Origin of the sequence: Enterovibrio makurazakiensis, assembly GCF_050336585.1 — a bacterium.
Classification (GTDB): domain Bacteria; phylum Pseudomonadota; class Gammaproteobacteria; order Enterobacterales; family Vibrionaceae; genus Enterovibrio; species Enterovibrio gelatinilyticus.
The window spans coordinates 1-57,671 of sequence record NZ_JAKJSE010000010.1; the positions used below are offsets into that span (position 1 = coordinate 1).

Sequence of the window (57,671 nt, forward strand, 5' to 3'; positions counted from 1 at the left end):
GAAATTAGGCGGTTGTGATATGAGAGCTGTTTAGGGGGGGGGAGAGGGTGCAGGTGCTTTTCAAAAAGCGTGAGAAGCGATGACTCTCAGTTAATCTGAAGAGAGTAGAGCGAATAAAGTGTCGGCTGCGCGACACTTTATTCTAGTGGTCAAAGCTTCCGACTACATATCTCTCAATGCAGTAATTAGTTTGGTAAAAGTAAATGAGGCGCTAGGGGGCTCTGAAAGCGTCAAAGCTTGGCTTGCACTTACCTCATTTTCATCTTTAATCTTTCTGTCTAAAGCCAAAAGTTGCTCAATTACTTGCTGCGCTACCAGTGGCGAATCCTCTGTTGATAATAGATTGATTGTCTCGGTAGTAAGTTTGAACGAACTTTCACTGCCAACCCATGAGATTCCGGCTGTTCCGTTTAAAGCAACTCCTGTTTTCCAAGTGACATTTTCAGGGTTCTTTTCGGATGCCATGCTTTCCTTAATTTTGTCGGCTACGTAACTCAAAGTACCTGACCAAAGGATTTTGTCATTAAGTATAACTTCGGCTTCAGAAAAGGTTCGTTGCTCACTAATTACACCAATTTTCTTGTAACCACCATCAAAGTTAACAGTTGCGTAATCTTGTTTTGGCTGCTCAAAAGAGCCCATCGCAAACAATGCAGTAACACAAATTGTTATGGTGATGATGATTGATGCGATTGGAGCAGTAATTAATTGCTTGGGACTTTCAGTACTCATATGACTTCTTTCCTGTATTAAAATGTGAATGAGATCTACTGCGCAAAGGAATCCAGACACTTTCGGCATTCGATATGTCATTACTGTCTAAGTTTGACGGCGAGAATTTATCATGAAGTGCATAAGGGTAGGCATGATTTAGATCGTGTTTACGGTGCGGGTGGGGAGGTTTTATTCAAGAAAATTAGATGGTTGCACGGTGAGAGGGTTTGATTGGTATTGGTATTAACAATTAAAACTTCGCTCAATTCTTTGAACGACCAATTCCCTCACTTTGGCTGAAAGAAAGTGTGAGGGGATGTATCTAAGGCAATAAGAGCGACGCGTTGGCCGAGACGTTTGCTTGATGTAATTCAGAATCGCCTCTGCGTGCTCTTTGTCCCATGCCCACAGCAATTTACCTCGGATTTCCCATTGCCAATATGCATCAATTGGCCAGTTCAATTTATGCTTTCTATTTGAGTGGCAATGAGAACATAGAACTAAACCATTCGTAAGCAGTGGGTAACCGGCATAACCTGAGTCACCGCCACTTCTTAGAAACTGGCTGGAGCCTGATGGAGGCTTCCAGCTTATTTTAGAAGGAAACCTTTCGAGAACTCTCCAGCTGCCCCATCTATGAACCGGTCTTGTCTCATCAGGGTGAATCTTCCGGCTCGATAAGAACTTAAACGGTTCTTCGAATTTAGATAGCTCACCACAATCAGGGCACTTTATGTCTATTGGCTTGTCATTCATTCGGTGCTCAAGTTTGTATTGTTGTTCATGGAGGACAGCTTACGCGAGTAAAGGATGCACAGCAAAAGAGGCAATCTAAGGCCGTGACTAGGATTAAACTCTTACTCAAATGTCCCTCTGTCAAAAACCTAGATCTTGCACATGAGACGAAAAACGCAGGATGAATACTGCATATGTAAACAGTATTAAATATGAATGTTATTCCTATATCTGCCAGTGCTGGTATCACTGGTTTTGAGTCGCCAGCCAGTGATTATCTCCAACTTCCTTTAAGTCTAGATGAATTGCTTGTAGAGCATCCAAGCGCAACATTCATTGGTTAAGCCTCGGGTGAGTCTATGCAGGGTGTGGGGATTTTCGACGGCGATATTTTGGTTGTTGGTCGTCATATTACCGCCAGAGACGGTGATGTGATTGTGGTGAACTTAAACGGGGAGTTTATCTGTAAGCTGCTCGATGTTCCGTGTCGTCTTATGCTGTCGGCGAATGAAAAAGTATTCATCAGTGTCTATCACCAAACATGGCACCTTTACGATAGAGGGGGTAGTTATCCGTTCAATCCGTTGTCACCGTCAGAGTCCGCTTCTGTGTTCGCGTTAGTTGATGTGGGTTTAGCTATGATCGTAACCAATCGGAGAGTTTGATTGCTTTGGGCTTAGTGTTGTTCTCATTTGATTCGTCAGCTTGCTTGACAAAGCGTACTTCAGACCAAGACTCCCACCACTCTTTAGATTTATGCGGTGAAGTCTGGTCATGTAGTCTTGCTTTAACCGTTCGACCTGTTATTTGAGTGTAACATTCATATGTTACCCAATAATATCAAGACGGTGAGAGAGCTGACTTGGCTGAGCCTACCTTGCAAGTCGCTATCATGATTTTATAGTTGTTCTTCCAATCACCTTCAACGTCTAAGTCGTTAAAAGACATTTTCTTATTGAAAACTAGATCAGCTAAATAATTTTCCGGTAATTGTTCCGGCCAAGATCTGAAAGCAGCTTCCTTTTGATTATTTTCAGTCCACACATCGCAAAGTACAATTGCATACCTAGTTCGATCACCTTTCTGGAGTCTCAACTTCTTTTCTACTAGCTCAATGGTTTTTGGTGAGCACATTCTTTCTATATCTTTTTCTATGCTTACTAACTGCGAGTTGACGGATGTGAGCCTTTTAGCTTCGATCAAGATTGTTGTTGATTCAAAAAATAAGACAGCATCTAGATGTTTGCCATCATTTAAACAGATAGGCGCTTCAAACCATGAAATACAAGATTCGCCTAAGATTTTTTCAAATGCTGATACAAAGTTGTTTGTAAGATTTCGTTCTGTAAATCCCGTACTACCATGCGCAGGGTAGTAAAGAGATAAAATTTTCATATATCGGGCTTTGAGTTCGACACAAACCGATTCAAACTTGTCAATCATGATATTTCCCAAGGCTATGATATTAATGAATATGTGAGTGATATTTTTGATGAATATCTTTGACTCAAACTACCATAATGAATGAACGAGTGACTGCACAGATTGGTTGCTTTGCGAGTGGGGGGGGCTTTTCCTGGGAGATTGAGGTGTTATTAAGATGGAAGAGTAAGAGAGCAATGGCTGCGCGGCTATTATTAGAATATGCTATTGATTTCATTATTATGCAAGACTTATCTTGTACTCGAGTGGGATGTCACAGGTCCTTTCTAAATATTTGACTCCGGCCAAAATTGGTTTGTACTTAAGTCGCATCGTTCTATCAAGTGTTTTGGCTGTACCGTTAATAACTAAATTTTGTGGGCAGTTAGGATCATAGTATTTGTTGATACGTGAGGAGATTGTAGGGTCGATGATATAGTCCTTACCAATGTTTACCCATACGTGGATAGCAAACGCATTCTCAGTGTATCCATGTTTATATTCTGCTAACAAGCCCTCAAGGGTCGTGCCATATTCATCAGTTCCATTGATGTTTACTTCGCCAAATACTAGCTCACATGGTATCTCCCAGTGCTGGAATATAGCGAAAGTCTGTGCTGCTATATTTAAACACTGTTGTCCCCAATCGCCAGGTTGATACCTATGAAGAAGCGTTTGAATGAGGTGGTTGCAGCATACCTGTTGGAGCAAGGTGATTTTTTCATCATCAATAGGAATTTTCAGGCCAAGTTGTGGATCTAGGCCCAGTTCTAGCGAACGTTTTTCAACCAGTTTGATTGCGTCTCTATATGTCACGACAGTCCTCGGAATTTTTGTATGTCTTTGGTATTTATTACAAGATATGTTGCGGTTCGTTTGTTACGACTTGCAGTTGAAATTGACGAGTAGAGCTAAATGTGATCGGGGGGAATAGATTGCAATAAGCTCGAAGGGTATCAGTTGCTGCAATCTACCAGTTCGTTTTTTAGTACCACCACCATGTTTTAATGATGCGAGATCCCTTTATATACAGCACTTGTGAGGCTACAAAACTCGCCAGGAACAACCAACCTGAGATAGTTTGTAAAACGTATTTGATTTCAAAAACACCCAAAAAAGACGACTGCCACGAACCTGAACCGATCCCATAGCCCAAGAAGCACATTGAAATTGCGATGGCTGTATACATCATATATTTGATGTTGTGAAAATCCTTACGCTCACGATTGCAGGTAGGACAAATCACCGCCTCAGTGCTCATTGGGCTTTTACACCAATTACATTCCATGTCACATCCTATAACCTAACGTCGTTGTGAAGACTGTTCGTAAAGGAAAGCCAACCTCTCTTCGCGTTAATTGGAAGGAGAAAGGATTATTCACTGTTCTCATCATTCAAAATTCTATGCGTCACTACCAGTTGAGCGTTGCGCATTACGAGATGGGCGGGAAATGCAGGCAACTGAGTTGTTGCTCAGTGGGCAATACTTGGGCAAGTATCAAAACGCAAATTTGCGTTTTGACGAATGGTGAAAGAGAAAATGTTCATTCAGCACTGACAATACGCTGATTTATAAAATCAATACTGATTTTGGTGAAAGGGTAGGCCTTTCAGAATGTAGAGGTCAGTATAGAGTGCGAAATTTGTAGAGCTCAGACCTTCACGATGCTGTTGTTGTCCAAGACTATGTAATAACAACCGATTCGATACACACTCAGAAGCTTGCTTCCTATCGCAATATCCTGCCAGGGACCTGATTCTCCCTCACTGGGGAAAACCCAATAATGTTTGCCATCTTGACGAATTGTGCGTTCGACAGCGACTTCCGCTCAACAAAGCCGCCAAAAGGAAAATAGACCAGGCTACCGTCTTTGAGGAGCGCAGGAAGATTCTCGCAACGGGACACTTGATTTATGCGGTAAGGCAACGGAATATTCCGGCCATCAAGCTGCTTTTAGATAATGGTGCAAAGTCACTTATTAATCATCAAAGTGTACGTGGAACATCAGCGCTCAGTATGGTGTTTGACAGTAAGCCGTATTCCACGGAAATTGTTGCAACGTTACTCGAAGCTGGCGCTGATCCCGATATTAACCCCGAAGGTGGCAACTCTTATAGGAATTCAGTTTCGATATTGGCTTATATGCCACCGGAGATACCAGAGTTGTTGGTGAATCGTGAGTAAAAGAATGACTTTATCTGACGTTATTAAAAATATTGCCAGTATAGATGCAGATATGACTATCTACGCCAAGACGCCCTGGCTAGAGGATTCTCCTGCATTTGTCGATTACGAACCAGATGACGGGAGCGTTCCTGATGGAGCGGAAAATATGGAATACTTCTTGGAAGTATTTATCGTCAATCAATTGCTTGAAGACATTGGAAATATAGACTGCCAGCGGATTATTGATTACGCCATTAATGATGCTTAAGTTCAGAATTCGCCGAAGCAAAAAAACACATAAATATACACAAAGACAACGGATTGTATTGATGAGTACGGAATATGGAAAGATGATAGGTCAAACGTACAACCAACTCATGAAGCAGGCTCACTTTACCTCTTTAAGTGGTGGAAACGTGCCACGTGATGTTGATCCTGCTTTCGATACGTTTTTCGTGACGTCTAAATCCAACAATGTTTCGTTTGTCTTCGATCGACCAACAAACACGCTCATTGGTATTGAAGTTAAACCAAATCAGGTTGGCGCATTACCGCTGGGAATAACGGTAAACATGAAATCGAATGAAGTGACGGATTTACTGGGTCAACCAACAGCAGCTATGCCAGCAAAAAAGGTACCAGTACTAGGGTTGGTTGGTGCTTGGGAAAGATTCAACGTCAGTGGCGACACTGTCCTAGTGGTGTATGACCCAGAATCAGAGAACGTTAGTCAGCTCCGTTATGAGCAACCTTCTTGCGGCTAGTGTTCTGTTTAAAAGCATAAGCTGATGCAGTGTTGAGAGTCGCACCGCGTTGTTTTCTCCTAATAATGCATAACTTCGACCATTAAACGGGCTGAGGTTTTGTATTGCCCAATCTAACCCGCCACTGCGCGGTTTTTTTGTACTTGAATTTTGAGCAGTGAGAGCCATGGCTTATCGACTGGGCAAGCGTTCACCCAAAACCGATTCAGTCCGCCGGACGTGTATAAGGCATGACGTCCATTAAAACGATACCCAATGGCGACACATAAATCACGGTGCAGGTCGGAACATACAACGATCAATATCCGATTGTGTGTGATGACTCGCTTGATGCATATTTCGTGGGTACGTTATGCCCGTGTGTATGACAGTGAGGGAACCGAAGTAGCACGACTCACCAAGTCAGATTAGTTGCGTTATTCTGCCACACGGTTACAATTCCACTCCGGTTTTAGCGCGTCCATTTTGATTTGTACCAAAAAGACGCGTTCACTAAGCCGCCCTATAATCTCCTTGTTTTTAACGTATTGTTATTAATAAGAAATAAATTCAACAAGTGTTACTGCGTGTGTAACACCACTGTAAATAGGACAATAAAATGCCTGTAATTACTCTTCCTGATGGTAGCCAGCGTTCATTCGACAACCCTGTGTCGACGTACGATGTTGCTTTTGACATCGGCCCTGGTCTCGCCAAAGCCTGTATTGCTGGTCGTGTTGATGGTCAACGTGTTGATGCATGTGACCTTATTGAAAACGACGCAAAACTTGAAATCATCACTGCAAAAGACGCTGACGGTCTAGAAATCATCCGTCACTCTTGTGCGCACTTGCTAGGTCATGCGATCAAGCAACTGTTCCCTGATGCTAAAATGGCGATCGGCCCTACCATCGACAGTGGATTCTATTACGACATCGACTTGGATCGTTCATTGACCCAAGAAGACCTTGATGCGATTGAAAAACGTATGAAGGATTTGGCGAAAACCAAATATGGCGTAGTTAAGAAGAATGTTAGCTGGCAAGAAGCACGTGATACGTTTGAATCACGTGGCGAGTCTTACAAAATTGAAATCTTGGACGAAAACGTTTCTCGTGACGATCGCCCAGGTCTTTACCACCATGAAGAATACATCGACATGTGCCGCGGTCCGCACGTGCCGAACATGAGCTTCTGCCAAAACTTCAAGATTCTGAATGTTGCTGGTGCCTACTGGCGCGGTAACAGTGACAATAAAATGCTGCAACGTATCTACGGCACAGCGTTTTACGATAAGAAAGAACTAAAAGCGCACCTTGTTCGTCTTGAAGAAGCAGCGAAGCGTGACCACCGTAAACTGGGTAAGCAACTTGATCTGTACCACATGCAGCAAGAAGCGCCGGGTATGGTGTTCTGGCACCACAATGGTTGGACTGTTTTCCGCGAACTGGAAGTATTCATCCGTGAAAAACTGACTGAATACGATTACCAAGAAGTGAAAGGCCCACTGATCATGGATCGCGTTCTTTGGGAACGTTCAGGTCACTGGGAAAAATATGCTGATTACATGTTCACAACTCAGTCTGAGAGCCGTGAATATGCACTGAAGCCAATGAACTGTCCTGGTCACGTTCAGATTTTCAACCAAGGTTTGAAATCTTACCGTGATCTGCCATTGCGTATGGCAGAGTTTGGTAGTTGTCACCGTAACGAGCCATCAGGCGCACTGCACGGTCTGATGCGCGTTCGTGGTTTCACTCAAGATGATGCACACATCTTCTGTACGCCTGAACAGGTTCAGAAAGAAGTGACTTCGTGCATTGAGATGGTATACGACACTTACAAAACCTTTGGTTTTGATGAAATCGTCGTTAAACTATCAACGCGTCCTGAACAGCGTGTTGGTTCTGATGAAATGTGGGACCGTGCTGAAACCGCGTTGGCTGAAGCGCTTGACGCTATGGGCATCAAATTTGAGATTCTGGACGGGGAAGGTGCTTTCTACGGTCCGAAGATTGAATTTACCTTGCATGATTGTTTGGATCGCGCATGGCAGTGTGGTACTGTGCAACTCGATTTCGCTCTGCCTGAGCGTTTGGGCGCAACGTACGTTGGCGAAGACAACGAACGTCACACCCCAGTGATGATCCACCGCGCGATTCTTGGTTCACTAGAACGTTTCATCGGTATTTTGATCGAAGAATACGCAGGGCATTTCCCGACTTGGTTGGCTCCTCAGCAAGCTGTTGTGATGAATATCACCGACAATCAGGCCGAATATGTTCAGGAAGTAGCGAAAAAACTGCAAAAAGCAGGATTTAGAGCATCAGCGGACTTGAGAAACGAGAAGATTGGCTTTAAAATCCGCGAACATACTTTGAAGCGCGTACCTTACATGCTTGTTTGTGGCGACCAGGAAATGGAAGCTGGCGAAATTGCAGTACGTACTCGCAAAGGTAAAGATTTGGGTAAATTCAAGATTGAAGATTTTGTTTCTCTGCTCGAGAACGAAGTTCGTACCCGAACGCTCAATATTTTGGAGGAATAAGGTATTAAAGGCGCAAGAAAAGCCCCGGTTAAACAAAATGCTCATCGCTTGAATGATGAAATTCGTGGTATTGACGAAGTTCGTTTGACAGGTCTTGATGGTGAAGCGATTGGAGTTGTTACTCTCCAGGAAGCGATTAAGGTCGCTGAAGAGGCGGGAGTAGATCTGGTTGAAATCAGCCCTAATGCCGAGCCGCCTGTCTGTCGTGTGATGGACTACGGTAAGTTCATATTCGAAAAGAGCAAGGCTGCGAAAGAGCAGAAGAAAAAGCAAAAGGTTATTCAGGTTAAGGAAATCAAATTCCGACCTGGTACCGACATTGGCGACTATCAGGTAAAACTACGCAACCTGGTTCGCTTTATTGAAGAGGGTAACAAGGTCAAGGTTACAATCCGATTCCGTGGTCGCGAAATGGCGCACCAAGAAATCGGTGTTGACGTTTTGAATCGTTTGAAGGAAGACACTGCCGAAATTTGTTTGGTAGAAAGCTTCCCGACTCGAATCGAAGGTCGTCAAATGATCATGGTTCTTGCCCCTAAAAAGAAGTAATTTCGGCATACAAGTAACATAAGAGGCTATGCCTTCTGGCATAGCCTCTTTGTTCGCCGGATTACATTGTTATTAACATGCATACAATGCGGAGTTATTCATCATGCCTAAGATGAAATCAAACAAAGGTGCAGCTAAGCGTTTCAAGAAAACTGCTGGCGGCTTCAAGTTCAAGCACGCAACTAAACGTCACATCCTGACTAAGCGTACTACTAAGAACAAACGTCAACTGCGTCCAAACGCGATTTTGCCTAAGTGCGAAGTAGCAGCAGTTGTTCGTATGCTTCCATACGCATAATTTTTCTTAGTTTATTAACGATTTAGTTTAGGAGAGAGTCCATGGCTCGCGTAAAACGTGGTGTACAAGCTCGTGCACGTCACAAGAAAGTTCTAAAACAAGCTAAAGGTTACTACGGTGCACGTTCACGTGTTTACCGCGTAGCTTTCCAAGCAGTTACCAAAGCTGGTCAATACGCTTACCGTGACCGTCGTCAGAAGAAACGTCAATTCCGTCAACTATGGATTGCACGTATCAATGCTGCGGCTCGTCAGAATGGTATGTCTTACAGCCGTTTCATCAACGGTCTGAAGAAAGCGTCTATCGAAATCGATCGTAAGATCCTTGCTGATATCGCTGTATTCGACAAAGCTACTTTCTCTGTACTTGTTGAGAAAGCGAAAGCTGCTCTGTAATTTTACAGAATAGATTTTGCAAGAAAGGGGAGCCTCGGCTCCCCTTTTTTATTGTCTAATTTTCACCAACTGTTTGATTATTGTTCTGGCGTGCAAGCATCGAGTGATTTCCATGGGGAGTTTTCGTATAACCCAGGGATCTGCTGCATTGTCCACCAAGCTGCTTGATATTGCTCACCCATGTATGTGACGCCGTCACCTTTTTTGTAGGCTTTATGGGCATCCCACTCTGACGAAGAGCATAGAGTGAGGGGTTCAGGTTCCTCCATCCAATCGACTAGCTGCTTGTGGCTAACAAATCTTACATCAGGCTTGGATAAAGCATATTCGGTGAATTTTTCTAGCACACGGCGTCTTGATTCGACCGTCGACTCAGGCATGCCAAAGTGTTCTTGTCCGTTTTGGTATCCGTAAAATCCTGAATGCAAACCGAGTACAAGAGGGGATTTGTTTCCACTTAACCTCAGGTCGAGATTATATTTGTATATCGCAAGCACATCATTTTCATTCAAGCCGGCGGCGCCCCATGCGGGTTCAAAATACAAATTCCAATCGAAGTTATCTCCTTTTCCTGATATCGCATCAAACCAAGGAACGCGAGAAGCGATTTTGTCGCGCAATGAATAGGCTAATCCGTAGCGATCCATTTCATTGTCAGGTGGCACAATTAAGGTATGTAGCGGGATTTCCCAAAGGTTAGGGTAGTTTGAGAGAGGGGGTTTCCAGCCATTGTTCACGCCAATATCGTGCTCTGGGCTTCCGTTATGCAGTGTATATGGCCAATAATTGTTAGTCCCGTCGTGCTCAGGTGTGTTTCCTGCAGGTAGGCTCACATCATATTGGATATGATTGTCGGAAAGCGCTCTAAACGTATTGTCGTTATAGGTTAGGAAGGGGGCTCGATAGCCACTGACGCTTGCCAGGCCAACACCGCCTTGCGCTTCTGATGCCATCAACAGTTCGTTACACTGTGTTATTTCCTGCTGCCACTGCTCTATAGTCATCCAACTTTCTAGTGGGTTCCAGTTCACCTTGTCATCAGGGTGAGTCTCGGTGTGGTTGCCTATGTCATGGCCTTCTGAGTGCGCTTGTCGCCATTTGGTTAGTACATCATCATTCCCACGTGCAGGCCCACAATGCATAAAGAAACTTGCTTTTAGCGATGAATTGGCGAAAGCATCAGCACCATCGGGGTTTTTGTTACTGCCGAGTAATCGAAGGACCCATGACATACCATCCACATCGAGATTGTCATCAAAGCCGAGGCTGACAAACATAGGTGTTACTTGGGCTGGGATGGGGGAGTGTTGCATGGGATCCACGCTTATATCTCCAGAATAGGATGGTAGAGAGAGGAACAGTATAGAGGGTGTAATAATGGCTTTCATCCAAAACAACTGCGTCAAGTTATGTCCTTTCCGCCGAATTAATGTATTCATTTTTATAACCTTATTAGTATTGCAGCGATTACGTGCTAGAACGGCGCACATTTACAACCTAGATGTTTTGGATAGAAATAAGAGGGTTATGAGCAAGTTGATAGGATTTTTTGGACGCTAAATTGAAAACCGAATGTTTGTTACATTTTTCGAATGAAATGGATTTGGTATAGGTCTCGTTAATGACTTGATCATGGTTGGCAATCGGATCAGTCGCGATGGATTTACAAGCACCTAACCGATTGCACCAGGATTCTTACTTCGTGAAAGCGGTAAATTGATGACGAATTGTCCATGACTCCTACTTTAACGCAGTTTCAGTTTGGCTTTGTCACGCGGTTTATTTACTATGTAGCGTTACGTCTATACCAATTCTCAGAGCGAAATCTAGGCGGTTGCTGTAAAAGCAACAAATCCAAATTTTGTTACGAGAATTGGTATTTTACTCACCGTAGGACACTGCCCGATTGGGTAGATGAGGAAACGATGCAACAACTAGAAGACATTCTGTCCAACGCAACAGTAGCCATTGAAGCGGCTGACTCTGTTGTGGCTCTGGATGAGGTACGTGTAAAGTACCTGGGTAAGAAGGGCGACCTGACTTTGCAACTTCAGGCTCTAGGTAAATTACCTCCTGAAGAGCGCCGTGAAGCTGGCGCGAGCATCAACAAAGCGAAGCAAGCTGTACAAGCGGCTATTTCTGAGCGCAAAAATGCGCTAGAAAGCGCAGAGCTTGAAGCGAAGCTTGCTGCGGAATCTATTGATGTGACCCTACCTGGTCGTCGCATTGAGAACGGCGGTATTCACCCAGTGACGCGCACCATCGAACGCATTGAAAGCTTCTTTGGTGATCTCGGCTTTGACGTGAAAACGGGCCCAGAAATCGAAGATGCATTCCATAACTTCGACGCGCTGAACATTGCAGAAGATCACCCTGCACGTACTGACCATGACACTTTCTTCTTTAACCCAGATTTGATGCTTCGTACGCACACTTCAGGTGTTCAGATCCGTACCATGGAAGAAAACCAGCCCCCATTGCGTTTCATCGCGCCTGGCCGCGTTTACCGTAATGATTACGACCAAACGCACACGCCAATGTTCCACCAAGTTGAAGGTATGCTGGTTGACGAAAATGTTAACTTTGCGCAGCTTAAAGGCATCCTTCATGACTTCCTATGTAACTTCTTTGAAGAAGATCTTGAAGTGCGTTTCCGTCCTTCTTACTTCCCATTCACTGAGCCTTCAGCGGAAGTGGATGTTCGTCGTAAAGACGGAAAATGGTTGGAAATCCTGGGTTGCGGTATGGTTCACCCGAACGTGCTTCGCGCAGTGAACATTGACCCAGAGAAATACTCAGGTTTTGCCTTCGGTATGGGTGTAGAGCGTCTAACCATGTTGCGTTATGGCGTGAATGACCTGCGTGCGTTCTTCGAGAACGATTTGCGTTTCCTGAAACAATTCAAGTAAGCATTGGGGTAATTGAGAAATGAAATTCAGTGAATCCTGGCTTCGCGAGTGGGTGAGTCCTGCTGTAAATAGCGAAGAACTGGCACACCAAATCACGATGGCTGGTCTAGAAGTAGACGATGTTGAGGCTGTCGCTGGCGAGTTTACTGGCGTTGTTGTTGGTGAAGTTGTTGAGTGTGGTCAACACCCTGATGCAGACAAATTGCGTGTAACTAAAGTGAATGTTGGTGGCGAAGAGCTACTAGACATCGTTTGTGGTGCATCAAACTGTCGCCTTGGTATCAAAGTTGCCGTTGCGACTGTTGGTGCGGTTCTGCCTGGTGATTTTAAAATCAAAAAGGCGAAACTACGTGGTCAACCATCTCACGGCATGCTGTGTTCATTTACCGAGCTAGGCATTAACGTAGAATCAGACGGCATCATGGAACTACCTGCAGACGCAGTTCTGGGTACGGATTTCCGTGAGTTCTTGTCACTAAACGATGTGACTATTGACGTTGATCTGACTGCAAACCGCGCTGACTGTTTGAGCCTAAAAGGCATGGCACGTGAAGTGGGTGTATTGAACCGCGCTGAAGTGACTGAGCCTGCATTTGAAAACGTGGCTCCTTCAATTGACGACAAAATTTCGGTTGCTATTGAAGCGCCTACTGCATGTCCACGTTACTTAGGTCGTGTTGTTCGCAACGTGAATGTGAAAGCAACGTCTCCGCTTTGGATGCAAGAAAAACTGCGCCGCAGTGGTATTCGCTCTATTGATCCAATCGTAGATATCACTAACTACGTAATGCTTGAGCAAGGCCAACCAATGCATGCATTCGACCTATCAAAGGTTGAAGGTGGCATCGTTGCGCGTATGGCGAAGCAGGGCGAGAAACTGGTTCTTCTTGACGGTAATGAAGCAGAGCTGAATGACAACACGCTTGTTATTGCAGATCACAACAAAGCACTGGCTATCGCGGGTATCTTTGGTGGTGAGTTCTCTGGTGTGACTGGCGAAACCACTGACGTATTGCTTGAAGCTGCATTCTTTGCCCCTGATGCAATCCGTGGTCGTGCACGTAGCTATGGTTTGCACACTGACTCTTCACACCGTTTTGAACGTGGTGTTGATTCAAACCTTCAGTACCACGCTATGGAACGTGCAACCCAACTACTGATTGAAATCTGTGGTGGTGAAGCGGGTGAAATCGTTGGTCAAGAGTCTGAAGAGAATCTGCCAAAAGCGAAAACCATTGCACTACGACGCACTAAGCTGGACCGTCTTCTAGGTCACGCTATCTCTTGTGATGATGTGGTTGAAATTCTGACGCGTCTTGGTTGTGAAGTCGAAACTACAGAAGCGGGCTGGACAGCGAAAGCACCTTCGTGGCGTTTTGACATGGCTATCGAAGAAGATTTGGTAGAAGAAGTCGGTCGTATTTTCGGTTACGACAACATTCCGAACCAAGCGCCTCAAGCTCACCTGACCATGAATGAGTATAAAGAAGCTAACCAGCCTCTGAAACGCGTTCGTGATCTGTTGGTTGACCGTGGTTATCACGAAGCCATCACGTACAGCTTTGTTGAGCCAGCTCAGCAAGCGCTGATCGTGCCAGACGTTGAGCCATTGATTCTGCCACACCCAATCTCTGCTGATATGTCAGCAATGCGTTTGAGCCTGTGGACCGGTCTACTTAACACGGTTGTTTACAATCAGAAACGTCAGCAACCTCGTGTTCGCTTGTTTGAAGCGGGTCTGCGTTTTATTCCTGAAGCATCTGCTGAAAATGGCATGCGTCAGGAAATGATGTTGGCTGGTCTGATTGCCGGTGCGCGTTCTGAAGAGCACTGGGACATCGCAACTAACACGGTTGACTTCTTTGACTTAAAAGGCGATTTAGAAGCGGTTCTTGAACTGACGGCTAATGAGCTAGCGTATAGCTTCAAAGCGTCTAAGCACCCAGCACTGCACCCAGGTCAAAGCGCTGCTATTGAAGTAGACGGTAAAATCATTGGTCACATTGGTACAGTCCACCCAGAACTAGAGCGCAAGTTTGGCCTGAACGGCCGTACGATTGTGTTTGAAATCGAATGGGCTGCAATCAACCAACGTGTGATCCCTGAAGCCGTGGCTATTTCTAAATTCCCAGCAAACCGTCGTGATATCGCGGTGATCGTTGCTGAGGAAGTAGAGTCAGAAGCTGTTGTTCGTGCATGTTTGAAAACAGACAACACGCTAATCACGGCTTCTAAATTGTTCGACCTTTACAAAGGCAAGGGTGTTGAAGAAGGTAAGAAGAGCCTAGCGATTGCTCTCACCCTTCAGTCGACAGAGCGCACCTTAGAAGAAAGTGATATTTCTGAGGCAGTTGCAGCAGTTGTTGCAACACTCGGCGAGCATTTTGGCGCACATCTACGCGATTAATGCCAAAATCATCAATAAAAAGCAGCCCTCGGGCTGCTTTTTTTTATGTCCAAAAGTTCTAACACCTATCGTTTTGATAAACCTATGTTTTATCGAACCATTGATAAATGATGGTTTGCAATGGATTAAAAAATGAATAAAAACATCATCTAAACGAATAATTGTGAAGTCTGTGTCTCATTTTTTATGCATGACTCAAGAATGAAATCCTCATAAACAGAGCACTGTTCTAAATAATGATATGGAAAAAAGTTGGCGCAAATCAGCCAGTTGGCTTACACTATTCGTAAGTTACTGATGCGGAATATGCTGCCCGACAGAGGAGCAAGTGAATATTTCCAATGCAGTGCAATTGGTAGTGTAGATACAGAGTATCTCATTTATGTTTAACATTTCTTGAGGGAATGACCTATGGCGCTCACTAAGGCCGATTTGGCTGAGAACCTGTTTGAAAATGTCGGGATGAGCAAGCGGGACGCCAAGGACACCGTTGAAGCCTTTTTCGAAGAAGTTCGAAAAGCTCTCGAAGGTGGCGAGCAAGTCAAGCTGTCTGGTTTTGGTAACTTCGATCTTCGCGAAAAGAACGAACGACCAGGCCGTAACCCAAAAACGGGTGAAGATATTCCAATCACTGCTCGTAGAGTCGTGACATTTAGACCAGGACAGAAACTGAAAGCACGCGTAGAAAACGCTAAAATCGACAAGTAATTGTCGACGAGGACTTCTTGAGTTGCCGTCTGTTTCTTAGACTTATCCTCGTTGAATTCTCACTTACAGTGACAAACCTGATATGAAACCGTGGCTTTTAGCTGCGGTTTTTTATTGCTTGAAAATCGTACGTATGCCTTTCAATCTCTCAAATCTGGCGTCATTCCATGCCGTAAACATGAATCCTGTGATCGTTTGGGTATAGTAAGTGCTGAGATACGAAAAATAATATAGTTAGGGACGTATGAAAATGGACACTTACCTCTCTGAGGGCTTTCTCGAGCAAACCTTATTTCCGCCTGAACAATTCAATCCAAAAACCTTCCAACTTTTCAATGGTACTGATGTTATTCATCATGATATTGGCGTTTTAGAGTTCGTACCGCCAAGTGCAGATCACGCTATTGTGCTCTCCTCTGGTATACACGGAGACGAAACAGCGCCGATTGAGCTGGTGAATCAATTGGTGAACGAAATACTTAACGAAGAGTGGGTGCCGAAGGCACGCACGCTATTTATCATTGCGCACCCAGATGCCATACATGCACATACCCGCTTTATTGAAGAAAACCTCAATCGGCTATTCGCGGGTGTGAACCCGGAAAGAAACAAAGAGTGTCGGTTGGCGAATCGTCTACAGCATCATGTTGGTCAATTCTTTACATCTTGCGAAGCATACATTGGCAAATGGCATTTTGATCTTCACAGCGCGATCCGTGAATCCAAACACTATATGTTTGCTGTTGTACCCGCTTCGAGTCATGCCACCGATGTTCGCCCTTTGATTCACTTTCTAAGCGGCGCAGACATGGATGCCATGCTGCTCAGTCGTTCACCGTCTTCGACGTTTAGTTGGTGGAGTGCAGAGCACTTTGGGGCGCTAGCTGCAACGTTTGAAATGGGACGAGTCGCACCGCTGTATCAAAACAATATGGAAGAGTTTGCTGCACTTAAAGAAGCGCTAGTGGCGAGCTTAACGAAGAGTGAGTTGCCAGCGAGTCAGAATAAGCCAGCACTTGAGATTTACAAAGTCACTCGCACTATCACCAAAACGGACGAAGCTTTCTCTCTGGCTTTTAGCAACGACGCTGCTAATTTTACTTTTTTTGAAGAGGGGGAGTGTCTTGCCGAAGAAAACGGAACAGAATATAAAGCGATTAAAGGAGGGGAAGCCGCGGTATTTCCTAATGCAAACGTCGCGATTGGTCAGCGAGCATGTTTGCTAGTTCAACCTTTCACTCCGGATGAATCTCAGCCACTTTTCGTGAATGTGAATAATGAGCCGGGGCCTTATGCAATCAGTTAAGGCTTTTCATTTTTCAAGGTTCTCTGTATGGTTGGCGGCTATTGATGTTTAAGCCTTAAAACCATGCATTTACTTGAACTTGTTGAGCGACATACTCGTCGTTGGCATATCGCGCTTGTCACTGCTTTTGTGCTTCTTATCGCCTGCGCGCTTCTCTCATTGTCGGCGGGTGAAATCTGGATTTTCCCATTTCATGCTGAATCTGCTTTAGCGCAGCAATTATTGATAGAACTCCGTGTTCCTAGGGTTATTGCCGCTATTTTGATTGGCGCTTCATTGGCTGTTTCTGGCGCAGTACTGCAGGTGTTACTCGGTAACCCACTTGCCGAACCGGGAGTTCTGGGAATTTCCGGTGGAGCAAGCCTTGCGCTTGTACTCGTGATGTTTTTCTTTCCAGCTATGGCTAGCCAATATGGCTTGATGTCAGCGGCTATGCTAGGGGCGCTGTCTTTCACTGGCATATTGGTTTGGCTAGCCAGAAAACGCACCATGTCGACAGCTCGTTTGCTATTGATAGGTGTAGCGTTAGGGATCTTGTCAGGCGCTATTGTGACGTGGGCTTTTTACTTCAGCTCAGATCTTAACCTTCGTCAGCTTTTATATTGGCTAATGGGCAGCTTGTCTGGTGTGCATTGGGCGCAACTCACCCTTGCTGTTGTTGTTATTCCTGCTGTGCTTTGGCTTTGTACACAAGGGCACAACTTGGATTTGATGATGCTGGGTGAAACCCCAGCGAAACAACTAGGCTTGAATACTCAAACTTTGCGCTGGCAACTTATTTTGATGGTGAGCATTCTAGTCGGTGCATCAGTTGCCATGGCTGGCGTGATAGGTTTTGTCGGGCTTGTGGTTCCACATTTCCTCAGGTTATGGCTAGGAACCGAAAACAAATTTCTATTACCTCTTTCAGCGCTTGCGGGGGCTTCATTGCTTTTGGTCGCTGACACCATAGGGCGTATGGCGATTTCTGAAGCTGAACTGCCTGTTGGCGCAGTGACAACGTCACTTGGTGCGCCGTTGTTTATCTGGATGTTATTGAGGCGCGTATGATTGACGTTAAAGATATCGCCTTAGGCACTCGTTTGTTGCCATTAAGTTTTTCAGTTAAACAAGGTGAAATCGTCCATTTGTTGGGTGCCAATGGCAGTGGGAAAAGTACGTTGCTGGAGTTGTTGTCTGGATTAACGGAAGGGCAAGGTGATGTCTTTTTGAATGATATCTCATTAGACAACATAGACAGTAAAACGCTGGCTAGACAACGTGCCTACTTGAGCCAGCAACAGAAACCAGCTTTTGCCATTGGTGTTTACCAATACCTTAGCTTGAGTCTTTCTGCCTTGGCGGTAACCAGTATTGAAACGCGAGATAAAGCGGTTAAAGACATATGCTCAACCTTGGGGATTGAAGACAAGCTCAATCGAAATACAGAGCAACTTTCTGGTGGAGAGTGGCAGCGAGTGAGGTTGGCGGGCGTGTGTTTACAGATTTGGCCGGACATTAATCCTGATGGGAAACTCCTCATTCTTGATGAGCCAGCAAGTGCTCTGGATATTGCTCAGCAGAGTGTGATGTACAAGATGGTCAGGCGGATCGCAGACCGAGGTATCGCTGTTGTGATGTCTAATCACGACATCAATCGTACATTGAGTGATGCGGATAGGGTGATGCTGTTGAAAAATGGGCATCTAGTTGCCCAAGGTGAACCCAAAGACGTAATGCATGTTGATACACTGGAGTCCGTCTTTGGTACTCGATTACGCCGAGTGGAAGTGGATGGGCAATTACTGTTACTTAATACTTAGTTGGCGCACGTCTTACTATCGCACATGGCGATAGTAAGAAGGCTCGACCTCGGTGTTATCGAGATAACAATGAAATCAAAAATTGCTGTCTGCTTGCGCTTCGAGCTTCGCTTTGATGAACATTGCGTGATCCAGATAAAGTAATTCGGCAGTTTTGCGGATCACTGAATCTTCCAATGGATCCAGCTTTCCATCTGCGTACGCGACTCCCCACATTGCTTTTATCAAGTCAAATCGTTGTGGCTGTTCCAGCTGTCGCAACTTATCGGTGTAGTCGTAGAGCGAAACTGAATTAGAGCTATCGACTTTTGCGTCGTTAACTAATGCAGACGCGGCGGTTTCATCTATGTTCAGCAGGGCAGCTAAGAGGCGTGTTTTCGCCGCTTCTTCACGAGGGTCAAGCTCGTTGTCTGCGTCAGCCACCTCACACAGTAAGCCCGCCATCGCTCGTTGATATCGGTTCTCATTAGATGCGACACTTCCACCTTCCTCGGTGAACACTTCTCTAAGAATTGATGACAATTTTGAAAACATGATGGGTATCCAACTAAATCAATGAGTGATCTTTGTCAAAGAATATCAGTAGTTGAACCTATAACGCCAAAAAAATTAGCCCCTAATTATTTCAGTGAAGGTGTTAAAGCACGCGAAGTGACGTTTTGGATTCAACGGGTGTGGGGTCAGAATGGCGACAAAAAAGCCAAGCCTGGGTAGGTTTGGCTTTTTAGATGAAAAGGGTCACAAGCAGATTATTAGCGACGGCTTGGTCGGCGTCCTGTACGTGCTTTATGTGCTGACGCAGCTTTGGCTTGAGACAGCAAAATGGAATCGACGGTGAGTTCCATTGGCTCGCGAGGCTCTAATCCGTGCGGGAAAGGGCGTGCGCGAGGTGGCAATTCAAATTCAGCTTCTGTCGCTTTTGGCATGCGCTTAAAACGATAAAGATAGAAGTTTTCTACTTTCTCTCTCGCCCAATCTGTTTTTTTCAAATACTTCACACTGCTTGCAATGCTTGGCTTCGTATTAAAGCAGTTTAAGCGCATTGCAGTGTCCAGAATTTCCCAGCCGTAATGATCAACAAGCTGTTGCAGCATGTCTTCCATTTTCAGACCATGCAAAGGATTGTTCTGTTGTAGCTCGATTCTTTCTTGTTCTGTCATGAAGGAATTCTCCATTTTAGGTGAATCGCACGCAGTGCTGACTGGGTAGTCATCAGTGTGCGCGCGGTTCGAAATCATATTTCTGCGTTAGTGAGTTGTAACGCGTTAAGCAACGTTTAACATCTTTTGCTGGTGCGCGAGGTATTCGTCAAACGTACCTTGGAAATTCACCAGTGTCTTGTCTTTCACGTCAATAATAGACGTAGCAAGTGATGATACAAATTCGCGGTCATGGCTAACAAAGATGAGCGTACCTGTGTACGTTTTCAGTGCATTGTTTAACGCTTCGATCGCTTCCATGTCCATGTGGTTCGTTGGTTCGTCCATGACAAGTACGTTGATGTCTTGCATCATCAACTTGCCGAACAGAAGGCGGTTCTTTTCACCACCAGAACAATTCTTGGCTTTCTTGTTTACGTCGTCTGCAGTGAATAGAAGACGACCAAGAATACCGCGCACCATCAAATCATCATGCTTCACAGTGCGCCATTGTGAAATCCAATCAAAAATGGTCATGTCATTGTCAAAATCCGCAGTGCTGTCCTGCGGGCAATAGCCCACTGACGCATTTTCTGACCATTTAACGATACCGTTGTTAGGAGATAGCTCGTTCACCAGACAGCGCAAGAGGGTGGTTTTACCCACGCCATTTTCTCCGATGATAGCGAGACGCGAACCCGCTTCTAGCAATAAGTTACCGCCTTCAAATAGCAACTCATCGCCAAATGCATGACCAACGTTTTGAAGTTCCAAAGCTTGGCGGTGAAGCTTTTTACCTTCGCCAAAATCAATAGAAGGACTCATACGGCTTGATGACTTCACTTCATCTAGCTTGATTTTGTCCATTTTCTTGGCACGAGAACTCGCTTGTTTCGCCTTGGATGCGTTTGCACCGAAGCGGTTAACGAAGTCCTGCAATTCGCTGATCTCAGCAGCTTTCTTGGCGTTACCAGATAACAGCTGATCGCGGATCAGTGCAGACGCTTCCAAGAAATACTCGTAGTTACCTGGGTAAATACGCAGTTCACCGTAATCGATATCTGCCATGTGAGTACATACAGAGTTCAAGAAGTGGCGATCGTGCGAAATGATAATCATCGTACACTTACGCTGGTTTAACTCTTCTGCTAGCCAACTGATGGTGTGAATATCCAAGTTGTTGGTTGGTTCATCAAGCAACAGAATATCTGGGTTTGCGAAAAGCGCTTGCGCCAACAGCACGCGCAGTTTCCAGCCTGGCGCAACGTGTTGCATCAAGCCGAAGTGAAATTCTTCTTCGATACCCGCTTTAAGCAAGATGTCACCAGCGCGACTTTCTGCTGTGTAGCCATCCATTTCTGCGAATTCGCTTTCAAGCTCTGCGACCTTCATGCCATCGTCTTCGCTCATTTCTGGCAGCGAGTAAATACGATCTCGTTCTTGTTTGACTTCCCAAAGCTTTTTGTCACCCATGATGACAACATCAATAACGTTATGTTGTTCAAAGGCGAATTGGTCTTGGCTCAACACACCTAGCTTTAGTCCTGGCGTGATAGATACATTGCCAGAGCTCGGTGATAATGCACCGCTAAGAATTTTCATGAACGTTGATTTACCACATCCATTGGCTCCGATTAAGCCGTAACGGTTACCGTTACCGAACTTAGCAGAAATGTTTTCAAATAGTGGCTCGGCGCCGAATTGCATGGTGATGTTAGCGGTTGAAATCAAAGAAATATTCCTAGGTAGATGAGACGGGTGATTCTCTGGTTAAGTGTGTCTAGATCAAACAGTGTTAATGCACGAATGAATAGGGCGCGAATTATACAGACTTATTTAACAAATAACAGATGTGAGAACTAAGTCACGGAAAAAGAGGCGGATAACGACGCAGATATTGGGATGGGTGGCGTGTTGTAACAATGTGCGCTAACGATTTACGGGTTTCACTGTGCACGATATGAACGCGATAGGTGGTTGTTTAACCGAGCTATTGTTACATCAATGTGTTGATGTGCCGTTTAATCTAAGGTGAGTGCAAGATCTTAGAGATCTCACGGTCTCATTCTGTCTCAATATTGAAAGTATTTATGTAAAAATATTCGAATTTTGAATCGATACAAATCAATCATTTTAACAAACCTTAGTGGTATTAATATGTTATCAATATTCAGTTAGAACAAAGGATAAGAGCGACCCTTTACCTCCCTTTACAATTTGAAACATTGTGGTAACACTTGAGGCGTTGTAGAAAGAAAAGTGGCTCAAATGAACGCATATTACTCCACATTGAGTGGTTGGATCATTCCGGTAACGCGTGCAATCAAAGCGCTAGATCTCGACCCCGTTGAAACCTTGAAGCGGTTTGATATTGACCCCGCCGAAGTGAACAATCCTGAAGGACGGATTTGCGTTGAGAGTTTGGGAAACCTATTTACTTACTGCAATAAATATTCAGGTGCTCGCAATTTCAATATCGAAGTTGCTAAGTGCTTTCACCCTTCGATACTGCATGCTTTGGGTTACGCAGTGCAATCAGCTTTTTGCCTGCAAGAAGCACTAGAGCGTGTGAGTCAATATAAGCGCGTTGTATCAAACTGCAGCAATATGGAAGCGTACGAGATGAGAGATCACCTCGTCGTGGAGTTAGTGGTTTATCGTTACACCGACAGCGGGCGCTTAGTTCTTTCAGCCGATTTGATTGAGTCATTTCTCGCGACGCTTGTCCAATTGTCTCGCGGGTTGGTAGGCGGCGATTTGAATCCAGTAAAGATCGAATTTACGTTCGACCGTTCAAGTGATGCATGTCCTACTGCCATGGAGTTTTTCAATTGTCCCATTGAGTATGGTTGTGAGCGAAATGCGGTGTTGCTTGACCTGAACCAAGCCAAAGAGAGAGCTTTTGGTAACAACCCTGCAATCAATCAAATGCACATAGAGCTTTTGAACCAGTTTATGACCCGGGTTGACAGAACCAACCTAACTTACCTGATTGAATCCAAAATTCTTGATGAATTGCCTGTGGGCGCGCCATCACAAGCTGATGTTGCTAAACATCTCGGGTATAGCCTTCGAAACCTGCAGCGTAAGCTTAGTGAGCAGGGGACTTGCTACAAAGATATTCTTGATAATACTCGCAAGCGCATCACGTTAAATTACATCAAACAGCCACATATGAGCATTAGCGAAATAGGATATTTGGTGGGTTTTTCGAACGTGGCAAACTTCAATCGTGCTTTTCGGCGTTGGGAAGGCTGTGCTCCTGGTGAGTATCGCACCAAATACCTTTCTACTAACGATATGGTTGAACACATCCAATCCAGAGTGTAGTGCTGATTATTGATGGCACTGATACTCAAGTAACTTGAAGATTTTTGAAATTGAGTCGCTTCAGGTTGCTTGGATATATCACTAACCGCCTGAATATTTTCGTCTATTCCTGATAATTTTCCTTCCTACGCAATCCCCAATCTTCATCTGTCTTCATTCGAAACGAAAAGATAAGTCTTTGGCGCAAAATAACAACCTGATCGGATACCTCCTGATTCATATTGACAGAGAGGGCGATTTTCAGTCCTTCGCACTGTACGTGTAGTTGTTGCTATTGCTCTTAGGAATGTGCCGAATTGACGTGTCAATTTTGACCAAGGGGCCGCTTCACATCACCGTTATTCAAAACAGTGCATCGCAAATACAAGGAGTTCTAATCCATGAGTAACGTTGAGCACATATCGGGAGTTGCGATAACTGAAAAGTCTGACTTGTCAGAAAGAGTGCGTATGCTCGCGATGTTTGATGCACAGAAAGCGGCCTTTGAACAAGATCGGTACCCTTCATTTGTTTCACGAGTCAGTAGCTTGAAACAGCTCAAGCGCGGCATCTTGGCGCAGAAAGAGGCCTTGCTGGGTGCGTTGGAAAAAGACTTTCGCTACCGAAGTCATGACGAAAGTATGTTGGGTGACATATTTTCTTCGATATCAGCGATTGAATACACACTAAAGCACTTAAAGGGGTGGATGAAGCCGGAAAAGCGGGCTGTTGGCATTGTGTTTCAACCCGCGCATGCGAAAGTGCTTTATCAGCCCAAAGGGGTTGTAGGAATCATTGCACCTTGGAATTACCCTGTTTTTCTCACCATTGGCCCATTGGTCGCCGCCATTGCTGCGGGCAATCGAGCCATGATCAAAACGTCGGAATACACGCCGAATACCAATACAGTGTTGGCAGAGATTCTGGCGGGAGTTTTTGATACTGATAAGGTCTGTGTAGTTCAAGGCGATGTAGACATTGCTCAGGCTTTTTCAGCATTGCAGTTCGACCACATATTGTTTACGGGCTCGACTGAGGTGGGGCGTCATGTCATGAAAGCAGCGGCCGAAAATTTAGTGCCAGTCACGCTGGAATTAGGTGGCAAATCCCCCGTCATCATCGACAACAATATTTCTCTGGATGAAGCGGTTAAGCGTTTTATCTATGGCAAAACCATGAATGCAGGTCAAACCTGTGTGTCACCGGATTACGTTTACTGCCCCAATGGGAAAATTAGAGAGTTAGTCGCCTCATTGAAACTCCGCTACGAATCGATGTATCCCGTCAATGACGGTTATGCAAAACGGACGCGAATTATTAATAGTAAACAGCACCAGCGTCTACTCGGTTACTTAGAAGAAGCCAAGAAGCGTGGAGCTGAAGTGATTTCGTTAGGCGACGCAACAGTAAACTCAGAAGAATGCTATATGCCATTGACCTTGGTAATTGGCACTGATCGAACGATGAAGATCATGCAAGAGGAAATATTTGGTCCAATCTTGCCCATTATCGGATACGACGACTTGAATACAGTGATTGAGGAGATAAACGCAAACCCACGTCCATTAGGCCTTTACATACAGAGCTTCGATAAAAACTTTCAACAAACGGTTCTAAAGAATACGCATGCTGGAGGGGTTTGTATCAATGATGCTGCATTCCATGTGGTGATTGACGATCTACCATTTGGGGGAGTCGGCGACTCCGGACTTGGAAGCTATCACGGTGTCGAAGGATTCAAAACATTCTCACATGCCAAAGCGCTATTTAGCCGCGGTAGGCTGTTCTTTTCCGATATGTTGTACCCACCTTATGGAAAGCGAATGCATCATTGGTTCTATAAGCTATTTGTTCGCTAATCGTGTGTTTTCACTGGCTACATATTGGAAGTGATTTGGCTAATCATAACCTTGGTTATGTTTAGTTTGACGAAAGGAGAATTGCACATGTTGGAAAACGAAAGTACTACGGAAAATTTGGCGGGTTTTATCGTGCAAGCTTGCAAAGCATATGGCGATAAAGTGGCATTCTATTGTGGGCCCGCGCAGTTAACTTATCGAGAGGTTGAAAGCAAATCTCGTGCATTGGCATGTTGGTTTCAACAGCATACCGCATTGCAGCCAGGGGATAGGGTCGCAATTCAGCTTCCCAATATATTGGATTTCCCTGTTGCGGCGTTTGCAGCATTGCGAGCAGGGTTGATCATTGTGAATACCAATCCTCTTTATACTCAAAGAGAAATGCAGCACCAGTTTTCAGACTCAGGTGCAAAAGCGATTGTTATCTTCTCTCCACTTGCTGAAAAGTTGTCTGGGGTTATTGATAAAACAGACATCGAAGTTGTGTTATGCACTTCCAGTGAGCTGCCAGATATTGTCTGCGAAAAAGACATGAATATCTCATCCATTGAGCTCGCTATTGATAGCTGTGTCGACTCAAGCCTTATGCCTGTTATCGTGCCTCCAGACGCCGTTTGCATGTTGCAATATACAGGGGGTACAACGGGAAGAGCAAAAGGGGCATGTTTAACGCATCGATCTGTTCTGAGTAATATGGCGCAGTTATCCGAAAGGCTTAATGGTGTCGTCGAGCCGGGAAATGAGATCTTCGTTTGTCCTCTACCTCTGTATCACATCTATGCGTTTGCGGTGAATTTAATCCTCTTATTTTCAATGGGTAATGCCAATATCCTTATCCCAAACCCTCGTGACTTAGACAGCATGGTGGCGTTGATGAAGCCTCATAAATTTACTGGTATGGCTGGGATAAATACCTTGTTTGTCGGGCTATGTCAGCACCAAGGTTTTCGTGATTTAGATTTTTCCCACTTAAAAATCACATTGTCAGGTGGCACGGCATTAATCGACAGTGCAAGACTTGCGTGGAAAGAAGTGACAGGTGGCGAAATTACAGAAGGGTACGGTATGTCTGAGACATCGCCCGTTATCAGCATCAATCATCCTGGAAAAGAGCATTACGGCACGGTCGGACATGCTTTGATAGATACCGATGTCCAGATTTGGGATGTGAATAATACCGTTGTTGCGAAAGGGGATGTTGGGCAAATTGTTGTGAAAGGCGCTCAGGTGATGAAAGGGTATTGGAACAACCCTGAAGAGACGTCGGAAGTTCTCACGTCCAATGGTTTTTTTAAGACTGGGGACATGGGAATGATCCTTGATGATGGCTCTATCCAAATTGTCGATAGACTAAAAGATATGATTCTGGTGTCTGGATTTAATGTCTATCCGAGCGAAGTTGAACAGGTACTGTCGTCACATCCGGATGTATTAGAGGTTGCGGTTGTGGGCGTGCCTGATGCTGTTACAGGCGAGGCGGTAAACGCACATATTACGGCGAAAGAGACCATCGATCTGGTCGCCCTCCAACAATATTGCCGTGAAAACCTTGCGGCATATAAAATCCCGAAACAAATCCTAGTTGTTAGTGAATTACCTAAATCGGCGGTCGGGAAAATTCTACGAAGAGAGTTACGAGCGACCCAAAGCGGTTAGTCACATTACCAGTATGATCTAACCCGGAGTGTGAAACTCCGAGGGATGATGTTTTTAGTGTTAATTTCTTGTCCATTACTGTTGTTTGATGACAGTTTGCACCCCGGCATGAGCCTGTCGAGGTGCTTTTTTTTATCTGAATTTTGTGGCTTATACCCAATCAATTCTGCATCTTCTGGTTGTTTGGGTATCGTGTTATGTGTGCGAGTTTTGTCTAGTTAGAAGGTGATACTGCTCAAGGCATATCACGAATCGTTGACTTGTAACGTCCAATAGCCAATCTTGAACCGCTCATCGGATTGTTGAATGCGTGTAGCGAACTTTTTTCAGAAGCATTTTCAGGAGCAATCACTGAGTGAGAGTTAACGTTTCGTTATGTATAAAAAGCCTATGACAGAGTGGCGGAATGGCGAAAATTAATGCAAATGCATACCAAGCATTTTAGTAACGCCAGTAACAACGCAGATATATCAACAGCAAAAAGCCCAGCGAGCTGGGCTTTTTCGTTTTCAATCGGTGAGTGGTCCGTTAGTGACCAATATGAAAGGCTTTAAAAGCGATAGTTTGCCTGAGCACCCACAATGACTAGATAACCTTTTGTTTGGTATTCCTGCTCTCCCACGAACAGGCTTGTTTCTTTAAAGGTTTCCTTTGAACGATCCATGTAAGCAAGCCCAACATCAAATGACCATTCTGGGCTATATGTGTAATTTAAACCCGTAGAGAGCCACAATGCATCTTGGTCTGGAATGCTTAACGTTGTTGCGCCTGCTTTTTCATCCAACGCGACACCAGCTCTAAGGGTGACTGCTTGATTTAGCTGGTAGGTTGCGCCAAGGGCCCATCGCCAACTGTCATCGTACTTTTCGGGCTTAACAAAACAGGTACCGCCATTAATGGAACAGCCGGCACCGCTAGCCTTGAATTCTGTGTAATCACTCCATTGTGTCCAAAGAGCGCTATAGTGGACAGCCAATGTATTGTTGAGCTGGTGAAAGCCTGAGAATTCAATGGTTGCTGGCAATGGTACATTGGAAACACTGTCAGCACTGCCACCACCTGGAATAGCCACAAAACCGACCGTATGATCGATGAAGTCGCCGCTAAGTTCGAGATCGACCCCCGCACGATAAGCCAGACCGAATCGATTGTTCTCATCGAGCTCCACCAGAGCGCCTACGTTCCATCCGAATGCCCAATCGTCAGCGTCCCAGCTGAGTAACTTATCCGAACTGTTCTTGTTAAAGTTGCCACCAGAAGCGCCATAGTGACGGTTCACTTCCCCCGTTGCGTAGATAAGGCTAACACCACCACCAAGACTCAGCATGGGGTTGATCCGATATGAGACGGCAGGGTTGAAGTTGACCGATAACAGAGAGGTGTCACCCCCAATATCGCCCGCGGCAAAATCATCTTTTAGGTCAGTGCCTAAGCCATAATTTGAATAAACACCAAGGCCCACTGCGATTTTTTCATCGATAGGGTGAACGTAGTAAGTCGAGGGCACGAACTGTGCAGGCACTGTATCGTTAGATGAAAAAGCATCCGAGCCACCTTTCACATCAATACTGCCATCGAAATAAATGAGTGCGCCAGAGAGTTCAGCCTGCTCGAACAAAGACATTAGTGCTGGGTTTCTTCCCATCGCCGCCGCAGTGTCACCAATAGCTGCTTCCCCTGCATAGGAACGGCCAAGACCGCTGACGGAGTCAAATGCGATTTGGTAGCCGGCTGCGTTAGCAGAGCTAATGCAGAGTGTAGATGCGATGATAGACGAAGCTGCCACCAGAACAGTGATGGTTCGTTTGTTCACAGAACGTTGAATACTTGGATAATGCGTCACTAACATATGGACCTCCATGGTTACTCTCAATAATGTTGTGATCGACTCGTGAAACGTCGTGGTTAGTTTGATGTTATGTGTTTGCGAGGTAGGGTGTTTGTCTTGATGTGCCATAAGGCTATCTGCAAATCATCTTGTGTTGTGTGGATTTGAATTTTTCATGAAAACAACGTGTTGCCATGATGAAGTCTGCAGTTTAAAGATGACAAAACGCCTGATTTTTTCGACACAAAAACCGATGGGTCCTATGACTTTTGGCAGTAAGAGAAGATTGGGAGGATGTGACAAGTTAGTTGAAGCGAAGAAACGGGCTATTTAGACATAGCCCGTGAACAATTTACGCGTTTACAAAGCGAATGAAATAATCCATCAATTGAAACTCTTGCTGTAGGTTACTGAACGCAGCTTTGAAATCAGTACCTTTGGGACTTGTTTCCACCAGCTGTTTTGCAAAATCTGCAATTTGTTCGTCTTTAACCGTTTTTGAGTGAATCAGGTTTTGTTTAATAGCGATAAACACATCTTGCTCTGGCGTGGTTAGTGCTAATTCGTCAGCCACAGTGACAGGGGTAGAATGACTTCGTGCGGCGGCCAAAGCCTGTTTAGGCTGTTTCCAAATATTGACTTGTGATAACGCCAGGCATGAACCACTCGCGACTAAAAGTGTTCGCATTGTTGCTCTGCGAGATAGATTAATTTGTTTCATGTTGACCTCTCCTAAACAACTAATTCCAAGGGCTGACAGTGATGGTTGATGGCATTCTTAAGTCGTAACTCCAGCGGCGGTCAGCGTTTTTCGCACGAATATCGTCATCGAGTGATTGAAGTTGAGATTGGAACACATCCAAAAGCGGGTAAACATTGGGATCATGCTTGAATTGTCCTTTGGGGTATTTACCCAAAGAACGGTGCCAATCCTCTGGAAGATCGGTAAAGATCCTTGAGAAGAAAAAGAGACCAGCTCCGACATTCATTGGTGGGCAGACGTTCAGCCAATCTCTTTCTGAATAGCCATGAGTGGGCTCGATAGGGTGGTCGCGGTAAAAGCCGAGAGCGCCAAGCTTCATAAACGATGCAAAACTTGAAAAGCCGTGGTTTACAGACATCCAATAGATAATGCTCGAGATGATATCAACCAAGCGGTCAATCGAATCGGCATTGTCTGGGAAGCCACGAACCTTGCCATCATGAGTGGTTTCGTAGAGGAACGCTTGAAGTTCAGTGTCCTCGATAACGTCGTTATCAGAGTGATAATAAAGACGAAGGTAACCGTCTACCCACTCTCTGATAATGGGCATCATATTGTCATCATCATGTTGTGGATAGTCGTCAATTTGGGCGAGGCTTGGATCGTCCATGCGATCAAACGGTGTACCTTGCTCAAAAAAGCTGTAGTGGTTCTTTCTTCTTACCGTCGCGTTAACAAAGGTGGCACTGCTAAAACCAGATAGTTTTTGAATAGCGCCTGTTAGAAGACCGTTATAGGGATTCCCATAGGGGTCATCATCACCGATGATTTGTGCGCCTACCTCAGTAAATATTCCGGTGTGGTTGTTGGTGACCAATGCCATGAGGTGTGTGTCTAGCAACGGACGAAGCGGGTGGTAATCTGGAATGTTTCGAAAATAGGCGACTGGGATTGGCCCAAGGTAAACATGGGTGGATAAATGATCAATAACCGAGGCCATCGATGTCATGGTAGTGATGGCATTTTTGGCCATTTGCCATGCCCAATAATTGTCAGCAGGCGTGATAATTTTTGACTGAGGATGTTGATTGCCACCGTAACCAAAGATATTGGTGAGTGTCCAGCCAAGGCCATCCCAAAATGAATTTCCAACAGGGGTTTGTGTTGGCTGTATGGCGACGGTTTTTAAAGTATTGCTATGGGTAGGTATGGCAAACAACGCAATACCTGCATGCAACCTTGCGCCATAGTTATCCCAATTTCGCGGAGCGACGGTTTCTTCGTGAAAGTCTTTGAAATCAAGAATAAACAGTCGACCTTCCGTCATGGCTTGGTCGAGATTATCTGATTCAAAACCGGGCACACGCTTAAATTTATCATTGGTCATTGGGAACTTGCGCATGTGTTCGGTATACGGTTGAAGATAGTTGAACACCGGGGTTTGAGATGCGGTCATTAGCCAAGCAATCAAATCGTCGGAGCGGAAGTCGTTGTCATATGGGGCTTTGGGCCATTGTTTGATGCGCTTTTCGTACTCAGGATGAGACGGGCAAAAATCAGGGTAAAAATCGAGTTCCTCGACACTGTTACATTTGCGGTGAGGGAAAGTCACCAAGATAGGATCCATGATCTCAACGGTGAACCTTCCCAAGTTGTTGTCGAACACAGAACTGTAGATAACACTAAGGAAGCTCAAGAAACGCGCGGCAATGTCAGGGGTCAATACGATGGCTGCGAAGTGCTTACCCAAATAGGCAATCGTCCCTTCGAACATGCGAAGGCCTTCAAAATCAGGGTCTGCATCGTTAACCCCAAAATTATACTCTTGCTCTTCGAGTCCTCCGCGGTACTGCCAGTCTTTGGCTGTTTGTACATCCTCGCAAGTGACATTTCCGTGTACAACAGCGCCAGGAAGTTTTGCGTATTCGAAGAAATTATCAATTTTGGCCTGAATCAGAGCTTGTTCGCGCTCGGTAAGCGTGGAGCTATCATATTGAGGAAGTGAGACACTGGGGTACGGATCTTTGAAAAACTCAACACCGCCAAGCCCAACGGGCGGGCCACCTTGTATGATGTCACCGCTATAACACTGAGGTGCATTGAAAAATCGAGCTGCTCTTAAGTCTGAGCTATTTGCTGTTGCTTTAGGCGCATTGATGAGCGCCCTAAGTTCTTCAATTTTATCGTTTGTATCATCGCTCATTGTTTCATCCCTTCATCGCTGCTGGATACGTCACTTAATTAACTTCAACAGTACAAACCGCGGTTAGATCATCCTTTACGCTGAGTTTTATGTACTTGCTGAACAACAGATAACCTTTGGTGATGTAAGCCTTTGATGGATTGTCATGATCTTCTGCACAAATGGATTTTTCATGCGCTGTTGCTACTTAGCTGAAACTGCGAGTTTCAGTTTTTTGAGCAGAAGCCACATATATTCCTCGCCACTAAACGTAATGAGGAAATGCCATGTAAAGGTATCAGCAGATAATCACTAGGGTTTATCCGAACGCGAATAACTGTTGTCCGAGTAAACACGTCTTCTGGTGTAACGTCATTACCGTTCGATCTTTCAAGAAAAGTGTAAACTTTACTGACAAAACTCATCTCTTAATGATGAGATTCGATGCATATTTGATGCAGGTAAGTGGATTCGCTAATTGAAAATATCAGGTATAAATAGGTGCTAGGGCGGGCTGGCGAAATCACGGATGGGGAATATTATCGGTCGGCAATAAGTCGCGGTGACTAACAGGCAGAACAAGGATAAATGAGTTCAGGTCATTACATTGTGGTGCAGTGATTTTACAGTGGCGAGATCAGTCTCGGCACAGGCTAAGTATGGGTTTAGCCTGTGCCGCACTTTGTCTATTTACCGCGAGTACGTTGTTTCTGTTTTTGTGACAGCTTCTGAGCGCGCTTGATTTCTTTGTGCTTGACGGCATCAGAGCCCACGTGGACTTCGCCCCGTTGATTGGCGAGCTGCACTTGTTTCTCTCTCTCCTTGAAACTCGCAATTTGTTCGTCGCTATGCGTGCCAAAGCACTTCGGGCAACTCACGCCTTGCTCAAACTGAGGAGATTGCTTGTCTTCTTCGGTGATGGGGAAGCGACAAGCATTACATAGACTGTAATCACTTTGCTCAAGCTGGTGGTTGACTGCAACACGGCCATCAAAAACATAGCAATCGCCATTCCACAGGCTGTTTTCCTCTGGTACTTCTTCAAGGTATTTTAGAATGCCACCTTCAAGGTGATACACCTCGTCGAACCCTTGCTCTTTCATGTAGGCTGTAGACTTTTCACAACGAATACCGCCGGTACAAAACATCGCCACTTTTTTGTGCTTTGTTGGGTCCATGTTTTCTTTTACGTAGCTAGGAAATTCGCGAAAGGTTTCGGTTTTGGGGTTCACTGCACCTTCAAACGTACCAAGTTCGATTTCATAGTCATTTCGTGTATCAACAACAAACACTTCTGGGTCTGCGATTAAGGCATTCCAGTCGGACGGTTTGACATAGGTACCCACCACATGGCGAGGATCAATGCCTTCGATGCCCATGGTCACGATTTCTTTCTTTAATTTGACTTTGGTTCGGTTGAAAGGTTGTTCGTAACTGAATGATTCTTTGAAATTGATCCCTGCTAGGCGAGAGTCTGCATTGAGATAGGCCAGCAAAATATCGACGCTTTCACGTGAGCCAGACACAGTGCCGTTGATGCCTTCCTGTGCTAACAGGAGAGTTCCTCGGACTTGATGTTTTTCCATTAAATCTGTCAAAGGTGATTGAATATCTAGGTAATCTTTTAGTTCGACAAACTTATATAAAGCGCAGACAACAAACTGACTCACGGAGCTTCCTTTCTAAAACCATGTGCATAGACGGATATTGTAACTGAGGTCATCAGCAACAAACATGGAGAAATTATAGGGATATTATTACTGTGAAGAAAATCCAATGCATAAGTCGGAGGACGCAATATGGACTAAAGACAAGAAAAGCGATGGTACTGCCTTTCTTATCTTTTTGACGTTTGCAGATTAAACGTTATAGAAAATGAAGTCATCCGACGAAAAATCAGAAAGCTGCGAATTGTTAAACACGATAGAGTGGGTATCCGAAAGCGTTAGCTGTACGGTTGGACCTGCCTGTTCAATAAGCAGATCGTCAAATGACTCTGCTACGTTGAGTAGGAAAACGGTATCGATGTCTTGCTCAAAATCGACAATGCGATCGACACTTTGTTGACCTTCAAACAGGTTAGTAAACATAAAATAATCTTGACCTTCGCCGCCAAAATAGAAATCGTTACCACTCGTACCAACCAGATAATCCGAACCATCATTCCCAAACAGGCGGTCGTTACCTATACCACCAATAAGAACATCATCGCCACTGCCGCCCAATAGGGCATTGTCGCCAGCCAATCCGATCAATACATCGTTGCCGCTGCCTCCACGAAGAACATCATCACCGGCTCCTCCGTAAAGGATATCGTTGCCGCGACCGCCGACAACAGTGTCATCGCCGCCGTAAGTGGCGGCATGGCTCAACAGTGCTTGATTCTCGGCAAAAAACTGCTGAACCCCAGCAACTGCATAACTAACATCTGACGGTGAGACCCAAGAGAAGTCTTGTTCTTTGACCGATTCATACAGAGCACTAAGCGTATCTGAAAACGTAGTGTCTTCTGTGTCTAAGTACTCATCAATAGGAATATCGTCACCGAGTATTACATCGTCACCACTAAACCCCACGATGGTGTCAGCACCGTCTAGGCCGTTGATAAAGTCGTCACCATCCGTTCCAGAGAGCGTGTCGTCAACGTCAGAACCTAAGCCTATATAATCAAAATCTATTCCATAAACTGTCGTCATGGTTACCTCCATTGTCTATATATGAACGACCTGTGTTGAATTTAGTGTACAGATTGAGTGATTCTGAAATGTGTCAATAAGTAGAGAATGCCTTTGATAGCAAGTGCTGCAACGGATATGTCAGTGATGAGAATATGTCTGCGCGTCTGGAGGGAAGAAGCGTTGTATATTACCAGTGTTGAGTGATCGCTAGACAAGGTTGATAGGAATGTTCGAAAAGATAAGAAGAGGTGTTAATAGTCAGGTTGAAAGCGTTGTTGATTGAAGTAGTGATTTGCTTAGTGGCTGATATTGGGGAGAGAGTTTGTTTCGGTCTGTGGTAGAATCGTCGCAATTTTTTAAGACGGTATTGCGCCATTTTAAGCCGCAACGACGTACCGTGTATGGATATTCACCATTAACCGCATTTCTTGGATACCGTTTTGACTGCTTCAATCCATCAAAATAACGCGAAAACACTATTCAGTGCCCTTGATGACTGCATGCTTAGAGACAAGTTTCGTCTCAGTAAACGCATCAAGGGCGCTCAACGCATTAAACAAAACGATGCTCGTCAGGCTGTTTTTGACCAAATCGCGCTAGATATCGCTAAGTCGATGCAAGTGCGTATTCAAAGACAAACTAATACCCCGAAAATCACTTACCCAGAACAGCTGCCAGTTAGTCAGAAAAAAGACGACATTGCAGAAGCCATTGCCAACAATCAAGTTGTGATTGTGGCTGGTGAAACCGGTTCAGGTAAAACCACTCAGCTTCCTAAAATTTGTATGGAATTGGGATTGGGCGTTTCGGGTATCATTGGTCATACTCAGCCACGTCGTCTTGCCGCACGCACCGTTGCCACACGTATTGCAGAAGAGCTTGAATCTGAACTTGGCAATACCGTGGGTTACAAAGTTCGATTCAATGATCAGGTGTCAGAAGCATCACGAGTCAAACTGATGACAGACGGTATTTTGCTGGCTGAGATCCAGCATGACCGTTACTTAAATCAGTATGACTGTATCATTATCGATGAGGCACACGAACGTAGCCTAAATATCGACTTTATTCTTGGCTACTTGAAGCAACTGTTACCAAGACGCCCTGATCTTAAACTCATCATTACGTCAGCAACCATTGACCCTGAGCGTTTCTCTAATCATTTCCGTGGTGCGCCAATTATTGAAGTGTCGGGTCGTACTTATCCGGTTGAAGTGCGTTACCGCCCATTGGTTGAAGACAGTGAAGACACTGATCGAGACCAGCTTCAGGCAATTTTCGATGCCGTGGATGAACTTCATGACGAAGGGCCGGGCGACATTCTGATCTTTATGAATGGTGAACGAGAGATTCGTGATACTGCAGATGCCTTAGAAAAGCGCAATCTTCGTGGTACAGAAATTCTTCCGCTATATGCGCGTTTGTCTTCTGGTGAACAAAACCGTGTATTCCAAACCCATTCAGGTCGTCGAATTGTTCTTGCTACCAATGTAGCGGAAACCTCGTTAACGGTCCCGGGCATCAAGTATGTGATCGACCCAGGTACAGCGCGTATTTCACGTTATAGCTACCGTACCAAGGTTCAGCGACTTCCTATTGAAGCAATATCGCAAGCCAGTGCCAATCAGCGTAAGGGCCGATGTGGTCGCGTGTCTGACGGTATCTGTATTCGATTATTCTCTGAGGAAGATTTCCTTTCTCGTCCAGAATTTACTGATCCAGAAATTATTCGCACAAACTTGGCGTCCGTTATCCTGCAAATGACAGCCATCGGTCTGGGTGACATTGCATCGTTCCCATTTGTTCAGCCGCCAGACAGCCGAAACATTTCTGATGGTGTTCGACTGCTTGAAGAGCTTGGCGCTCTAAAAGAAGGCAAAACCCATGATGATAAGAAACAGCTGACTGAAACGGGTCGTGCATTGGCGAAATTGCCCATTGATCCGCGATTGGCTCGCATGGTGCTGGAATCTGCGCGCATGGGCGCACTGAAASAAGTCATGGTGATTGCGTCAGCGCTGTCGATTCAAGATCCGCGAGAGCGCCCATCGGACAAGCAGCAAGCCTCCGATGAAAAGCATCGACGTTTCAGCGACAAAGAATCTGATTTTCTGTCGTTTGTGAACATGTGGGATTACATCCTAGAACAACAAAAAGCGTTGTCTGGTAATCAATTCCGCAAACAGTGTAAAAAAGAATACCTTAACTATTTGCGCGTGCGCGAATGGCAAGATGTGCACTTCCAAATTCGTCAGGTAGTGCATGAGCTTGGTTTTAAAATCAATCAAGAGCCAGCGGATTATCAGTCTGTTCATATGTCATTGCTGGCAGGTTTGCTCTCACATATCGGCTTAAAAGATCAGGAAAAGAACGAGTACCAAGGCGCCCGTAACGCAAGGTTCGGTATTTTCCCGGGATCTGGCATCTTTAAGAAGCAGCCAAAGTGGGTCATGGTGGCAGAGCTGGTGGAAACCTCAAAGCTATGGGGACGCGTGGCTGCCAAAATTCAACCAGAATGGGTTGAGCCACTTGCCAAGCATTTGATTAAGCGTAGCTACAGTGAACCGCATTGGGAGAAAAAGCAGGCTGCTGTTTTTGCTCATGAAAAAGTCATGCTTTATGGAATTCCAATTGTTCCGAAGCGCAAAGTGAACTACGGCAATATCGATGCTGTAGTCAGCCGCGAGATTTTCATTCGCTCCGCGCTGGTGGAAGGAGATTGGGATACCAAGCACAAGTTCTATCATCAGAACCGTAAACTACTAGCCGAAGTTGAAGAACTGGAGAAAAAATCTCGTCGCCGCGATATTTTGGTAGATGATGACACTCTCTATGAGTTCTATGATCAGCGCATTGATTACAGCGTTGTATCTGGGCGTCACTTTGATTCTTGGTGGAAGAAGGCCAGCCGAGACGAGCCAGAGAAACTCAACTTCGAAAAAGCGATGTTGCTGGCGGGTGATGCCAGTCATGTGACTGAGCTCGACTACCCGAACTTCTGGTATCAAGGCAATTTGAAACTTAAATTGTCGTATCAATTCGAGCCGGGGTTGGACCACGATGGTGTGACAGTGCATGTTCCGTTGCCTGTTTTGAATCAGGTTGAACCTGATGGATTTGACTGGCAGATCCCGGGATTGCGTCATGAGCTTGTGGTGGCATTGATCAAATCGCTACCAAAAGCGTTACGACGTAACTTTGTGCCTGCACCAAACTATGCGTCAGCCTTCTTGCAGCGCGTGACACCAATGGAAGCGCCAATACTGGATTCGCTAGAGAAAGAACTCAAGCGTATGACAGGCGTAACCGTGCTACGTGATGATTGGCAACTGACGCAATTGCCAGAGCACTTAAAGATTTCCTATCGCGCTGTGGATCATAAGAACCGCAAACTGAGCGAAAGTCAGGATCTCTATGCGCTGAAAGATGGCCTTAAAGAGAAAGTTCAAGAAACGTTGTCGCAAGTGGCTGATGACGACATTGAGCAACAGGGTTTGACAACATGGAGCTTCGGGCAGCTTCCACAAATGTATCAGCAAAAACGTGGTGGGTTTGAAGTGAAGGCGTTCCCAGCCATCATTGATAATAAAGACTCTGTTGGCATCAAGCTGTTTGAAACCGAGGAAGAACAGCGTCAGGCGATGCAACAAGGTCAGCGTCGTTTGATTTTGCTGAATGTGCCATCACCGATAAAATATCTACACGACAACTTGCCCAACAAATCTAAGTTGGGCTTGTATTTCAACCCGTATGGGCGCGTGTTGGATCTGATTGATGACTGCATTGCTTGTGGTGTGGACAAGTTAATTGAAGCGCAAGGCGGCCTGAAATGGGAGTCTGAATCTTTCGATTCAATGAAAGAGTATGTGCGTGCAGAACTTGGCGATACCGTAGTGGATATTGCGAAACAGGTTGAGCAAATCCTAACAACGGCTTTCAGTATCAATAAGAAGCTTAAGGGCAAAATAGATTTCACCATGGCGTTTGCGTTGTCGGACATCAAGGCGCAAATTGATGGTCTTATATTTAAAGGCTTTGCAACTGAGTGTGGTTGGAAGCGTTTACCTGATATTCAACGTTACCTAAATGCCGTTGAACGACGTTTGGAAAAGCTACCTATCGATCCAAACAAAGACCGTTTGCATATGTTGAAAATCGAATCAGTGGCTGGTGAGTATAAAGAGCTACTGAATAAGATCCCGAAAGGGCAAAAAGTGCCCGTTGCAGTAAAAGAAATTCGTTGGATGCTAGAAGAGTTGAGAGTTAGCTATTTTGCCCAGCAATTGGGGACGCCATACCCGATTTCTGATAAACGCATCAAAAATGCAATTGACGCTATATAAGGCTTTTACAGCACTGTTTCACATCAGACGCAACTTCCCATAAAAACAGAAGCCAGCAGCAATGCTGGCTTTCTCACATTTTGCCGCTATGGCAAGATCTTCACTATCAGATGTAAAAAGCGGCAAGCTAATGCCCCTGCATTCTGTGCAATGTCACCCAAATGATGAATAACAAATCAGCACTGGTGACAGATGATTTCTAACTCGTTGAATGACCATTATTATTCGTTGTCAGACGCTGTTTGGCACGAAATTTGGTATATCGATCACTAACGTTCAAAACGTTTCCGTTTTGGCACGTTGAAGCTGAATGATGTACTAATTGATAGGGAATACCATGTTTAGGGCTGTAAAAGCGCTGTGTGCGCTGATGTTATTGTTGTTGTCGACCAATGTATTTGCATCACACCTTTCTGATGCGAAAACCATGTATAGCCAACTCAGGCTATCGCATGAAGTGTCTTATGATAAGTTTGAAAAAGCATACAACCACTTCAGAACACATAGAGGAAATTCTTCTGTGTTTACGTTGATTGATTACAGTAAGCCTTCGTCGCAAAAACGCTTTTGGGTGTTTGATGCTGCAAAGCGAAAGACGCTTTATTCTTCTTATGTCTCTCACGGTAAAAACAGTGGCAACCTTTACGCTAAGACGTTTTCAAATCGTGTTAATTCACACCAAACATCGATTGGGGTCTTCCGCGCTGGGGAAACTTACTACGGTAAACACGGTTATTCATTGCGCTTAGATGGGCTTTCAAAAGGCATCAATGATAATGCACGCAAGCGTGCCATTGTGATCCATGGCGCTGCCTATGCGCACCCAAAAGTTATTTCGAAAACAGGTCAGCTTGGCAGAAGTTGGGGATGCCCAGCGTTACCGAGCTATTTGTCGAAAAAAGTGATTAATACCATAAAAGACGGCACGTATATTTACGCATTTGGGTAAAGCTTAAGCCTCACACTCACACTCACACTATCAGTCTATTCCCTGGCCTAAACATTGTCAGTTTTGTTTTATTGGCGCGTATCGAGAGAACGCGCCATTTTTATGCATAAATCTGCAACGACATCAGTCTAAATATATAGACACTCTCAGCGTGAATCATTTCTGTGGTACTTCCCATTCACCAAGCGAAAATGGCAGCATAGTTTTCACTTGGAGTCGTGATGAATAAATATCTTCTCGCCGGTGCAATAACGTCAGTGCTGAGTTACCAAGCCTATGTAATGGCGACTGAAAGCCATCTGGCATCCGGTAAAAACAGTAAAATAGTGCAAAAAGACAAAGCTTACATTCCTATACAATTGGCCTCGGAATATCGACACGGTATGGCCATTGATTGGGCGGATTACTTATTCAGCGAAAAACTGGATGGGATTCGTGCGATCTGGACAGGAGAAAGGCTTATCACTCGTCAAGGTAATCAAATTTCTGCACCTGCTTGGTTCACAGAAGCTTTGCCACCTTATGCTGTGGAAGGAGAGCTTTGGTCGGGTAGAAATCGTTTCGAACACATTATGTCAGTGGTGATGGATGACACGCCCAACGACGATGATTGGCAAACCATTCAGTTTATGCTGTTCGATTTACCAACACTGGATGGAGACTTTACGACGCGATTTGATGCATTAGTACACCTTGTGAATTCGACTGATTCTGACCATATCCAGTATGTGCCTCATTTTCCTTCCTTGAGTGAGCACCACATTGAGAGACTGCTTCGAGATATTGATGGCAATGGCGGAGAAGGCCTTATGCTGCGAAAAATGTCTAGTGGATATTTGTCGGGACGCAGCGATAACGTATTGAAGTTTAAGATCTCAAAAGATGCTGAGGCCTTAGTCGTTGGTTATCACGAAGGAAAGGGTAAGCATCAAGGTCGAATGGGTTCACTGATGGTGAAAACGGATAGCGGCAAAGTCTTCAAAATTGGTACGGGATTTAGCGATAAGCAAAGAGAAAATCCTCCTGAAATCGGCAGTATGGTGACATTTCGCTACAACGGATACACCAAGAACGGTATTCCCAAATTTGCACGGTTTATGCGTGTTGATGAAACCAAGCAATGAAGGTCAGTGTAACAGTGCATTAAAGAGAAACCTTGAGTCACAGTTTGCAGATAAAACATGGAAGATTTCTGAATTTGTTCAAAAACTTAACAGAGTCACATTTGTGCTTTGTTAAGGGTTTTGGATATGCAAAAAAAGCGTCGGCCAACTATGCAAGATGTCGCTGAACGGGTAGGGGTTACGAAGATGACGGTGAGTCGTTATCTCAAATATCCAGATCGCGTCGCTAAAGTGACTGGCGAGCGCATTCAATCTGCGCTGGACGACGTTGGGTATATCCCTAACCGAGTACCTGACATTCTTTCTAACCGCCGCAGTCATACTATTGGTGTCGTCCTTCCATCCCTAAGCCAGCCTGTTTTTCATCAAGTTATCAAAGGGATTGAGAAAGTGACTGAAGCCTCTAAGTATCAAGTGATGGTAACTCACTGTGGTTACGACTTAGAGGCAGAAGAACAACGTATTCAATGTTTGTTGTCGTTCAATGTTGATGGTCTTATCCTCGCTGAGAATCAACACTCTGACCGAGCATTGAGAATGATTGAAACTGCGGGTATTCCTGTTGTGGAAGTCTTGGATGCAGATACCTGTATTGAGCGAATGTCTGTGGGAATAGACAACGAGCAGGCAGCAACCGCGATGGTGACCTTAATGATTGAACGAGGTTACAAGAACATTATTTGTTTGAGTGCTAAAAAGGGGATCAGAACTCAAAGCAAGCTGCAGGGTTATGTGAATGCCATGGAGAGTGCTGGATTACAAGCGCGGAGTTTGACGGCAAAATCTGAATCTTCAGTTTCACTGGCAAAGAAAATGACGCGAAAAGTCCTTGAGCGATATGGTGATACTGATGCATTTTTCTGCACCGACGATGAACTGGCTGCGGGTGTGTTACTCGAATGCCAACAACAAAACATTGATGTACCGGAAAGAATGGGCATTGCTGGCATCCATGCGTTGGACATTGGACAATCCATGATGCCAAAGCTTGCAAGTGTTGTGACACCAGACGTTGAGACGGGCGAGCGTGCGATGTTATCACTTCTCTCTGTGATAGAAGGGCACAGTATGCCTGTTGAGCCGTTAGAATTTGAAATTGATGAAGGCGAGAGTTTACTCTCGCCATATTAACCATATTATCTTATCACCACAGCACCACAGCACCACTTCAGCGACTAATAGCGCTTTTGCTCAGGCGCTTGTAGCAGGCACAGGTTGCTGGCTCGTTGCTTCTTCTAACAAGAATAAAATTGAACGATACGGTATCCCGCTATGCTCAGTTAAACCGATTTCACAGGTTCGACTATTACTAAAACCGCGTGTACACCCGGATGGAATTTGCTCTTTAAGTGGATTCAATGCAGACGCATTAAGCTCTGGTGTAAAGAACCCCTTGTCGCCCGCGAAGCCGCAACACTCAATATGTTCCGGAACAATCACTTCTTTCGCACAAGCCTGCGCGGCATTTAGCAACGTATCTGCTAACCCCATGCGTTTTGTACTGCAGGTTATATGCAACATAACCTTTTCATCGAGCGGTGTGACCTCTAACTCCTTCAACAGATATTGAGTAATAAAACCTGCGGGTTCAAAGATATCCATTTCTTTTTCAAATTGTTCTTTGCTCAGTTTGCCGCATGGGCTGGTGTCCATCAGGATTGGCCATTTACCGCGTTGACTGGCATGCCACAAAACATCTTGGAGCTGATCACTCTTACTCTTGGCGATGTTGGTCATTCCCTTGCTGTCATAGGGCATCCCACAGCATTGGTCTTGTAGTGCATTAGGGATGATAACTTGATAGCCAGCACGCTCAAGTAGTGACATTGTCACTTCTGTAAGTGTTCTACCATCCTGACTTCCCACTTCATTGGCCATATTTCGGCTGGCACAAGAAGGGAAGTAGACCACTTGCTTCTCTCGGGCGACTGATGAGCTTTCGATGTTACTTCGGTTGGCCGTCGGGAAGCTTTTGTGCCAAGACGGGCTTCGTCCTTTCGTGAGCGAGCGCAGTCCATTGACGGTTTTACTCATGACCTTCTCACCCAGTGACTTTTGCATCACCTTGTTAGCAGTGAGACCTACACGAGCGACTGCCGTGACTGCTGAGAAATGATCTGCCGTCCAGCGCGCAATCGGTTCATAGCGTTGGTATTTGTCTATACGAATCTGTTTGATGAGATCGCCAGTATTAATGCCAACCGGGCATCTATCAGCGCACAATCCTGTTGCTGCGCAGGTATCAACGCCAAGGTAGTCAAACGCCTTTTGGATTTCCTGATGACGAGATGTGTTTCCTTCCCGTTCTAATCGGCTTAACTCACGATAGATAACAATACGCTGACGGGGAGATAGGGACAGCGTTCTAGAAGGGCAGACAGCTTCACAGAAACCACACTCAATACAGCGATCGATAATGTCGTCCGCTTTTGGCATCGGCTTAAGATGGGTGATATGTGCGTTCGGATTGTCGTTGATGATCACGCCAGGGTTAAGCAGACCGTTGGGATCAAATAAGGCTTTAATGCGTCGCATCAATTGATAGGCGTCCGCGCCCCATTCAAGCTCAACATACGGGGCCATGTTTCTGCCCGTACCATGCTCTGCTTTCAACGAGCCGCCATATTTTACCGCCACCAACTGTGCAACGGCATCCATGAACTTGCCGTAGCAGGCAACTTCCTCCTCGCTTTCGAAGCCTTGAGTGAAAACAAAATGAAGGTTGCCTTCAAGCGCATGACCAAAAATGATCGCTTCACGGTAACCAAAATCGTCAAATAGCGCCTGTAATTCTCGAATACCTGCGGCAAGACGTTCAACAGGAAACGCTACATCTTCAATAATGACGGTAGTTCCTGCTTCTCTGACAGCGCCTACCGCGGGGAACATGCCTTTGCGGATCCCCCATAGCGTTGCGATAGTTGGCGCATGCTGGGTGAACGCAACTTGATGCGGAACACTGAACTCTGCCAGAATTGACATCACTTCATGACAGTGTGCGTTTAACGTGTCCTCTTCACTCGCTCTAGACTCCACTAGCAAAGCGCAATGCTCAAGGTTGAGTTGAGGGAGAAAGTCAGGCACTCCTAGATTGTATGCGACCGACTTAAGTGCACGACCGTCCATCATTTCAACTGAAGAGACTGACGCATTTGATAGTGCTGTCACTGCGTTAGAGGCCGCTTCAATGTCATTAAACACCAAAAGCGCGGAAGCCTTGAAAGGATGTTCTATCACCGTGTTGTAGGTGATTTCTGCAATAAAGCCCAGTGTGCCTTCTGAACCGACCATCAAGTGCGTGAGCACGTCCAACGGGTCAGAGAAGTCGATGAGTGCGTTAAGTGCATAACCAGTGGTGTTCTTTAGGCGGTATTTATGTGCAATACGCTGCTTTAATTCAGGGTTCTGGCTGACCTCAGCGCAAAGGGATTGAATACCGTCGAGCAAATATTTGTGACTTTCTTTAAACGCGGAAATAGACCGATAGTCTGCGGTGTCGAGGACAGTCCCATCATGAAATACCAGCTTCATCGAATCGACGGTTTTGTAGGTGTTTTGTGCAGTGCCGCAACACATTCCGCTCGCGTTATTCGCGGCGATACCGCCAATCTTACAGCTGTTGATAGAAGCAGGGTCGGGGCCAATTTTACGTTGGAACGGCATGAGGTACCGGTTGGCGTCTGCGCCGATAACGCCGGGCTGCAGGCGTATTCTCTCGCCGTTGTCGAGAATTTCATGCTGTCGCCAACTGTCAGTTAACGTGATCAGCACGGAATCTGACACGGCTTGTCCTGATAGGCTCGTACCCGCCGCACGAAAGGTAAACGGAATGCGCATTTCGCCACAGGTGGTGATGATGAAGATGATGTCATCGAGTGTATCTGCCTGCACGACGACTTCTGGGATCAACCGATAAAAGCTAGCATCGGTGCCAAATGCCAGCGTTCGAGTGGCGTCAGTGATAAGCCGTGTGTCTGGAATTCTCAGCGCAAGCTGCGATAGAAGTTCCGTCTTCGTGTCGTTTGTCATCCTTGGTGACATGGTTACTCCTCAACCATAAAGACAATTAGTCGCTTAGGTCCATGTGCACCATAAGCCAATGTTTGTTGGATGTCGGCAGTTTTTGATGGGCCAGAGATGAGCAGTAAATTGGTGGGAGGCTGGGTATCCCATCCTGCTTCTGTCCAAAAAGGTGTAGCCATCAACTCATTGAAGTTACTAACAATGTCACATTCACGCAGTATGGCAATATGTGTAGGGGGAACGAGTGACAGAGCTCGCGGTTCTTTTTCACCCGTGACAATTGCAAGTGTCCCTGTATCAGCGATGCCGGCGGGAATAACCGAAAGACTGGCATCAATGTCGTTGAATAATGCAACTTTGTTATCATCTAATGGCTGATCATAGGTTTTCACGTCACAGGAAAGTCCTGTGTCGTTCAGTATGGACCGATAAGGATTGTCCTTCCCAAGCAGAATGGTGCGAAATGCGTTGTCGCGAATGAAAGCGATTAGTGAGTTATCAAGGCTGTCTTTTGTTGTTTGAATCACTTCGGCATGTGCAGCCGTCATGCAGCTAATAAATCGCTCAACGCGGTGAGCTAAATCAGGATCATGCCATGCTTGCCAATCAGGAAGCTCGGTATTGGCTGACTGTCTTGGTGCTGCCTTCAGTTTTGCGAAAATCGCCGCACGCGCATTTTGGCTTCGAATATTCATTGTTTATCTCCTTTACGCTTGGCAATTCTCGCTTTCAACGACACGGTTGCGAACTTGGGCTTGACGCGACATTGGGTCCAATTACCAAGATGATTGGGGATCACGCCATTCATCTTTCGCGCAATGCTCAGTGCGTTGTGATAAAGGGAGGGATGGCTGGCAGCATAAGCAAAACCTTTCATTGCCACCTTTTCTAACTTGCTTTCATCTGCATCCTGCCCCCGAAGTGGTTCGTGACCAGTAGAAGCTTTATGTTTGGCTTCCTGTCTGAGCCTTTGAAGCATGGCGGGAATAGGAATTCTGACGGGGCACACTTCTTCGCACGCTCCACAAAGGCTAGAGGCTGTGATGATGGATTTTGTGCTTTCTAATCCCATCATGTGTGGCGAAATAATCTTTCCAATAGGTCCGGGATATACAGTGCCGTACGCATGGCCGCCTATTCGTGTATAAACAGGGCAGTGGTTCATACAGGCTCCGCAACGAATACATTGCAAAGTTTTACGTAATTCTTCGTCGTGGTATGCCTGACTGCGGCCGTTATCTAGCAAGATAAGGTGAACTTCTCTAGGGCCATCAAGCTCTCCGTCTTTGCGTGGGCCACTGATCATATTGAAGTAAGTGGTAATATTTTGCCCTGTCGCGGAACGGGTCAGCGCACTGTACAGCGGAGGGATATCTGATAGGAACTCAACGACTTTCTCTATTCCCGTGATCGCAATGTGCACATCAGGAATCGTTGTACACATTCTTCCGTTACCTTCGTTTTCCACTAAACACAGGGTGCCCGTTTCAGCCACGGGAAAATTAACTCCGGAAATACCAATATCCGCATCTTGGTAGGCTTGGCGAAGCATCGTTCGACCGGTATTGATCAAGCGATCGACATCGGTGGTGGGCGTGAAATCCTGAATGTTGTGTTCAAAGGTATCGGAGACTTGCTGTTTGTTTTTGTGAATGGCGGGCATGATGATGTGAGAGGGGGTATCCCCGTCTAATTGAACAATATATTCGCCCATGTCGCTTTCAAGGCATTGTACCCCGAGTTTTTCCATGTGGTGATTGAGGCCGATTTCCTCACTGACCATGGATTTACCCTTCACCATGAGCTTGGCGCTATGCTTCGCGGCAAGTTCGCTAAATATTGCATTCGCTTCGTTCGAATCTTGCGCCCAATGTACTTGTATACCATTTCGCTGGCATTGAACTTCTAGCTTTTCGAGCAGTTCTGGTAGTTTGCTTAAGCAGCGTTTGCGTATCGCTTCCGAACGATCTCTGACAGCGTTTTCTTCGCTAGCATCAGGGAAAGCATCGCGTCGCTTGTTGCGCAGGTAATCCATTGCACCGCGAAAGTTCCCCCTTAGTTCGCTGTCTTTGAGTGCGTCATGAGCTTGTTGATGAAATCGTTCCGGGCGATTGTGACTCATGATACTTCTCCATCCAAACACGTACGTTTCGCCAAAAAGCGAGCAATGTGCTGGCCTTTGATTGGTTTGCCTTGATATTCCAACGCGCCATTGATATTCAGCATGCAACCCCAATCTGCGCTGATGAGTTCCACTGCGCCACTGTTGATTAAATTTTGCGTTTTATCCGTTACCATCGCTTCACTGATATTGGGATGCCGTACTGAGAATGTACCACCGAAGCCGCAGCATTCTTCCTCATATGCCGCTTGTTTGATCTCGACGTTGATTAACTGGTCGAGCAAATGCGATGAATAGCGATGAACATTCATTTCACGTCTCGCCGCGCAGGAAGTATGGATAACAACCGAGGTGGGTTCGCCACTGTCCTCGAGTTTTACACGGCAAACATTGGTGAGAAATTCGGTAAATTCATAAACTCGTTGAGAGAATGATGTCGCTTGTTGCTCTAGCGGGTGATTTGCGAAAAGCTTCGGATAGTGGTGCACCATCATGCCGCCGCATGATCCAGAGAGAATAACAATGGGAATGGGTTGAGGGAAAAGTGACATTTGGTGTGCCGCAACATCACGTGATTCTTCGGTATAACCTGAGCTATATGCTGGCTGTCCGCAGCAGGTTTGTTTTTCAACAAAGATGACCTCGATACCTTGTTTTTCTAGGACTGTTATGGCGTCAATGCCAGTGTCTGGGTCAAACATATCCACGAGACACGTTGCGTAGAGGTATATCTTTTGTGGTTTTGCAGGGTAAATTCGGGTCTGTTGCATAATTCGTCCTCGTTACACAGTGTTCTTTGATGACGCCGCCCAATCCTAGTAATGGCAACACCCACTTGCTGTTACTCGAGAATAGGTAATTGCTATAAGCGAATAAATAGCATTAAATGAATTTATTATTTCCAAATTAGAGATAATCAATGCGTGCTGATGATGTCATTTTATTTGCTCAGGTGGCGGAACTAGGTTCATTCAAGTTAGCTGCAGATAGGCTTGGCTTAGCCAACTCTGTCGTCAGCAAGCGTATTCAGAGGCTTGAACAAGATTTGGAGGTGCAATTACTTCACCGCACCACCCGAAAACTCTCGTTGACAGAAGCGGGTGTGTCACTTTTACCAACCGCAAAACAGATGGCACAGCTTCGGCAGGATGTTACTGAGTCTGTGACGCAACTCTCTTCAGTGATTAAAGGAACGTTACGTGTCTCTGTACCAACTATCTCAGGTGATCTCTTATTGGCAGAAGCCATCGCGGAGTTTGCTTCTCTGCATGATGAGCTAAGGATAGACGTAAAACTCAGTAACCGATTCGTAGATCTTATTGATGAGGGCTTTGATTTGGCTATTCGGACGGGCTATTTAGAAGACTCTAGCCTGATCGCACGACATATTATTGATTCACAATGGTTAGTATGTGCTGCGCCAAGTTATATCGCTAAATTCGGTAAACCAAGCTCTCCTGAGTCGCTCGAGTACCACAACTGTTTACACTATACCTATCAGTCAACGGGTGAGGGGGATTGGGAGTTCTTTATTCCGGGCACGGAAGACAAAAAAATCGTGAAAGTGAACGGGAACTTTTCGACAAATAATGCGGCTGCATTGAGAAAGGCAGCAATAGCGGGACATGGTATTGTTTATGTACCTAAGTGTTTGGTTTACCATGATTTACAAGCGGGTATATTGATGGACATTTTCCCACATCAAGTTGCCAAAAAGCTTGGTATTTACGCGATATATCCTTTCACACGTCATCCATCCCCAAAATTGCGGGCACTCATTGCCCATATCCGAGATAGATATCTCGCAATGGCTCACTACTTCTAGGTATGGACTGATAGATTAGTGTTATCACTAGTAATGCGCGGGTATTTGAAAAAAATTAACCGCCACTCGGCGGTTAATTACAAGGTATTGATTACGCGAGGGAGCTGGCTAAATCTCGACCTAGTCCTCTGTTGTTTTCGATGACGCCGATGATGTCTTCGCTCAATCCTAACATGCTGTATTCAAGTTGATGATTAAGCCAGGTTTGCTGTGCTTCTTCATCTGCGAGATCATCCCAACTATCATCAATTTTACGTGCAAGGTTGATATTCGCTGCGAGTTGAGAAAACTCATCACCTTGCACCGCAGAATATTGGTGTGCAATAGCATTAACCAATGTATCAGCAAATTTCCAGTTTTTTGCTAATAGCCCACCAAGTTCAGCACCATCAGTGCTCAATACAATTTGCTGTGCTTCAGCTTTGGACTTTCCTGTTTCCATATGAAGCTCAACTTTTTGAGCTTTGTCTGGATAGACGGTATAGATGAGTAGGTCACCAATGTTGTGAAGCATACCTGCTGTAAACGCTTCGTTTTGGTCTGCTTTTAACTCTTTGGCTAACACTTTACACAGAGTTGCCACTTCAAAAGTTGTTCCCCAAAACTTATTAAGGTCAAGGCCTTCTATCTTAGGAAAGGTACTCATTAAGGCAGAGGCTGTCACCAGTGTTCGAATCGGTCCAAGCCCTAGGCGAACCACAGCGTCATCGACAGAAGCAACTGAGCGACCACGTCCAAAATGCGATGAGTTTGATAACCGTAATACACGCGCACTGATCACCTGATCTAAGGCAATCTTCTTAGCGATATTATTCATATCAGAGTTATCGTCGTTAACAAGGTCCATAAGTTCTTGAACAACTTTTGGAATCTTTGGAAGCTTGTCAACGTGTGAGAGTAAAGAGGCAGTTGTCATATTCGACTCCAAGGCTAAGTCCACATTTTAAATATAGAACACAGTCTCGAATTTGTGGTTAAATATTACACATAAGACACTGACAGGTATAAAAAACCCCGATTAAATCGGGGCTTTTATTGTGCGCTTAAATGCACATGAATGCATAAAAAGCGAACGTGTTAGCTATGCGGTTGTGTTGAAAGAAATGCTGACTTTCTTACATTGAATTTATCTACCAATGCTTCAACTGCCGAATGTTCAAATTCTCTAAGTCCACTGCAAACCATTGTTTTTTTGCCTTCACCAATAATCTCGCCGTTTTCTTTGAAGCAAAATGCTAACGAGACAGTACCGCGTTTACCCGATACCAACATGTCGGAATGGGTAAGCTCGACGGTAGGTGAGCTGAAATCAAGATGATGGAAATCAAGTTGCATACTTTCGTAGATGACGAGTGGGCGATCGGGATTAATCATCATCCCGCTTTTTTCCATCAGCGGAACCATAATATGCGGGAAGTTCATGCCGGAAAATTTCACATAGTTTTCCGCTACGCGGGCGGCGAGCTCTTGATCAACGAGGTTTTCACCACTGCGAGCCATTGTTAGATAACACTTACCGTTAGCATCAAGCACCTGCATATTTGCAGATTCATCTTCTTTAAAGATAAGTGGCATATTGTCAGACACCATACCTGCGAATGACACGTGCATTTTTTGGCTAATACCTGCTTTAGCAAGCAGGATAGAAAACAATAGGTCGCCTGGAACACAGAAACGCTTGGAATCTTCATCATGAATCGGGTTGTAATCACCCGCAACCAGTTTGGCAAAATGGCTTGCTTGCTGACGAGAAAAGGTTAACTGGTCGTCGCTTTGACTAAAGAAGTTATTTAATTGCATGATGCTATAGAAGGCTTTCTGGTTAATATTGTGGGCATTGTAACTGACTCAAGTGCGTCAAATGGTCTAGCCAGTTTAAATCAACTTGGTGTTATCACCTCTGAGACCAATTAATCACTGACAAAGCGAACCAGGCTGCCGAGCGTTACATAATGTGCCCTTGATACACACGGTCAAATTGGCGAGTTTGAAACGCTACCGTCATCGCCTTTGGGAAGAACAATAACTCGGGGAGTTTATCTAGTGGCATCCATACGTAGCCTATTTGGTCTTTGTCAGGGTTGGAGGGCGCCGCGACTGAGCGGAAATCGGTTGCTTCAACGAACAGTTCGATTTGATGCAAGTGTTTAGGCAAGAACGTGGTGTCCAACTTGTCTGCAATGACTTCTCTGACAAACAGCACATCTCCCATTGTGGCTTCGCCACCCGTTTCTTCAAGCAGCTCGCGTTGAAAGGCAATATCGAGAGTTTCATTATGTTGAATACCGCCGCCAGGTAAAATATACCAAAGACCACGTTCATCTCTGTGTTCGGCAAGTAAAAGCGTGTTGTCACGATAACAAACAGCCCGGACGGAAACGCGTAATGGATGCATGATTCTTCCTTTGAATGATGCCAGTTGGCTTAGGGTGATAGCAATTGGCTATGACCCTTATCAACGAGGGAGGTTTGTTGAAGATTAGCGCGTGTGGCAGATCTATTTCAAGGCTAAGTGAGCTTTGATGTAGAAGCGGGTTCACTTTCTTTTTTATAGAAATTGAAAAAATTCTTTCCGTTGTTTTTCACAAAGTACATGGCTTCATCAGCTTGCTCTATGAGGGCGGGCACTGAACTTTCATTATCTGGATATACGCTTATACCTATGCTCGAACCCACGCTGGCGGTTTGTTCATGACCAATGTGAATCGGTTGAGAAATTTGGAATTGAAGATCCGTTGCAATATCTGACACTGCAGATTCATAGTTAGGGTTATATGAAAATGCGATTAAAAATTCATCTCCACCCCAGCGAGCCACCACATCTGACCCTCGGAAGAACTGTTTAATACGTTGGGCAACTTCGATAATGACTTTATCGCCCGCATCGTGTCCGTAGGTATCGTTGACGTGCTTAAAACCATCGAGATCTATCATAAGTACCGCAAAATTACGCTCTTTCTTTTGTGCATCAATGACCGAGCTTTCGAGTTTACTCATTCCGGCTCTGCGGTTAAGCAATTGCGTGATAGGGTCATGCTCCGACTCATAGATAATGTTTTGCTCACGTTCTGCCCGTTCCGTGATGTCGTAAAGCACGACTTCTAATAGGCTATCGTCTGGATTATTAATGTCTTCAACCTTTGAAAACAGGCAATGTACCCAACGGTCAGCTGCGCGTACTTTGTGTTTAAGTTGAATGTCTACAGCACTGAATTGATTCCCTGGCTTTGCCCAAAAGTCTTCAATAAACTCTTTGATCACTTGTGGGTCATGAAAAAATGCCGTGAAATCTGTTTTAGAAAATCGCTCAGTATCAACAATAAAGGTCTGTCCGAGTAGCCTTAAAAGAGCAGGGTTCGCAACAATAAGTAGGTTATTCGCGTCGATCAATCCTATGCCTGCACTCGCTCGTTCGAAAATGAAGCGGAATTTCTTTGACAGGTTCTCTGTCTGAGAGCGGAGATCTCGCTCGTTATCAATCTGACTATTGACGGCATCTAGTAATGTGTTGATATCTTTAACTAATGCGCCAATTTCGTTCTGGCTATTCCCCGTAGGCACGTTGATTCGTGTTGAATCCCCCGGGGTGATCAAGTGAAAACGATTTGCGACGTATTTGAGTGGTTCGGTCAATATTCTATTAACGATAAAAAGCGTTAATAACGCGATTATAATGGAGTAGGCGACCAATACGACGACTTGGATTTTTGCTAATGATATTGCGTTATTCTCAATGTACTTCTGATTCGGATAAATGAGGAGATCCCCGACAATCTCGTTTTGGTTGAAGGGAGATCGAATAGGAAAAATCACCGCGATATCAGAGTGGGTTAGGCTACCTTCACCCTCAAATGAAGCAGACAAACCGTTTTGACTTGTGAGCCGTGCTGCAGAGATGATGTCATTCGCTTCAAGCCCACGCAGGACTTCTTCTGCTAACTCTTTGTTACCAAGGTACATCGCAATAGATGCGGTTTGCTCTACCGTAACAACAATCTGATTAATTTGGTTTCGAGAGCGATTAACTTCCTCGTGGTACGACATATAGAACCAGATAACAGAAGCAATGATCGAAAATAGGAGCGCGCCACTTGCAACCCCTGAAGCTACACGTATGTGTACGTTTTTACTGAGGATTTTCAAATCGGTATACCACTTTTAGTCCTTGAGTGAGCTCTGCTTCATTAATATATGCAATGGCATTTTTATTTTTCTTTACATAATCGATAACGTCATCGATAGAGGGCACTGTTTGTGGAGGCTCTGACTTGCCAGTGAAAAGGAGTCGCGCCCAATAGGCATTAATTTGAGCAACTGATTTTCCAACCAACTGGCGGTAAAAGGCTTCACGCACTGGACTGTTATTGGGTAAGTCTGTGGTTAACACTTCTGAACCGTCAGGATAGGCGTTAAACCGCCCCATATAGAGGTCGACAACTTGGCGAGTCGATAGGTCAGCGACAGGGTTTTCTTGATTAACAACAACAACCAGTTCTGCACGGACTGAGGGAGCCCATGCTAACCAAGTGATTGTGAGTAGTGCTAATACAAGTTTCTTCATATCAGAATACAAACGTTAGACTAATTGAATAAGTGTCAATGTAGCTAGGTGGAACAGCACTGATGCCTTCAATGGTTGTTAGCCATGCTCCAGCATTGCCGTCATTTATCCACGTACGTTCTATTTGCCCCTTGAGTGCGATTTGAGAATCAAGATCAATACGAACACCAAAGCCAAGACTTTCTTGGTCTATCACTCGCGTGTCTAACGAAGCCTTGGTGAAATTGTATAGCCCAGCAATAGCCGGAATTTGAAGTGCTTGTAGACTAGGCGCTTCAAGTTCGTAGAACTCACCAACTGACTTGGCCCGTGAGACAAATCCAAATGCCGTCACATTGCTAAACGATTTACCTACGCTCAGATAGCCTGCTGCTAGGTCAGGGAAGAACGGCCACTCTGCATCTGTGTAACTAAGTTCTGTTTGAAGTGTCCAATCCCCGGTTTCGTAAAATGCGCCGAGAGAATAATAATTAAAACGAGAACCAATAAAGTTAAAATCCTTACTGATACTTCCAACTTCAGGCCAAAGTTGGGAAAGCGCAGGATCTTGTTGGAGAGAATCTATGATGCCTTCTGACGGGTTGCCTTCGTCAACTTTGGTTGTTGCTGCAACGCTGGAAAATAGCCAATCATCGATTGAATATGAGAGCTTTGCACCAAGAACTGGGGATAAGGTTACATCGTAAGGATCGCTCGTGGTCTCAATGGTGATGTTGGATTTTCCGCCAAAGAGACGTGTTTCTAATAAGCCTCCACCTATCTGATAGATATAAGCAATATCAGCACCATCAATACTGGCAATGGGAATGTTGGCGTAGAAATCGGTAATTGGCTTTGTCCAGAGGTAGGCAAAACCAACATCTCTATATTCAGAAAGCATGTAAAGAGGGGTGGCAATTCTGCCCACGCGGGCAGTGAAGTTGGGAGTCACCCTATATCGCAAAAAAGCCCATGCAATGGTTTTGTCTAAGTCGTTTTCGATGCGGTCTTGAAATACACCCTGTATCACGAAATCTACGTTTTGTGACACCTTTGCGTTAAGTTGAAGTCCAAATGCAGAACCTGTGTCTGCAGCCCAGCCACCATACTGTGCGTCTTTTGTTAGGTCGTATTTGTAACCGAAATCCTCTGTGCCTGATTTGATGAGGCTGATGTTACCAAATCCGCTTACTTGAATGTGCTCGTTAGCCGAAACGGTTGAGGCCGTCAGCAACAAGAGTACATGGGTCAGTAAGGGGAAAGTAAAACGCCGCAAATTTCCGTTCCAGTATCAAATTAAACACACCTATTAAATATAAGACATATTTCAGATTTCACGTGTAAATTCAATAAATCAAACCAAATTCGACCATGGTCTACCATCCTTGGTCTGTTTTGCTTATATCAACAATGTTATAAAGGTTTAAGTTCAAGTAGAGAAAGGATGCTCAACATGCAATTCCCATACAAAAACATAGTGATACTTACCGGCGCGGGGATCTCTGCTGAATCGGGAATTCGCACTTTTCGAGCGCAAGATGGACTATGGGAAGAGCACCACATCGAGGATGTCGCGACGCCTGAAGGGTTTGCAAGGAATCCCGCTTTGGTGCAAACATTTTATAATCAGCGAAGAATTCAGTTGCAGTCAGGCGTGGCACCCAACCTAGCGCATGAAGCATTATCACAATTGGAGCGCGATCTTGAAGGCACCGTTACTATCGTGACTCAGAACATTGATAATCTACACGAGCGAGCCGGCAGCGAGAATGTTATTCATATGCATGGCGAGCTATTGAAGGCCCGATGTAGTTATTCAAATCAGGTCGTGGACTGGACGGGTGATATTTCTGTGGATGATGCCTGCCATTGCTGCCAAATGCCTTCACCCATGAGGCCTCATGTGGTTTGGTTTGGTGAAATGCCGATTGCCATGGATAAAATTCATGATGCGTTACTAAAAGCCGATCTTTTCGTATCAATTGGCACGTCAGGCTCAGTTTATCCCGCTGCTGGCTTTGTCCATGAAGCTTCGATAGGTGGTGCAAAAACGATTGAAATCAACCTTGAGCCAAGTGCGGTGGAAAGTGAATTCGATGACAAACGCTATGGAAAGGCGAGTGTGTTGGTCCCTCAATTGGTTGCAGAGTTACTCGCACTACAAGAATGATCAGCGGTTTCATATCGTCGTGTTTTTAGTCAAACAAAAAAAGCGGCTTTTAAGCCGCTTTTCTGTGTCTGCCACTTAATAGAGTGGCTTAGTATTTCTCGCTGATCTATTGACCCGCTTTAAGCTTTTGGAAGTACTCTTCGTAAAGCACATTTGCTTCACCGACAGAGCTTTGCCATTCGCCTTTTTCCATCACCTCTTGCGGTGGGTAAACGCTAGGGTCGTCCTTGAACGCTTTTGGAAGAAGCGGATAAGCCGCTTTTACTGGCGTAGGGTAGCCAATTTCAATAGCAAGACGCGCCGCGATTTCAGGGCGAAGAAGGAAATTAATCATTTGGTGCGCAGAATCCGCATTCTTAGCTGTTGCTGGAATGGCAAGGTTGTCCATCCAGAAAATCGCGCCTTCTTCTGGCCATACGATATCAACAGGTGCGCCTTCGCTACGAGCGATATAAGCAGAACCGTTCCAGAGCATACCCAGCGCTACTTCACCTGCCATGTAAGGGTTTGCAGGGAAATCTGAGTTGAATACCAGCACGTTTGGCATGATCTTCTTCAGTTCTTCGTAAGCCTGTTTGATTTCTTCTGGGTTGGTGGTGTTTGCAGAATATCCAAGCTTAGTAAGAGCAATGTGGAAGAACTCACGCGCATCATCCATCATCAACAACTGACCTTCGTAGTCAGGACTCCAAAGATCGGCCCACGAGCTAACACTGTCTTTTTCAAGGACGTCGGTGTTAACCCCAATGCCTGTCGCACCCCAAATATAAGGAATAGAATAATCGTTGTTTGGGTCAAAAGGTTTGTTGAGGTTGTTTGGATCTAGACCTGCGAAATGGCTCAATTTCGATTTATCGATAGGTTGGAGCATACCTTCGTCACGCATTTTCTTGACGTAATACGTCGAAGGTACAACAAGATCGTAGCCTTCAGGGTGCGTTTTCAGTTTGGCGTACATGCTCTCATTCGACTCATACGTTGAGTAAATGACTTTAATGCCCGTCTCTTCGGTAAATTCTTCTAGAACTTCCGTGGGAATATATTCAGACCAATTGTAGAAATAGAGTTCATTTTCAGCTGAAACAGCAGCATGAGAGAAAAGAGAGAAGGCTAGAGAGCTTCCCAGCACAAATTTAGACCAGAGTTTCATCGACAACTCCTGTGATTTTCGTCGGTATTGATTATTTAGAATAACGGGTAGGCTGCGCCATCCGTGACTGAATAGTGCGAAAACTAAAAAGGCGAGGGGGAGAAAAACTCACCACTCGCCTTCGCTTAGCTATCGAACTTTATCGCGTGCCAGCAGTTGAGAGAAAATAACTAACACGAGAGATACGATCAGCATCAGTGTTGCAAGTGCGTTCACTTCTGGCGATACGCCAACCTTGACCATCGAATAGATCTTCAACGGTAAGATTTCGTAACTTGGCCCAGTAACGAATGAACTGACAATCACATCATCCAAAGAAAGGGTAAAGCTGAGTAACCAACCAGCCGCCACGGCCGGTGCCGCAAGAGGAAGAATGATTTTAGTTAAAATCACCCACTCGCTAGCCGCCAAATCTTTAGCAGCTTCAAGCATACGAAGATCGAAGCCATTGAGTCGGCTGTAAACGGTGACAACTACAAACGGTAAACAGAAGGTAATGTGAGACAAAAGTAGTGTCAAAAAGCCTAACTGTGCGCCGAGTAGTACGAACAACGCCAGCAGAGAAATTGCCATAACGATGTCTGGAGACATCATCACTACAAATAGCATGCCGTTGACGAAGTTCTTTCCACGGAAACGATAACGATAGAGTGCCACTGCTGTCAGACTACCAATAACGGCAGCCGCAGTTGCGGAAAACACCGCAATCGTCAGAGAGTTTCCAGCCGCTTGTACCAAGCTATCGTTGCTTAGCAGTTGGGTGTACCACTTAGTGGTAAAACCTTTCCATTCGATACCAAACTTACTTTCGTTGAACGAGTTAACGATAAGGATGACGATCGGGATGTATAAGAATGCATAGACCAGCGACATAAAGCTGGTTTTAAAGAAACGACTCATTCCAGCTCTACCTTCTTGTTGATTAGCTTGCCGACACGCCAATAGGCGAAGAGCATTAGGCCCATCAATACTGTCAGAGAAATACTCGCTGCCGAACCAAATGGCCAGTCGCGAACGTTGAGTATCTGACTCTTGATGACGTTACCAATTAACAAGTTCTTAGCACCACCCAATAGATCTGACACGTAGAACATGCCAAGAGCGGGTAGGAGAACTAATAGACAGCCAGCAATAATGCCAGGCGTCGTCAGCGGTAGAATTACCTTTACGAAGGCTTGGAATTTGCTTGCACCCAAATCTTTCGCAGCTTCAAGGTAGCTGTTATCAAGTTTTTCGATGCTTGAGTACAACGGAAGAATCATGAAAGGCAGAAGAATATAAACCAAGCCAATCATCACCGCATACTCGGTGTACATGATGCGAAGCGGCTTTTCAATCAAACCGAGAGTGAGCAAACCATCGTTTAAC

47 protein-coding genes and 1 pseudogene (1 of these 48 running past the window's edge) are annotated in these 57,671 nt (G+C 45.2%); 23 read left to right on the forward strand and 25 right to left on the reverse strand.

Annotated elements, in window-relative coordinates:
* Positions 1–162: 162 nt before the first annotated feature.
* The gene (locus L4D06_RS08100) at positions 163–732 is read right to left on the reverse strand and encodes a hypothetical protein (protein WP_429738729.1); all 570 of its coding nucleotides are present in this window, start codon (positions 730–732) and stop codon (positions 163–165) included.
* 929 nt (positions 733–1,661) lie between these two features.
* Here L4D06_RS08100 and umuD point away from each other — a divergent pair.
* Positions 1,662–2,070 (forward strand): annotated as a pseudogene (gene umuD, locus L4D06_RS08105) (translesion error-prone DNA polymerase V autoproteolytic subunit).
* A 219-nt stretch (positions 2,071–2,289) separates the two neighbouring features.
* Here umuD and L4D06_RS08110 read toward each other — a convergent pair.
* A complete protein-coding gene (locus L4D06_RS08110) occupies positions 2,290–2,892 on the reverse strand; it encodes a hypothetical protein (RefSeq protein ID WP_429738731.1) in 603 nt (200 codons plus the stop codon).
* 219 nt (positions 2,893–3,111) lie between these two features.
* Positions 3,112–3,687, reverse strand: a complete 576-nt coding sequence (locus L4D06_RS08115) for a hypothetical protein (RefSeq protein ID WP_429738733.1) — start codon at positions 3,685–3,687, stop codon at positions 3,112–3,114.
* Between the two features lie 1,090 nt (positions 3,688–4,777).
* On the opposite strand from L4D06_RS08115, the gene L4D06_RS08120 reads away from it, so the two are divergent.
* The 7 genes from L4D06_RS08120 (at position 4,778) to rplT (ending at position 9,571) form a co-directional block, all read left to right on the forward strand.
* Entirely contained in the window at positions 4,778–5,056 is a 279-nt protein-coding gene (locus L4D06_RS08120; RefSeq protein WP_429738734.1) for an ankyrin repeat domain-containing protein, read from the forward strand.
* 4 nt (positions 5,057–5,060) lie between these two features.
* Positions 5,061–5,306 carry a hypothetical protein gene (locus tag L4D06_RS08125; RefSeq protein ID WP_429738735.1) on the forward strand — a complete coding sequence of 82 codons (246 nt, stop codon included), beginning with the start codon at positions 5,061–5,063 and terminating at the stop codon, positions 5,304–5,306.
* Between the two features lie 61 nt (positions 5,307–5,367).
* Entirely contained in the window at positions 5,368–5,802 is a 435-nt protein-coding gene (locus L4D06_RS08130; protein WP_429738737.1) for a DUF6392 family protein, read from the forward strand.
* A gap of 598 nt (positions 5,803–6,400) precedes the next feature.
* Entirely contained in the window at positions 6,401–8,329 is a 1,929-nt protein-coding gene (gene thrS, locus L4D06_RS08135; RefSeq protein WP_429738739.1) for a threonine--tRNA ligase, read from the forward strand.
* A gap of 3 nt (positions 8,330–8,332) precedes the next feature.
* Positions 8,333–8,878 (forward strand): translation initiation factor IF-3, encoded by a 546-nt coding sequence (infC, locus tag L4D06_RS08140; protein ID WP_081796374.1) that lies wholly within the window; start codon positions 8,333–8,335, stop codon positions 8,876–8,878.
* A gap of 103 nt (positions 8,879–8,981) precedes the next feature.
* On the forward strand, positions 8,982–9,176 hold the full coding sequence (rpmI, locus tag L4D06_RS08145) for a 50S ribosomal protein L35 (RefSeq protein ID WP_017010327.1): 195 nt from the start codon (positions 8,982–8,984) through the stop codon (positions 9,174–9,176).
* A 41-nt stretch (positions 9,177–9,217) separates the two neighbouring features.
* On the forward strand, positions 9,218–9,571 hold the full coding sequence (gene rplT / locus L4D06_RS08150; protein WP_016962081.1) for a 50S ribosomal protein L20: 354 nt from the start codon (positions 9,218–9,220) through the stop codon (positions 9,569–9,571).
* A 77-nt stretch (positions 9,572–9,648) separates the two neighbouring features.
* Here rplT and L4D06_RS08155 read toward each other — a convergent pair whose 3' ends face one another.
* Complete coding sequence (locus tag L4D06_RS08155; RefSeq protein WP_429738742.1) at positions 9,649–11,010, reverse strand: polysaccharide deacetylase family protein; 1,362 nt, start codon at positions 11,008–11,010, stop codon at positions 9,649–9,651.
* A gap of 486 nt (positions 11,011–11,496) precedes the next feature.
* On the opposite strand from L4D06_RS08155, the gene pheS reads away from it, so the two are divergent.
* The 6 genes from pheS to btuD all read left to right on the forward strand — a co-directional run bounded on the left by pheS (position 11,497) and on the right by btuD (position 18,703).
* The gene (pheS, locus tag L4D06_RS08160) at positions 11,497–12,480 is read left to right on the forward strand and encodes a phenylalanine--tRNA ligase subunit alpha (RefSeq protein ID WP_028025509.1); all 984 of its coding nucleotides are present in this window, start codon (positions 11,497–11,499) and stop codon (positions 12,478–12,480) included.
* A gap of 19 nt (positions 12,481–12,499) precedes the next feature.
* The gene (gene pheT, locus L4D06_RS08165; RefSeq protein WP_429738744.1) at positions 12,500–14,887 is read left to right on the forward strand and encodes a phenylalanine--tRNA ligase subunit beta; all 2,388 of its coding nucleotides are present in this window, start codon (positions 12,500–12,502) and stop codon (positions 14,885–14,887) included.
* Between the two features lie 411 nt (positions 14,888–15,298).
* Positions 15,299–15,595: an integration host factor subunit alpha gene (ihfA, locus tag L4D06_RS08170; protein WP_016962084.1), complete on the forward strand. Its 297-nt coding sequence runs from the start codon at positions 15,299–15,301 to the stop codon at positions 15,593–15,595.
* 250 nt (positions 15,596–15,845) lie between these two features.
* On the forward strand, positions 15,846–16,901 hold the full coding sequence (locus L4D06_RS08175; RefSeq protein ID WP_429738746.1) for a succinylglutamate desuccinylase: 1,056 nt from the start codon (positions 15,846–15,848) through the stop codon (positions 16,899–16,901).
* A gap of 63 nt (positions 16,902–16,964) precedes the next feature.
* On the forward strand, positions 16,965–17,951 hold the full coding sequence (gene btuC, locus L4D06_RS08180) for a vitamin B12 ABC transporter permease BtuC (RefSeq protein ID WP_429738748.1): 987 nt from the start codon (positions 16,965–16,967) through the stop codon (positions 17,949–17,951).
* Entirely contained in the window at positions 17,948–18,703 is a 756-nt protein-coding gene (btuD, locus tag L4D06_RS08185; RefSeq protein ID WP_429738750.1) for a vitamin B12 ABC transporter ATP-binding protein BtuD, read from the forward strand. Before btuC ends, btuD begins: the two co-directional genes overlap by 4 nt.
* Positions 18,704–18,778: 75 nt before the next feature.
* On the opposite strand, the gene L4D06_RS08190 is transcribed toward btuD, so the two are convergent.
* The 3 genes from L4D06_RS08190 to L4D06_RS08200 form a co-directional block, all read right to left on the reverse strand.
* Entirely contained in the window at positions 18,779–19,237 is a 459-nt protein-coding gene (locus L4D06_RS08190) for a tellurite resistance TerB family protein (protein WP_274162514.1), read from the reverse strand.
* A gap of 218 nt (positions 19,238–19,455) precedes the next feature.
* Positions 19,456–19,863: a VF530 family protein gene (locus tag L4D06_RS08195; RefSeq protein ID WP_429738752.1), complete on the reverse strand. Its 408-nt coding sequence runs from the start codon at positions 19,861–19,863 to the stop codon at positions 19,456–19,458.
* Positions 19,864–19,968: 105 nt separating this feature from the next.
* Positions 19,969–21,573: an ABC-F family ATPase gene (locus tag L4D06_RS08200; protein ID WP_274162516.1), complete on the reverse strand. Its 1,605-nt coding sequence runs from the start codon at positions 21,571–21,573 to the stop codon at positions 19,969–19,971.
* A 537-nt stretch (positions 21,574–22,110) separates the two neighbouring features.
* Between L4D06_RS08200 and L4D06_RS08205 the strand changes: the two genes are divergently transcribed.
* The 3 genes from L4D06_RS08205 to L4D06_RS08215 all read left to right on the forward strand — a co-directional run bounded on the left by L4D06_RS08205 (position 22,111) and on the right by L4D06_RS08215 (position 26,666).
* Positions 22,111–23,172, forward strand: a complete 1,062-nt coding sequence (locus L4D06_RS08205) for an AraC family transcriptional regulator (RefSeq protein ID WP_274162517.1) — start codon at positions 22,111–22,113, stop codon at positions 23,170–23,172.
* Between the two features lie 380 nt (positions 23,173–23,552).
* Entirely contained in the window at positions 23,553–25,010 is a 1,458-nt protein-coding gene (locus tag L4D06_RS08210; RefSeq protein ID WP_429738755.1) for a coniferyl aldehyde dehydrogenase, read from the forward strand.
* Between the two features lie 87 nt (positions 25,011–25,097).
* On the forward strand, positions 25,098–26,666 hold the full coding sequence (locus L4D06_RS08215) for an AMP-binding protein (RefSeq protein WP_429738757.1): 1,569 nt from the start codon (positions 25,098–25,100) through the stop codon (positions 26,664–26,666).
* Between the two features lie 550 nt (positions 26,667–27,216).
* Here L4D06_RS08215 and L4D06_RS08220 read toward each other — a convergent pair.
* The 5 genes from L4D06_RS08220 to L4D06_RS08240 form a co-directional block, all read right to left on the reverse strand.
* Positions 27,217–28,515 carry an outer membrane protein transport protein gene (locus L4D06_RS08220; protein WP_274162520.1) on the reverse strand — a complete coding sequence of 433 codons (1,299 nt, stop codon included), beginning with the start codon at positions 28,513–28,515 and terminating at the stop codon, positions 27,217–27,219.
* Positions 28,516–28,846: 331 nt separating this feature from the next.
* On the reverse strand, positions 28,847–29,215 hold the full coding sequence (locus tag L4D06_RS08225) for a hypothetical protein (RefSeq protein WP_429738759.1): 369 nt from the start codon (positions 29,213–29,215) through the stop codon (positions 28,847–28,849).
* A 19-nt stretch (positions 29,216–29,234) separates the two neighbouring features.
* A complete protein-coding gene (locus L4D06_RS08230; protein ID WP_429738760.1) occupies positions 29,235–31,400 on the reverse strand; it encodes a lipoxygenase family protein in 2,166 nt (721 codons plus the stop codon).
* 665 nt (positions 31,401–32,065) lie between these two features.
* A complete protein-coding gene (trhO, locus tag L4D06_RS08235) occupies positions 32,066–33,049 on the reverse strand; it encodes an oxygen-dependent tRNA uridine(34) hydroxylase TrhO (protein WP_429738762.1) in 984 nt (327 codons plus the stop codon).
* Positions 33,050–33,238: 189 nt separating this feature from the next.
* Complete coding sequence (locus tag L4D06_RS08240) at positions 33,239–34,075, reverse strand: calcium-binding protein (RefSeq protein WP_274162524.1); 837 nt, start codon at positions 34,073–34,075, stop codon at positions 33,239–33,241.
* A gap of 422 nt (positions 34,076–34,497) precedes the next feature.
* Between L4D06_RS08240 and hrpA the strand changes: the two genes are divergently transcribed.
* From hrpA to L4D06_RS08260, 4 genes are all read left to right on the forward strand, one after another.
* Complete coding sequence (gene hrpA / locus L4D06_RS08245; RefSeq protein ID WP_429738763.1) at positions 34,498–38,400, forward strand: ATP-dependent RNA helicase HrpA; 3,903 nt, start codon at positions 34,498–34,500, stop codon at positions 38,398–38,400.
* 337 nt (positions 38,401–38,737) lie between these two features.
* Positions 38,738–39,349, forward strand: coding sequence for a murein L,D-transpeptidase catalytic domain family protein (locus L4D06_RS08250; protein WP_274162526.1), 612 nt, complete (start codon positions 38,738–38,740; stop codon positions 39,347–39,349).
* A 221-nt stretch (positions 39,350–39,570) separates the two neighbouring features.
* A complete protein-coding gene (locus L4D06_RS08255) occupies positions 39,571–40,473 on the forward strand; it encodes a DNA ligase (protein ID WP_274162527.1) in 903 nt (300 codons plus the stop codon).
* Between the two features lie 126 nt (positions 40,474–40,599).
* Complete coding sequence (locus tag L4D06_RS08260; RefSeq protein ID WP_429738765.1) at positions 40,600–41,604, forward strand: substrate-binding domain-containing protein; 1,005 nt, start codon at positions 40,600–40,602, stop codon at positions 41,602–41,604.
* Between the two features lie 60 nt (positions 41,605–41,664).
* On the opposite strand, the gene L4D06_RS08265 is transcribed toward L4D06_RS08260, so the two are convergent.
* From L4D06_RS08265 to L4D06_RS08280, 4 genes are read right to left on the reverse strand one after another with little or no spacing between them, the layout of a single operon-like run.
* Positions 41,665–44,514 carry an FAD-binding and (Fe-S)-binding domain-containing protein gene (locus tag L4D06_RS08265; RefSeq protein ID WP_429738767.1) on the reverse strand — a complete coding sequence of 950 codons (2,850 nt, stop codon included), beginning with the start codon at positions 44,512–44,514 and terminating at the stop codon, positions 41,665–41,667.
* A 2-nt stretch (positions 44,515–44,516) separates the two neighbouring features.
* Positions 44,517–45,191: a LutC/YkgG family protein gene (locus tag L4D06_RS08270; RefSeq protein WP_429738769.1), complete on the reverse strand. Its 675-nt coding sequence runs from the start codon at positions 45,189–45,191 to the stop codon at positions 44,517–44,519.
* Positions 45,188–46,618, reverse strand: a complete 1,431-nt coding sequence (locus L4D06_RS08275; RefSeq protein WP_429738770.1) for a LutB/LldF family L-lactate oxidation iron-sulfur protein — start codon at positions 46,616–46,618, stop codon at positions 45,188–45,190. Before L4D06_RS08275 ends, L4D06_RS08270 begins: the two co-directional genes overlap by 4 nt.
* Positions 46,615–47,388 (reverse strand): (Fe-S)-binding protein, encoded by a 774-nt coding sequence (locus L4D06_RS08280; RefSeq protein ID WP_429738772.1) that lies wholly within the window; start codon positions 47,386–47,388, stop codon positions 46,615–46,617. The genes L4D06_RS08275 and L4D06_RS08280 overlap by 4 nt, the downstream gene beginning before the upstream one ends.
* A 149-nt stretch (positions 47,389–47,537) precedes the next feature.
* On the opposite strand from L4D06_RS08280, the gene L4D06_RS08285 reads away from it, so the two are divergent.
* Entirely contained in the window at positions 47,538–48,443 is a 906-nt protein-coding gene (locus L4D06_RS08285; protein WP_429738774.1) for a LysR family transcriptional regulator, read from the forward strand.
* 91 nt (positions 48,444–48,534) lie between these two features.
* Here L4D06_RS08285 and L4D06_RS08290 read toward each other — a convergent pair whose 3' ends face one another.
* From L4D06_RS08290 to L4D06_RS08315, 6 genes are all read right to left on the reverse strand, one after another.
* Positions 48,535–49,359 carry an HDOD domain-containing protein gene (locus tag L4D06_RS08290; protein ID WP_429738776.1) on the reverse strand — a complete coding sequence of 275 codons (825 nt, stop codon included), beginning with the start codon at positions 49,357–49,359 and terminating at the stop codon, positions 48,535–48,537.
* 161 nt (positions 49,360–49,520) lie between these two features.
* Complete coding sequence (locus L4D06_RS08295) at positions 49,521–50,243, reverse strand: DUF3581 family protein (protein ID WP_429738778.1); 723 nt, start codon at positions 50,241–50,243, stop codon at positions 49,521–49,523.
* Between the two features lie 145 nt (positions 50,244–50,388).
* A complete protein-coding gene (locus tag L4D06_RS08300) occupies positions 50,389–50,838 on the reverse strand; it encodes an NUDIX domain-containing protein (RefSeq protein WP_274162536.1) in 450 nt (149 codons plus the stop codon).
* Between the two features lie 113 nt (positions 50,839–50,951).
* A complete protein-coding gene (locus tag L4D06_RS08305) occupies positions 50,952–52,487 on the reverse strand; it encodes a diguanylate cyclase domain-containing protein (protein ID WP_274162537.1) in 1,536 nt (511 codons plus the stop codon).
* A gap of 82 nt (positions 52,488–52,569) precedes the next feature.
* Positions 52,570–53,004 carry a type 2 periplasmic-binding domain-containing protein gene (locus L4D06_RS08310; protein ID WP_429738781.1) on the reverse strand — a complete coding sequence of 145 codons (435 nt, stop codon included), beginning with the start codon at positions 53,002–53,004 and terminating at the stop codon, positions 52,570–52,572.
* Between the two features lies 1 nt (position 53,005).
* Positions 53,006–54,259: a hypothetical protein gene (locus L4D06_RS08315; RefSeq protein WP_429738782.1), complete on the reverse strand. Its 1,254-nt coding sequence runs from the start codon at positions 54,257–54,259 to the stop codon at positions 53,006–53,008.
* Positions 54,260–54,427: 168 nt separating this feature from the next.
* On the opposite strand from L4D06_RS08315, the gene cobB reads away from it, so the two are divergent.
* The gene (cobB, locus tag L4D06_RS08320; RefSeq protein WP_274162540.1) at positions 54,428–55,153 is read left to right on the forward strand and encodes a Sir2 family NAD+-dependent deacetylase; all 726 of its coding nucleotides are present in this window, start codon (positions 54,428–54,430) and stop codon (positions 55,151–55,153) included.
* Positions 55,154–55,259: 106 nt separating this feature from the next.
* Here the strand turns inward: cobB and L4D06_RS08325 are convergent, their stop codons facing one another.
* The 3 genes from L4D06_RS08325 to potB form a co-directional block, all read right to left on the reverse strand.
* Positions 55,260–56,303 carry an extracellular solute-binding protein gene (locus L4D06_RS08325; protein ID WP_274162541.1) on the reverse strand — a complete coding sequence of 348 codons (1,044 nt, stop codon included), beginning with the start codon at positions 56,301–56,303 and terminating at the stop codon, positions 55,260–55,262.
* Between the two features lie 129 nt (positions 56,304–56,432).
* Positions 56,433–57,203, reverse strand: coding sequence for a spermidine/putrescine ABC transporter permease PotC (potC, locus tag L4D06_RS08330; RefSeq protein ID WP_274162542.1), 771 nt, complete (start codon positions 57,201–57,203; stop codon positions 56,433–56,435).
* Positions 57,200–57,671 carry the 3' portion of a spermidine/putrescine ABC transporter permease PotB gene (gene potB / locus L4D06_RS08335; protein WP_274162543.1) on the reverse strand. It continues 383 nt past the right edge of the window, so the window shows 472 of its 855 coding nt (coding positions 384–855); its start codon lies off the right edge, out of view; its stop codon occupies positions 57,200–57,202. Before potB ends, potC begins: the two co-directional genes overlap by 4 nt.

Bases quoted from the DNA above. Each gene is read 5' to 3' on its own strand.
- L4D06_RS08195 (WP_429738752.1), bottom strand. From the start codon at position 19,863: ATGACAGAACAAGAAAGAATCGAGCTACAACAGAACAATCCTTTGCAT.
- L4D06_RS08290 (WP_429738776.1), bottom strand. From the start codon at position 49,359: ATGACAACTGCCTCTTTACTCTCACACGTTGACAAGCTTCCAAAGATT.
- L4D06_RS08280 (WP_429738772.1), bottom strand. From the start codon at position 47,388: ATGCAACAGACCCGAATTTACCCTGCAAAACCACAAAAGATATACCTC.
- L4D06_RS08310 (WP_429738781.1), bottom strand. From the start codon at position 53,004: ATGAAGAAACTTGTATTAGCACTACTCACAATCACTTGGTTAGCATGG.
- potC (WP_274162542.1), bottom strand. From the start codon at position 57,203: ATGAGTCGTTTCTTTAAAACCAGCTTTATGTCGCTGGTCTATGCATTC.
- btuD (WP_429738750.1), top strand. From the start codon at position 17,948: ATGATTGACGTTAAAGATATCGCCTTAGGCACTCGTTTGTTGCCATTA.
- L4D06_RS08325 (WP_274162541.1), bottom strand. From the start codon at position 56,303: ATGAAACTCTGGTCTAAATTTGTGCTGGGAAGCTCTCTAGCCTTCTCT.
- L4D06_RS08110 (WP_429738731.1), bottom strand. From the start codon at position 2,892: ATGATTGACAAGTTTGAATCGGTTTGTGTCGAACTCAAAGCCCGATAT.
- L4D06_RS08305 (WP_274162537.1), bottom strand. From the start codon at position 52,487: ATGTCGTACCACGAGGAAGTTAATCGCTCTCGAAACCAAATTAATCAG.
- L4D06_RS08275 (WP_429738770.1), bottom strand. From the start codon at position 46,618: ATGAGTCACAATCGCCCGGAACGATTTCATCAACAAGCTCATGACGCA.
- L4D06_RS08125 (WP_429738735.1), top strand. From the start codon at position 5,061: ATGACTTTATCTGACGTTATTAAAAATATTGCCAGTATAGATGCAGAT.
- pheT (WP_429738744.1), top strand. From the start codon at position 12,500: ATGAAATTCAGTGAATCCTGGCTTCGCGAGTGGGTGAGTCCTGCTGTA.
- L4D06_RS08210 (WP_429738755.1), top strand. From the start codon at position 23,553: ATGAGTAACGTTGAGCACATATCGGGAGTTGCGATAACTGAAAAGTCT.
- L4D06_RS08295 (WP_429738778.1), bottom strand. From the start codon at position 50,243: ATGCAATTAAATAACTTCTTTAGTCAAAGCGACGACCAGTTAACCTTT.
- L4D06_RS08130 (WP_429738737.1), top strand. From the start codon at position 5,368: ATGAGTACGGAATATGGAAAGATGATAGGTCAAACGTACAACCAACTC.
- pheS (WP_028025509.1), top strand. From the start codon at position 11,497: ATGCAACAACTAGAAGACATTCTGTCCAACGCAACAGTAGCCATTGAA.
- L4D06_RS08265 (WP_429738767.1), bottom strand. From the start codon at position 44,514: ATGTCACCAAGGATGACAAACGACACGAAGACGGAACTTCTATCGCAG.
- L4D06_RS08220 (WP_274162520.1), bottom strand. From the start codon at position 28,515: ATGTTAGTGACGCATTATCCAAGTATTCAACGTTCTGTGAACAAACGA.
- btuC (WP_429738748.1), top strand. From the start codon at position 16,965: ATGCATTTACTTGAACTTGTTGAGCGACATACTCGTCGTTGGCATATC.
- L4D06_RS08300 (WP_274162536.1), bottom strand. From the start codon at position 50,838: ATGCATCCATTACGCGTTTCCGTCCGGGCTGTTTGTTATCGTGACAAC.
- L4D06_RS08230 (WP_429738760.1), bottom strand. From the start codon at position 31,400: ATGAGCGATGATACAAACGATAAAATTGAAGAACTTAGGGCGCTCATC.
- L4D06_RS08285 (WP_429738774.1), top strand. From the start codon at position 47,538: ATGCGTGCTGATGATGTCATTTTATTTGCTCAGGTGGCGGAACTAGGT.
- L4D06_RS08100 (WP_429738729.1), bottom strand. From the start codon at position 732: ATGAGTACTGAAAGTCCCAAGCAATTAATTACTGCTCCAATCGCATCA.
- L4D06_RS08255 (WP_274162527.1), top strand. From the start codon at position 39,571: ATGAATAAATATCTTCTCGCCGGTGCAATAACGTCAGTGCTGAGTTAC.
- rpmI (WP_017010327.1), top strand. From the start codon at position 8,982: ATGCCTAAGATGAAATCAAACAAAGGTGCAGCTAAGCGTTTCAAGAAA.
- L4D06_RS08190 (WP_274162514.1), bottom strand. From the start codon at position 19,237: ATGTTTTCAAAATTGTCATCAATTCTTAGAGAAGTGTTCACCGAGGAA.
- L4D06_RS08215 (WP_429738757.1), top strand. From the start codon at position 25,098: ATGTTGGAAAACGAAAGTACTACGGAAAATTTGGCGGGTTTTATCGTG.
- L4D06_RS08270 (WP_429738769.1), bottom strand. From the start codon at position 45,191: ATGAATATTCGAAGCCAAAATGCGCGTGCGGCGATTTTCGCAAAACTG.
- cobB (WP_274162540.1), top strand. From the start codon at position 54,428: ATGCTCAACATGCAATTCCCATACAAAAACATAGTGATACTTACCGGC.
- L4D06_RS08205 (WP_274162517.1), top strand. From the start codon at position 22,111: ATGAACGCATATTACTCCACATTGAGTGGTTGGATCATTCCGGTAACG.
- ihfA (WP_016962084.1), top strand. From the start codon at position 15,299: ATGGCGCTCACTAAGGCCGATTTGGCTGAGAACCTGTTTGAAAATGTC.
- L4D06_RS08240 (WP_274162524.1), bottom strand. From the start codon at position 34,075: ATGACGACAGTTTATGGAATAGATTTTGATTATATAGGCTTAGGTTCT.
- rplT (WP_016962081.1), top strand. From the start codon at position 9,218: ATGGCTCGCGTAAAACGTGGTGTACAAGCTCGTGCACGTCACAAGAAA.
- L4D06_RS08175 (WP_429738746.1), top strand. From the start codon at position 15,846: ATGGACACTTACCTCTCTGAGGGCTTTCTCGAGCAAACCTTATTTCCG.
- L4D06_RS08225 (WP_429738759.1), bottom strand. From the start codon at position 29,215: ATGAAACAAATTAATCTATCTCGCAGAGCAACAATGCGAACACTTTTA.
- L4D06_RS08250 (WP_274162526.1), top strand. From the start codon at position 38,738: ATGTTTAGGGCTGTAAAAGCGCTGTGTGCGCTGATGTTATTGTTGTTG.
- thrS (WP_429738739.1), top strand. From the start codon at position 6,401: ATGCCTGTAATTACTCTTCCTGATGGTAGCCAGCGTTCATTCGACAAC.
- L4D06_RS08260 (WP_429738765.1), top strand. From the start codon at position 40,600: ATGCAAAAAAAGCGTCGGCCAACTATGCAAGATGTCGCTGAACGGGTA.
- L4D06_RS08155 (WP_429738742.1), bottom strand. From the start codon at position 11,010: ATGAATACATTAATTCGGCGGAAAGGACATAACTTGACGCAGTTGTTT.